The following is a 52,538-nucleotide window of genomic DNA, read 5'->3' as shown; positions in this document are numbered from 1 at the left end:
GCCCCTCCCTGGAGGGGAACCGGATCTAGCCCCTCCATGGAGACCCACCCCTAGCCCCTCCCTGGAGGGGAACCGGATCTAGCCCCTCCATGGAGACCCACCCCTAGCCCCTCCCTGGAGGGGAACCGGATCTAGCTCCCCTCTAGAGAGGGGCTGGGGGTGTGTCGGATCTCTGCCCTCTAGAGAGGAGAGTAGGTACACACCATGCTTTTAAGCTTAAGTTGACACCTATGCCCAATTCCCAATTCCCCATTCCCTATATCTGTATCCCTTCCACAGTCAAAATTACCCCATTTTTCATCAACGTCTCGCAGCGTTCTGCATAAAATTGTGCTGCTTTATCTTGTTTATTTACTTGCAACACGCGCAAAAACATTTGTCTTGCTTGGGCGAATTGTTGCTGGTAATGAAAAAAAATTCCCTGTTCAAAATAAGTTTGGGTTTGTGTTTTTAGTTCGATCATTGTATCTGAATCGCCGTCGTAGATTTCAAATACAGCAACAGGGGTTTGTTTTCCTTTGACTTGGACGCGATCGAGAAATCGGCACTTATAATGTTGGGGGTCGTCGATCCGACAAAGAGTTTGGACGCTAGCTACAATACCAACTCCGTAAAGCTTTGTCAATCCTTCCACGCGGGAGGCTAAATTCACTGCATCGGAAATCACCGTACTTTCCATGCGTTCCGCTTCGCCAATCGTACCTAACATTAAAGTTCCAGTATGCAAACCAATGCCGATGGAAATAGGTTGATAGCCACTATTTTGCCTGTGTTTATTATAAATTTTAACTTGCTGCTGCATCTCAATTGCTGCTTGGACGGCATCTTCTGGGCGATTGGGAAACAAAGCCATAATACCGTCGCCCAGATATTTGTCTATAAACCCATTGTACTGGCGAATTACTGGTCCAACTCTAGTTAAGTAAGAGTTAATAAAATCAAAATTATCTCTGGGAGACATACTTTCTGACAAACTGGTAAATGAGCGAATGTCGGCAAACATAATCGTCATTTCTGCTTGCACAGAGTCTCCCAATCTCGCATCAACGATGCTTTCTCTTTTGAGAAATTTCAAGAATTCGCGGGGGACAAAACGAGCGGAGGCGGCGGCAATCTTTTCGAGTTCGCTTTTGCTGGACTCGATTTGATTCAGGGAACTAAATGCTCTCAGTGCGGTGACTACTGTGGTAAATAATTTTTTATTTGTCAGTTCGGTTTTGGTTTTGTAATCATTGATATCATAGCTGACAATGACGACATCTTCTGGCACTTGTCCGGGCTGTCCAGTGCGTAAAATAATCCGCACTATCTTATTGTCTAAAATATCACGGATGTATTTAACTACTTCTAAGCCGGCTTCTTCCGTTTCCATAACGACATCTAGCAAAATCAATGCTATGTCTTGATTTTCTTTGATGATTTCCTTGGCTTCTTTGCCTGAGTAAGCGCTGACAAAATTGATTGATTTATTTTCAAAACAAAATTCTTTTAAAGCTAGTTTTGTAATATGGTGAATCTCTATTTCATCATCAACAATTAATACTTTCCAACTCGATTCTCTAGTTTTTTGTTCCCGTTCGTCTTCTTCAATAAATATTAAATTTTCGTCTTCAGCATCGAATAATTTTTGACTAGCTTCTGACATTGCTCCTACTCCTGAATATTATTTAATTAATGCTTTATCCTAGCTAATTAGCAATTTATGTTGGAATTTTAATCAAAAATTTTGTGCCACAACCTAGTTGACTTTGGCATTGAATTGTGCCTTGAAGTTTTTGATGCACTAAATTGTAAATAATGTGTAATCCCAATCCAGTGCCGCCCTGACCTCTTTTGGTGGTAAAGAAGGGTTGAAAAATTTTACTGAGATTGTCGGGAGAAATTCCTTTGCCATCATCAGTATATTCAAATACTAACAGATCGCCCTCTAGTTGCAAGTCAAAGGCGATCGCTCCTTCGTCGTTTGGGTCGTAAGCGTGAAGTAGGGAGTTCATTATCAGATTGGTTACAATTTGACAGAACACGCCAGGGTAGCTATCCAGTAAAATATTGTCAGGGCAATGAATCTCAATTTTGTGTTTAGTTGTTCTGAGTTTTGGTGTTAAAGATGTCAGTATTTCCTCTAGATATTTTTTTACGGGAAAAGTTCGTTTTAATTCACTGGACTGATCGACTGCTACTTCTTTAAAGCTATGGATCAAGTCGGCCGCCCGCGTGAGGTTAGTCAATATCATATTACTACTTTGCAAAGCAGTATCCAGAAATTTTTCTAACTCAGAGCGTTTAATCTGACCGTTGCTATAAATATCGCAAAATTTTGTAACTTTTTCGGCGAGGAGTGAGGCGGCGGCGATGCCAATACCGATGGGAGTGTTGATTTCGTGGGCAATACCAGCCACTAACCCTCCAAGGGCTGCCATTTTTTCTGATTCTACGAGTTGATTTTGGGTGGATTTTAAGTATTCTAAAGTTTGGGAAAGTTCGGAGGTTCTCTCTTGTACTAACTGTTCTAGGTTTTGATGAGTATCTAGCCCGTTGTTGATGTTAAGGTTTTTATTTAAAACTCCCCAATTATTTATCAAGTTTGGGTATTGTGATTCTAAAATCGCTGCTTGGTCTTGGGCACCAAAGTGCTGATAGCAAGAGTGGGATTCTGTTAAGTAAATTTGCGCGATTTTCGGGATTCCTAATGAGAGATAAAACAGTCCTGCTAATTCTGCTGCTAATGCTTGTCCGTGGATATCCCCATTTTGTTCTGCTTCTTGAATTGCCAAGTCGTAAGATTTCATGGCTTCGAGGATGTTGCCGATTTTGCTAGCTTGTTCGGCTGCTAACAAGCTGTAATTATCCTGATAATTCATGAAATTAAAATCCCTTAATTCGGCATTTAATTGAGTTTAAAAATTTTGTGGCTTGTCTGTATAAGTCATGTAATATCCCAATATCTAAGGGAAATTACGGAGCGATCGCCCTGGAAAAAACTATATAGCAGTCCTTGCAGGAGTCGTAAAGTTTTTTACCCCACCCCAACCCTCCCCTTATTAAGGTCCGGGAGTAAGAAATTCACAAATGATTTAGGATTGCTATAGATAGATGCTCTGGGGAGTTCCCAATGTACATTCTAGCCTTCAAACAAGCCGAAACTGCACTTGCCGATCGCCACAGTGCAAAAATAAACTGGTCTGGGAAAATCTCAAGCTAAAATCTAAAAACAACTATGCAAAATATAATGACCTCAAATCCCGTCTCTAGCGGTGCAGACATTAGACTACTGGTAGTCGATATCGATGGTACGATCGCAGGTAAATCCAATAACATCCGAGAAGCAGTGAAGCAGGCTATTTTCGCCGCTCAGTCGCGGGGAGTGCAAGTTGCCGTGGCTACTGGTAGAATGTATCGATCGGCTTTGCGCTTTCATCGGGATATCGGCTCAAATTTACCGTTGATTTCTTACCAAGGTGCCTGGATTCAAGATCCCGCTAGTCAAAAAATGCTCCGCCACCAGCCCTTGTCGAAACAAACAGCTTTGGAATTGTTGGAACATTTTCAAGAACCACATTTACGATCGCTCCTTTCCGTGAATTTTTACATCAACGACCAACTTTACGTACCGGAAATTACCGCCGCCACCAGACTTTACGCAGAACGATCGGGTATTCAACCAATTGCTATTACAGACTTGCGCCGAGATATTCCGGGTGAACCGACGAAAGTTTTGGCTTTGTGCGAAAATCCGGGGGTACTCGATGGCTTACTCAGCAGTATGCGAGAACGCTACACACCAGCAGAACTTTATTTGACTCGATCGGTTGCCACTTTTTTTGAAGCTACTCACCCTTTGGTTAACAAGGGAGCCGCAGTGCAGTACATCGCGGAGGACTTGTTGGGTTTGCAGCCAGAGAACGTGATGGCGATCGGCGACAATTTCAATGATGTGGAAATGATATCCTATGCGGGCGTAGGCGTAGCGATGGGTAACGCTCCCTCGGAGGTGAAAGCTGGTGCTAACTGGGTGGCACCGGATGTCGAGGAAGACGGGGTGGCTGCTGCGATCGCCCAATTTATTTTGGACTCCTAGATATTGCTAAATCCCCTATTTATATCAAATCCGGTAACATCGTCCTGTATTCATCTCTCTTATCTCCCTCTGTGTTCTCTGCGTTCTCTGTGGTTAAATCATTCCGATGCAGCCGGAAACGATATTATCCATCGACAGAAGCGCACAGGGGGTGAATCAGCCGAATTTGGCATCAAACTCACCCTTCCAGGGCAAAGTCAAACAAGCGATGGGCCATTTCTAATTTACTGCAAGGTGCTATTTCCACTTGCTTTCCGGCGGCATTTATCAAAATTGCTTGATTGGTATTGCTACCAAAACCGGAGGCTATTTTGTCGATCGGATTTGCCGCAATTACATCCAATTTCTTGGCCCGCAATTTTTCCCAAGCTGGCTTGACAATATCACCTGTTTGTGCGGCAAACCCGATTAGTTTTTGATGTGGCTGTTTCAATGTTCCCAACTCTGCCACAATATCCGGTACCGCTGTCAAGGCTAAAGCATCCGGGAGCGATCGCTTGGGCAATTTCTGACTATGGTACTCCGTCGGTTTCACATCAGCCACCGCCGCCGCCATCACCGTCAAATCCGCATCGGGAAAACATTCCAGCATCCCTTGTCGCATTTCTGCTGCACTCGTCAGGGCGATCGACCTGACACCGGGCAATGATAAATCACCACTTATACTATGTACCAGAGTTACCGTCGCACCTCGGTGCTGTGCAGCCCGCGCCAGAGCTATGCCCATTTTACCAGTGGAAGGATTGCCGATAAACCTCACCGGATCGAGGTGTTCCCGCGTACCTCCCGCACCGATCAACACCCGTTTACCAGCTAAATCTCGATCGCCCTTAGTATACAACAATGATTCTATGTGAGCCACAATCTCACTTGGTTCTGCCATCCTGCCCGCACCCACGCGATCGCACGCCAGCAGTCCCGCCCCAGGCGACATACCATGATATCGCCTATCTGTCAATATTTCGCGCCAATTTCGCTGCACCGCCGGCTGTTCCCACATATCAGTATTCATCGCCGGTACCAACAAAATTGGACACTGAGAAGCAAGTACCGTATTTGTGAGTAAATTATCCGCAAAACCCCCCGCCAACTTAGCCAAACTATTTGCTGTGAGGGGAGCGATGGCAAAAACCGATGCCCATTCTGCCAGTTGAATGTGCAAAGGGCGTCCGTGACTAGCTTCCCAGAAATCTTTGTCAGTAAAAGCAGCTTGGCGACAGAGAGTAGCAAAAGTCAAGGGCGTGACGAACTCTTGAGCCGCATCAGTCAGAATAGCTCTGACTTCAACTCCCGACTTGGCTAAAGTTGAAACTACTTCACAAACTTTGTAAGCTGCAATCCCGCCACTAACGCCAATTAAAACTCGTGTACCCTTCATATCTTTTTGCATAAAAAAGAATTAGGAGAAAATCAAGATCGGCAGAGACAAAAATCCCTAACTCATCTATATAAATTGGCTACCAAATCTGTGGCTAACCTTCTCCTAAAACTTGCTGAGATTTTTGCTATTTTTGAGGCTATGCTTCGTCGTAGGCTTCCATGTCCAGAAGGTGAAGATAAGGCTCAACCAACTCCGGGCGCTGAAACGCAAGCGATCGCAGCAAATGCCAATCGTTCAATCCCTCAAAAGGATCTGTGTAATCGTCCACTTCTAGACGATCGGCCAATTGTGCCACATCCTCCGAAGTAAGTACAGCAATATCGCGCGATGCTTTGGTTAAAGTTTTCATCTTTATTCCGTCCCCGAGATTTCCGCCATACTATATCCTAAGCCTTTAATCCGATTTAGACACAGTTTCTAGAACAAAACTTCGCATTAGATCTACAACTTGTGGTTGAATCTCGTGTCCCATGGGAAATTCGTGGTACTGCACCGACGCCCCCCAATCCTTGAAACTATCGCGCGATCGCACTGCCGCACTCACAGGGACAATATTATCTTGAGTCCCGTGTACGATTAAAACAGGTGGCAACTGGCTAAGAGCAACAGGCGACTGAGAGTGCAAATAACCACTCAAACAAATTAAACCAGCCAGAGGCAAAGTTAATCCCACATCCAGAGTCATCGCTCCACCTTGAGAAAAGCCACCTAAAATCGTCTTAGACAAAGGCACACCCGTACTGCTTTCTAAAGACAATAAAAATTCTGTTAGCAATCGCCGACTTTCGATCAATCCCTTAGAGTCATTACCTTGAAGGTCATACCACATTTTGCCACCGGGTACTTGGGGATGGGCAAAAGGGGCATCGGCAAACACAAACTCATAGTCTGGTAAATTGAATGCCGGCGCTAAAGAAGTCAAATCGCGAGCATTGGCACCCCATCCGTGCAAAGCGACAATCATACCCACTGGTGGGCGATCCGTGCTCGGTGGAATGCTAATAGATTTTAAAGACATCGGAATCAGTAATTGGTAATCGGGTATGGGACGAATTATAAATTGTTGTGGCGATTGTAGTTGATACTCCCCACCGATGAATCGGGGGGATTCTTGATTAAGACCACAAAGGGACTCTCAAAGGCGTTAAGTAAGTCCACCTAATTAAATGCAAGATCCAAATCGCTCAAAAGCTTACTGGCGGTTCTCTCGGATGTTGGGTGTAAAATGTAGCAAATAATACTAAATTTTTGAATAAGGAAAGCTGAAACCCTAGATTTTGCTAGCTCATAATCATTACTTATCACCATAATTACGAGAGAGCCGAAATTTGATTGAGCGATCGCACTAAAGAGAAAAACATCCCCAAATAGAACATCCAGAGCCTCGACTTCTTTCTTCTCAGAAACCGCTCTAGCTACTCAATAGAAAGTTATGAGTTAAATTGATAACTCATAACTTCTAATTTTCAAGCAGTTTTTTGTTCGCCGAAATCTGACTGCTGCCCCTCGCTCGCTAGTAAATTCCAGCCTTGAGTTTTCAGCTTCTGAAATGTTGCCCACCCTTTAGAACCATCCGGTTCTAGGTAGTCCGATGCAGCGTACTGTGGAAAAGCTGTATAAGGTCGCCACGGTTGGCGGGGTTCAGTGCGTAGGTGCAATATTTTTTCTCCATTGCTTCCCAATCTGGGCAACCAGCACATTTGTTTCAGCATATCTAACACTCCATAGTATGGTCTCGTGCGAAGTCGATTTTACGCAGGAAATTACCGTTTAATCCAGCATTAAGTTTGCGGTTTTCCCTTTGCTTTATAAATACACGCCGATTCTCCTTCTTTCTGGATCGAATAACATCTTTCTACCGTATTGGTTTTATGATTTCAAAAATGTTCCTCAAGTTACATTTATTAAATTGCCGACAGAATTTATCAGCTTATCAAAAGTTAAATATATTTTCATAAATCAGTGGTTCCATATTTATTGGTGCGTTTGACTACATTTTTTCTACTAAAACAGCCTTTCCAATCAGGTTCTGGTTCTAATTGAGATAGCGATGGATAGTTATTTCTAATTGATCGATATCAAAAGGTTTGGAAATATATGCAACGCAGCCGGCTTGCAAAATCCGATCGCGGTCTTCGGTTTTTGCTAATGCTGTGATAGCAATAATCGGAATATTTATCAGTTGTGGATTTTGCTTGAGACGGCTCATCAGTTCTATACCGTCGATGTCCGGTAAACAAATGTCTAGCAAAATTAGGTCTGGTGGTCGGGAAACTGCTACGGAAAGGGCTGTGCGACCGTCTAGGGCTCTGACGCACTCGTAACCAAATAAATCGAGTATTTGTGCTAGCAGCTCTAAGTTGTCGTGATTGTCGTCTATAGCTAAGACTAAGGGACGTTGATCAACCAGCAGTCGATCGCGCTTAGCAAACGAATATTCTAAATTCAGATTCCAGTTGGGGTAATTCATAAATGCCGACTCAGGCAGTTTCTGTGTAATTTTACTTATCCTATAACATAAATTTAACTCAACATTGATTCCATTTCCTTGTAAAGTATGCCAGCCAAAGACCTAAAGCATTATCTAGATTCCCAAGTTTTCCACTGCCCTAACTTCCGAGGTTTAAATCATACTATAGCCTTTCTCAAGAAAGTAAAGTACGCACCTCACCATTAGCTCTTGCCCAGGACCTGGTGTATCTGACCTAAGTGAGAAAGGCTATATTTTCATCTGTTTTCAAGGATGAGCCTGTACTCTCGCTCCCTTCCCTTTACAGAACTTAACCTCTGTAACATCACTAGAAAAATTATTGATATTGATACAACATAATACTATTATGTAGTCAGTATTGCTTATATTGCTTAGATTGTTATATTCTGTAATAGAATGCGAGTTAGGATAAGAGCTCGCAAAATGCTATTATCAGCCTTGGGGATCAAAAAAAATGGCTCGAAAAAGAATTATAAAAATGTCCAGATCGGCTGTGGAAGAGGAGAGTTTACTCAACAGAATTACTACTCGCATCCGACACTCTTTAGAACTGCAAGAGATTTTGATGACAACCGTAAAAGAACTCGGTAACTTGTTAGAGAGCGATCGGGTAAAAATTTATCGGTTTGAACCTGATGGCAGCGGTGAGGTAATTGCTGAGTCGATTAAGGACAATAATTTGCCGTCACTGCTGGGCTTACATTTTCCAGCAACCGACATTCCCAACAGCGCTCGCGAAATGTTTGTCAAAGCTAGGCAGCGAGTAATTATAGATGTCGAATTGAATCATCAAACAATTAATCGATTAGATTGTCCCGAAACAGGCAAAACCTTAGCTGCTGAAGATATTCGCTATGCTAAGGTAGACCCCTGTCACATAGAATATCTGAGGACGATGGGTGTCTATTCTTCCCTCACAGTGCCGATTTTGCATCACAATCAGCTTTGGGGGATCTTGGCTTGTCATCACACGCAACCGAAACGGTTTAGCGATCGAGAATTAAAAATTGTGCAATTGCTTGTGGATCAACTGTCAATTGCGATCGCCCAATCTTTTCTACTCAGTCAAGCTCGACATCAAGCTAGGGATGAAGCCATTGTGAACCAAATTAGCAGTTTGCTCCACTCTCCCCTAGAATTGACAGAAATTAGACACACAGTCCTAGAACAAACCGTCAAATCTTTAGCAGGTTGTGGCGGTAGATTGTACATTGCCCCCGAAGGAGTGAATTGGCCAGCGGAACTTTATACCTGCGGTCAACAGCCACAGCATTTAGAAATAGAAAAAAGCCAGTTTTGGCAAGAAATCATGGGTGTAAAACAATCATTAACAGTTGAAAAAAAAGAAGAAAGTAATGGTCACTATTCTGGGATTTTTCCCGATATTCAAATAGAAAACTACCAGGAAGACGGTTTAACAATTGCTAATTATATAATTCCAGAATTATATGCAATCTCCGATATTTCTCAAGCACCTAAACTTAAATCTTTATCTTCATATTTCCTGGAAGTTTCTATCAGGTCAATGCTGGCAGTTCCACTGCAATATCGCGATCAGTGCATCGGCTGTCTTACCATCTTTCGCAGTGAAATAGAAACAGAAACTTTATGGGCGGGACAGTGTGACTCCCAGGCAATAAACGACCGTCCCCGAAAGTCATTTGCAGCGTGGAAAGAAATAAAAAAACAACAAGGTAGAAACTGGAAAGCTGATGAACTGAAGCTAGCAAAATCCTTGGCAACTCATCTTTATATGGCGGCAATGCAAAGGCGCGTAGAAGCAATGATTCGACATCAAGCTTCCCACGACCAACTAACAGGTTTAGCTAATAAATTACTGTTTAATGAACAACTGTCCCTAGCGATAGTTAACGCTCACCAAAACACCGAAATGTTGGCCGTGATATTTCTTGATTTGGATGGTTTTAAAAATGTTAACGACACCCTCGGTCATGCTGTAGGCGACCAGTTACTCCAAGCAGTATCTTGGCGCTTAACCAACTGTTTGCGCGTGGGCGATTCCATTGCCCGTTGGGGCGGAGATGAATTTACTTTACTGCTGTACAATATTAGCAGCGCCCAGGATGCCATTGATACTTGCCAGCACATTCTCCACAGTTTATGTACTCCTTTTCACTTTGATGAGCAGGAACTTTATATCAAAGCCAGCTTGGGAATTGCTTTGGCTCCCTACGACGGCGAAGATGCCGAAACTTTGCTGAAAAACGCCGATGCTGCTATGTACAAAGCGAAACAGAAAGGTCGGAATAATTATCAGTTTTATACCAGAGCGATCGGCAACAAAGCATCGGAGCGTCTGGTATTAGAAAATAATCTTTACCGAGCCATAGAAAATTCCGAATTTTTGCTATACTACCAGCCCCAAATAGATATAAATACTGGCAAAATTGTCGGTCTAGAAGCTTTGGTTCGCTGGGAGCATCCCGATCGCGGGTTGATGGGTCCCGATCGATTTATTCCCTTAGCTGAGGAAACAGGATTAATCTGCCAGATTGACGAATGGGTGCTGCGAACTGCTTGCCTTCAAAATCGAGAATGGCAGTTAATGGGACTGCCACCAATGCGGGTAGCTGTCAATTTATCTGCCCGTCAGTTTCAGCAACATAACACTGTACAAACAATCGCTAAAATTTTATCGGAAACTGGTCTAGATCCAGAGTATTTAGAAATAGAAATTACCGAAAGCATTGCCATGACAGATGTAAAATTTACGGTGTCTGTATTGGAGCAGTTGCAGCAAATGGGAATTCGGATTTCTCTAGACGATTTTGGCACTGGTTATTCTTCTTTGTGGTCTCTCAAACACCTACCACTGAACAATTTAAAAATCGATCGCTCCTTCGTGGCAGATTTGATGAATGGTACCAGCGGTGCTGCTATTGTGAAAGTGGCGATCGCCTTGGGACAAGGATTGAATTTAGAGGTAATTGCTGAGGGAGTGGAAACCCTAGAACAGTTGGAATTTTTGCATTCCCTTAAGTGCGATATGGCTCAAGGTTACTTCTTTAGCAAGCCACTATCTGTGATAGCGACAACCGAATTGTGCATGGAAAATAAAGAATGGAAATTGACTTGTAGTCCCAAATGCAATTAGCAATAAGTGTTGACAATTGACAGTTAACAGTTGACAGTGTGATTCGCTTCCTGAGCGAAGTCGAAGGGTCGCAGCACCCTCTTCCCTCTTGGTTTTTGGTATTAGTAATTATTCCGCATCTATCTTAAGGTGTATTTACTCAAAAAAGTACGAATTTAAAGTTATCCACAAGGATAGATGCCTGACAATTGTTCATGATTTAGGCTCGTCCTGACCGGAAACTGCTTTGATGCGTAAATTTCTGTTTGAAAATCTTCTATTTTTTCGAGCGACTTGGTTTTTGACCCTAATTCATCTTGTTTATATAACCGCAGTGCCAAACAAAAATAATACACAGAACCCCGACTGATTAAACAAGTCGGGGTCTTCTAATAGCAGTCTTTTAGGTTTAATTAAAACGACCTACTTAAGACCCATTAGTCTTCATCCAACCAAGCCAGAACGAAGGGCGAGAACAGCAGCTTGAGTGCGGTCATCAGCACATAATTTATTCAAAATGTTGCGGACATGAGTTTTGACAGTGCCCACAGTAATGTAAAGTTTTTCCGCAATAGCAGCATTACTATAGCCCTGCACAATTAGCTCCAAAACTTCTAATTCCCGCCCCGTCAAAGGGTAAGTTTCAATAATGTGAGTAAACTCTGGTTCCGCAGCTTTAATTGTAACTTTTTTACCCTCAGATTTTTGTTCTTCCGGGGCAGACTCCTTAGTGCGAGCTTGTTTCAGGACTATACGAGCGATCGCTGGGTCAATCCAAGACTGGCCTTCGTGAGTGACTTTGACTACATCTAACAACTGGTCAAAACTGATATCTTTCATGCAGTAAGAGTCAGCTCCGGCGGCAAATGCTGCGAGGACTTCTTCTTCATTGTCCTGAAAAGTCAGAATCAAAACCTTTGTGTCTGGATCGGAGTCTGGAACGATCGCTTTTTTGAACTTTTGGGTCAGTTCAATTCCGTCAAAATCCGGCAACCCAATATCTACAATTGCCACGTCTGGTTTGGAAGACTGAAGCAGTTTCAATCCCTCTGTCGCATTCGCGGCATCCCCCACAACTTCTATGGTATCACTCTGTTGTAAAGCTGTACGGATACCCACTCTTGTCAGGTCATGGTCTTCGATCAAAGCAACGCGAATTTTACTCATTTTTTTTCTAATGCCCTGCTGAAATTTTTAAATATAGCCAAATTACTCAGCTAACAGACTCGATTTGAGAATGCGATCGCCGATCGGGTTAACCCGATCGCCTATCTTGTTCCAGCATACTCATGGAATTGCACAATTGCAAATTAATTGTTAAGCAATTTGGCTGCACCCTGTGATTCACCCTATGGGGACAGGTAGGCTCTCCTCGTTTTTACTGTCTGATTAAATTATCCCTTTGTCCGCCCCTTGATAGATGTAAACAGTTCCGTGACTGGATAAATTTGATATATAAAAACTTTTGATGCACTAAGGCAATCAAAATTGATGGAGCTAGCAGCCAGACTATTTATTTGGTTTTAGTGCTAACCCTCGACTCTTATTTATAAAATGTAATTATGACTCACTATTACCGAAAGCACTCTTTTTCTTCGGACTTTTTCGACCGGGAAAGTTCCCATAGGGCCGCGGAAATAACACCAGGGCAACCACCTGTTAACTCTTGGGAGCATCAGCTCGATCGCCTGTTAAAGACCATTCCTCACATAGTTTGGCAAGCAAATGCTGATGGGGCGGTGACTTATTTGAACCGTGCCTGGGAAGAGTATACAGGAGTACCCGCCACAGCAGCCTTGGATTTCGGCTATCTGGAGTCCGTCCATCCAGAAGACAGAGCTCGCTTCCCCTGGCGATCGGGGCAGACTGTGAGCCTAGACTCCAGTTATAAAATAGAATTGCGGCTCAGGACGCGATCGGGTATTTACCGATGGAACCTAGCCAAATTTTCCCGCGTCCCCACCCTCGGCGACGGAGTTTTAGAGTGGGTGGGAACCTATACAGATATAGATGGCTTCAAGCAAACTCAAGAATGGTGGGAGGCAGAACCAACATCTCTCAAGAGTTTGCGGGACTCCAAAGCTAGGGAGACGGCAGAAAACTGGAATGCAACCAGCGTGGCTAAAAAGGCGCAGCAGCAGCATTTACAAGTTGTGGAGCGGTTTACAAATCTGTTGCATCAGCCGGCGGGAAGCCTGTGCGAACTCTTCCAAGCCATAGCGGATGCGGTAGTTGAGACGATCGCCGAGGCTCAATTTTGCTTGGTGGCCCTCCCCAACTGCGACGATAACCACAGCCTCTTGTTAAGTGCAGTCACTGGGGCGGAAAAATTTGCTGGGGGTAAAACCCTGTACGTGCAAGATGCGCTGCTATCCCAAGCCTTTGCTACGGGAAAGTCTCAATTGTCATCCCAGGAGTCCGGCGCAGAAGTGCCGGCGGCCTGTGCAGTGGCGATCGAGTCTTTGCCCACAGGGCGTTTGGGGGTGTTGGCGATCGGTAATTGGCAAGATAGCCAAGCCATTGACGATGCAACTATGCAACTGCTGGGGGCGATCGGCAGACAAGCTGCGATCGCGATTCATAGCGCGCAGGCGATCGAAATTAACCAAAAACAGGAACTACTTTTAGACTTACAAAATCAGCTCTTACTTCGCCAGCAAGCAGAATTAGAAAAGCAAAGTTGCCTCATTCAACAGCAAAAATTGCAACTGCTAGAAGCAGCCAAGTTAAAATCGCAATTTTTGAGAACTATGTCCCATGAATTGCGAACTCCCATGAATGCAATTATCGGTTTTTCACAATTGCTACTACGCCAGGACAAACAACTACTGACTCCTCAGCAAAGAGATTTTGTGGGGCGTATTTTTAATAATGGTAAAAATCTGCTAGTGCTGATTAACGATATCCTTGATATCTCGAAAATGGAGACTTGTGGGGCTAAATTAGAAATAGCTGAATTTGATTTAGCCCAGTTGGTAATCGCTACCGCCCTGGAATGTGGAAATCAGGTTACAGATAAAAATTTGTCCCTGTCTGTCAGCGTGTGTTTGCAGGAGCGGTTGATAGTTCATGACCAGTCGCGCTTGCGGCAACTTTTGGTGAATCTCATTTCCAATTCGATTAAATTTACTCATCAGGGAAACATTGGCATTTCTGTGCGAGAACTAACCCTCGATCGACTAATTATCAAGGTCACTGATACAGGAATTGGCATCAGCGAAGCCGATTTACCACATATTTTTGACAAGTTCCACCAAGCCGATCGAACTACCAGTCGCCAATATCCCGGCATTGGTTTAGGACTAGCCATTAGTGCGTCTTTGGCACAAATGATGAACAGCACACTTACAGTAGAAAGTCAAGTAGGAAAAGGTTCCACATTTCGGATCGAATTGCCACGAAAAATGAATTGACCGGAGAAATCTGGGAACGGACGAGCAGTAAAGGCTCTAAACTAGATTTTTCTAGGCCCAGGGGGATGGTTGATAGCAACAGCCCCTTCCGTTTCCCTAGAAATCTGGGGTTTATTTAACTTGATTTGATATAATTTCTAGTCTTGAGAAGGCGAATCTTTCGATAAACTTGAGAGCGGGCTAAAATTGAAAATCTCAAATCGCAGGAAGTTTCGGGTGAAGGAAGTTATTAAAAGTTCGTCAGAATATCAAAGGAAGCACTCGATCGCACCTTTGCTGTTATCCCTATTATGGCTGTGCGCGATCGCTGGGGTGGCTTTTCTCTGGAATCTGGGCAATATTGGTTTAGTTGACGAAACCGAACCGTTGTTTGCTGAAGCCGCTCGCCAAATGACCGTCACTGGTGATTTCATCACCCCCTATTTTAACGGCGATACCAGGTTTGACAAGCCACCGTTGGTTTACTGGCTGATGGCGCTGGCCTATCGGGCGATCGGCGTTAACGAATGGGCTGTCCGTATTCCCTCGGCCCTAGCGGGAATATGTATCACCTGTCTGGGATTCTATACTCTATCCCAATCGTGGTCACAAGTCATCAGGAATGAGGCAGAAGTCATCAGGAATGAGGCAGAAGAAAAATTCTCTGACTCTCCCCATAATTTCCCCCTCTCCTCCTCTGGGGGTATTCCTCTGTTTCTTTCTGCACCTTGGATTGGTGCTGCCCTCATAGCATTAAATCCCGAAACTATTGCCTGGGGAAGGACTGGGGTTTCAGATATGCTCCTTACCGGCTGTATGTGTTCGGCACTCCTGGCCTTTTTCCTGGGATATACCCTAGAAGAAAAGAAGCAATCAGCAGGATTTTCCACTGTTTCTGCTTCCCGATTTCCCAATCCGTGGTATCTCTGTTTTTATGTACTAATTGCCTTAGCAATTTTGACTAAGGGGCCTGTGGGAATTGTGTTGCCAGCCCTGATTATTGGCTGCTTCAGCTTTTATTTAGGCAATTTTCGACAACTTTGGCGGGAAATGCGTCCGGTGTCTGGAATCTTAATTATTCTGGCGATCGCCCTACCTTGGTACATTCTGGTTATTTTAGCCAACGGTGAAACTTATATTGACAGCTTTTTTGGATATCACAATTTCCAGCGTTTTACTGGAGTTGTGAATCGACACTCGGCACCTTGGTATTTTTACTTTTTTGTAGTCTTAGTGGGTTTTGCGCCTTGGTCGATTTATTTGCCCGTCGCGATCGCCCGCACCCGTTTTTGGCAGCGTACTTACTGGCGACGTCAACCTCGATCGGCACAGTTAAGTTTATTTGCCATGTTTTGGTTCCTCTGCATTTTTGGCTTTTTCACGATCGCCGTGACCAAATTGCCCAGTTATGTATTGCCTTTAATGCCGGCCTCGGCGATTTTGGTAACGCTGTTGTGGAGCGATATCATTGCAGAAAAAGCAACAGAAACCAGGCGGGGAAAGTTAGAAACACCACCGAATTCTTTACCCAGAGGACTATTAATTACCTACGTTGTCAATGTCGTATTTTTATTAATCATCGCTGGAGCAACTTTATACTCCTACCACTGGCTAGGAGACGATCCAGCTATGCCAAATTTCCCTCAAGCACTTCAAGAGTCTGGTTTGTTGATTGTCGGCGGTGGGATTTGGATAGTTACGGCGGTGGCGATCGCCCTTTTATTATGGCAGAGACAGCAACGCTGGATTTTGGTGGCTAACTTCATCGGATTGGTAGCATTTATCATCTTTGGTTTAACTCCCGCCTACAATTTAGTCGATCTCAACCGTCAGTTACCTCTGCGACAATTAGCACAGGTTGCTGTTCAACAAAAATTGCCTGGGGAAGAGTTTATGATGATTGGTTTTGCCAAACCTAGTGTAGTTTTTTATTCGCATTTACCGGTGACTTATTACCGACTGCCCAAAGGTGCGATCGACTACATTGAAGAATCTAAAAATCAAACTTCTCCGTCTATTTTGGTTTTAGGATATCCAGACAAATTTGTGAAATTTGGATTGCAGCCAAATGAATATCAACTGCTGGATACTCGTGGTGCTTACCAACTAGCTAGAGTTCCCAGAACAGCTTTTCGATAGTCTGTTATAACTGCGGCTGCGGTGAGTTGACTTATAGATGATATCAATTCCGGTTGTATCGGAATCATTAAACCACAGAGAACACAGAGGACACAGAGAAAGAGAAGAGAGAAATAATAATTCCGATGTCAACGGATTTGATATGATACACTCCTGAACCCACGGGGGGTCAAAAACCCGGTTTCTGCGTCAATATCTCATATAAAATCCTTTCTTCATCGTCCTGTATTAAACTCTCTCTTCTCTTCCTTCGCGTCCTTAGCGCCTTCGCGGTTAAATCATTCCGATACAACCGGAATTGATATCAGGCGAGATAGCGACGATTTTTCCAAGAAACCGGGTTTTTTGCGTCCAGGACTGTCATAAAAACTCCAACACCAGAACATTCTTCTGTGTTGGAGTCATGTACACCAGTTGGTCAATTTGTGTAGGAGCAAGTACCGAGACTTTCCTGCTGACCGTTCTTAGTATCATATTGATGGGTAATGTAGGATTTGAACCTACGGCATCCTGCGTGTAAAGCAGGCGCTCTACCACTGAGCTAATCACCCAATTGCACTCACAAGAATTTATGATATCAGAGTATTCCAAAAAAATCAAGTAAAAAAATCTAAACTTTTAAATGCCCTCTGGCCGTACCCACGATCGCATCACACTATGGAGTTTGCCCTTTGTCGCAGCCCTCACCCTTGGCCAGACTCGCAGCAGCCATCTAACTTTGCTAGTTTCCGGCAGCTTTTTATTCGGCGGGCTGATGTTCGGCCCCGACTTGGATATCTACTCCTGTCAGTATCAGCGCTGGGGATGGTTCAAGCTGATTTGGCTACCCTACCAAAAAAGGCTGCGCCACCGCTCTTGGCTGTCCCACGGCCCTTTGATCGGCACTGCTGTGCGTATCTTGTACCTCGCTACCTGGATCGGAGTTGTGGGGATATTTGGGTTGGCGATTACTCAAACAGTCGGAAACCAAACCGGGAACTGGCAGCAAGTGCTTTTAAGTTACTGGCACTCGATCGCCAAACACCCGATCGAATTGTTAGCTGTTTACATCGGTCTAGAATTTGGCGCTATGAGCCACTATCTGAGCGATTGGGGAGGCTCTGCTTACAAAAGATTCAAAAAAACCGGATTGAGCCGGCTGCATCCTCCTGAGACAATCAAGGTGCGCAAACGCAAAGCTCCCATCCGCAAATCTAGTAAATCTCTAGTACCAGGAAGCAACAAGAAGCAAGCAGGAAAAAGGAAGAAGCAATAAAATTAATTGTTTACGTCAATAACAACGTCCTCGGCGCCTTTGAAGGTTGCTCTTACAGGTAAATTACGATCATGTCTGATTCTCAAAGTCGATCGCTCATAGCACTAGCACAGTTAATCGAAGTTGTAGCAAAATTGCGCGACCCCAAGGGCGGATGTCCCTGGGATTTAGCCCAAACACCCCAAACTCTCATTCCCCATATTATTGAAGAAGCTTACGAAACTGTCGATGCCATTCGTCGCCAAGACCAAGATGCGATCGCCGAAGAATTGGGCGACTTACTATTACAAGTAGTCCTCCAAGCTCAAATTGCCAGCGACTCCAATCAATTTACCCTCGCAGAAATCGCCAATGGGATTACAGAAAAACTAATTCGGCGACATCCCCACGTCTTCGGCGATGTCGAAATCAACAGCGTCGATGAAGTCAACGAAAACTGGGAAAAAATCAAAGCCGCCGAAAAAGGCGAAACTGCTGAAAAACCAGCAACTTTCGCATCGAAAATGAGCCGTTATGCCAGCACTTTGCCTCCGATCGCCGCCGGGATGAAAATCTCTCAAAAAGCTGCGGAAGCGAGTTTTGATTGGGACACTGTGGATGGTGTTTGGGATAAATTTCACGAAGAAATGGCTGAATTTGAACACGCGCTCAAACATGAGGATAAAGCAGCCCAGGAGTCGGAATTGGGAGATATTATGTTTGTGTTAATCCAATTGGCTCGCTGGTATGGTTTAGACCCGTCGGCTGCTTTGCAGGGGACAAATCAGCGGTTTGTGGATCGGTTTGCCTTAGTTGAAGCTAAGTGCGATCGACCTTTATCTGATTATCCGGTGGCAGAGTTAGAGGCAATTTGGCAGCAAGCTAAAAAAATTGTGGCTAAACAAACAGGCGATGTCTAATATCAAAACTTTAACTTAATCGATCGACTTCTCAAGTGTCCCAGCGGACAAGAACCAGAAGTGTTGGACAGTCAGCCGGAGTTGATGGATGGGGGATTGGTAAAAACATTAATGCAACTGGCAACCATGATGGCGCATCAAGATAATCAGGATGGTGCAAAGTTTCTAATTTTCTTGGCGCGGCAATTAAGTAAAGAATTGGGTTTGTATCCTGAAGTTTCACCGAAACAGTAAATTTTATAGGACTATTGTTGCTCTCCTGTTCGTAGGTTCTCTGGGAGTAACAGCTTGGCTTTATCTATCAGTCAACCATCAATATCAACCGGGCGGGATCGAGCCGCACGTACCAGGGAAAAGGCCGATCTTTGATGTCGTGCCAGTTTTCTTTAAAGACTTCGGCTTGCACGTGGTAATCCTGTCCGCCTGCGGGTATTCCGTTGAATTTGAGAAACAGCGTCATCCGGTGCGGCGTTTCGCTGGTGGCAGCCAACCAACAAGGATAGGTATTATCAAGATCGGGATTGCTAGTGATGCTAATTTGGTGGGCGCGAATGCCAATATCGGTGAACCGATCGTCCAGGGCTTCTAGCGCTTGCAAAGTAATTCCCCAATCGGTTGCTGCTACTAAATTCGATCCCTGCACCACCGCACGGGAAAAGTTTTTACAACCAGTAAGTTGAGCAATGCGAACCGTTTTTGGATGCTCAAAAATCTGATGTTTCGAGTTATAGGCGATCGCTTTTCCCGCCGACATCACCATCAGATTTTCACAAATTCGGTAAGCCTCCTCCAGGTTGTGAGTCACAAATAACGTAATGCCGCGGTAAGTTGCTAAATTTTCCACAAGCTGCCGCTCCATTTGACTGCGGAGATAGGTATCTAGCGCTGAAAAAGGCTCGTCCAACAGCAGCAATTCCGGTTCAGTTGCTAAGGCCCTCGCTAGCGCTACCCGCTGTTGTTGTCCCCCCGAAAGTTGGTGCGGATAGCGATCGCCCAACCCCTGCATTTGCACTCCAGCCAACTGTCGATCGACTCGCTGCTGACACATTGCTTTTGGCAGATGCTGCAACCCAAAGGCAATATTTTGAGCAACTGTCATGTGGGGAAACAGCGCATAATTTTGAAACACCAAACTCACATTTCTTTTGTGGCTGGGTAGGTTAATGTTTTTGTCAGAATCAAAGAGCGATCGGCCATTCAAGACTATTCGCCCTTTCCCAGGCGTATCCACACCGGCAATACAGCGGAGAGTCATGCTTTTACCCGAACCCGATCCGCCGAGTATCCCTAAAGTTTCTTGCTGTGCTGTAAAAGCCGTGTCGAGTTGAAAGTTCGATAATTGTTGTTTAATATCGACGAGCAATCCGGCAGTTGAAGTTGGCAGTTGCCGTTGTATGGAATGCCCTAAACGAGCCGGCTGCGTGCGTTTTCCGCCCCGATTTACAGGCTCATTTGCTTCGAGCATCCCTGCTTGCATTTGCTGTCTTTTGCGTTCGTAGCGCTGCTGCCAAAGGTTCACAGCTATTATTCCCGACAGCGAGAGCATTAAAATAGAAATTGCCCAGAACCAAGCCTCATTCATTTCTCCAGCTTCCACCGCAAAATAGATAGCCATCGGCATGGTTTGCGTTTGTCCGGGAATATTGCCCGCCAGCATTAAGGTTGCTCCAAATTCTCCCAATGCTCGTGCAAATGCGAGGGTAATTCCTGCCACAAGTCCGGGTGCAGCCAAGGGCAATAGAATCTGAAAAAAAACGCGCCTTTGAGAAGCTCCCAAAGTTCTGGCTACTTGCAGTAAACTACTGTCTATTTGTTCAAACGCCCCCAATGCTGTTTTGTACATCAGGGGAAATGAAACAACCGTTGCCGCCACTACTGCGGCATACCAAGTAAAGATAATCGTCAAGTCAAATTGCTGCATCAAGTGTCCGATCGGACCATTTCTGCCAAATAGTAACAGCAGTAAAAAACCCACCACAGTAGGTGGCAAAATCAGCGGCGAAATTAGAATTACTTCAATCAATGATTTCCATCTACCGCGATAGCCCAACATCCAATAAGCCGCAGCAGTACCGAGAAAAAATGTGGCAATGGTTGCAATTTCAGCCGTTTTGAGAGAAATCCAGAGGGGGGATAGATCCGTAGACATAGCAGCAGCCTCATTCAGCTATTCCAAATCCGTATTTCTTGAAGATGTCTTGAGTTTGTCTTGTTCTTAAAAATTGAACGTAAGCGCGGGCAGATTGCTGATTTCGACTTGCCTTAATGACTGCGATGGGATAAACAATCGGTGAGTGTAAGTTACTCGGTGCCGTTGCGACTTGCTTAACTTGATTTGAAATTTTTGCATCTGTCACATAAACAACTCCTGCATCAGCATTACCGCTTTCCACCGCACCCAAGACGCTGCGAACTGAGTTGCCGTAAACCAACTTTGAGCGCACTTGCTCGGTTATTCCCAATTTACTGAATAATTCTGCGGCATACCGTCCAGCAGGAACACTGCGCGGCTCACCGATGGAAATTTTCCTAACATTAGAATTGGTTAACTGGCGAAAGTTAGTTAATCCCAAAGCGGAGTTATTAGGCACGATCAAAACCAGATTATTGGTCAAGAGATTGTGGCGGGTATCGTTCAGGATTAGATTTTCGTTTTGCAGTTTGTCCATCTGCAAAGTTGCAGCAGAAATAAAGACATCGACGGGTGCACCCTGTGCAATTTGCTGTTGCAAAGGGCCTGATGCTGCAAAATTGTAGTTGACAGCGACACCAGAATTGGCTTTCTCAAAAATGGGATCGAGTTCCTCTAGCGCATTCTGCAAACTCGCGGCAGCCCCAATTAAAAGTGTTGTCGATTGAGCCTCTGCTGGTAGGGACGAAACTATATTTAAACCAGCAGACAGTATGAGGGTGACAAGCAGACTGCTGAAAAAAGTAATTATATCAAATCCGGTAACATCGGAATTATTCATCTCTCTTATCTCCCTCTGTGTTCTCTGCGTTCTAGTAAGGTTAAATCATTCCGATGCAGCCGAAAACGATATTAGACGTTTTTTCATAATAATCGATGAATAAAGATACTAATGAAAGCACATCCTACATATGCCACCTTAACTGATTCTGGCGATCGCGGAATGTCGGATTGAACGCAGTCATAATTAATCCCCTGACGGGGTGGTCATATAAAATCCCTTGTCAAATTAGGCAAACAGCATAAAAAAGTAGCTGATACTCGTAAAGATTTCCATTTCAAAACAGCTAACAATATAGAAATTCAGCACGCTTTGCCAACAAAACAGAAGCGAAACATTTACGAGCAATTGCGAGACAAATTCACCCCAAAATCACGTAAATGCTCCGCCACCTCTGCCAAAAAAGCAATTAAGACATTGCCTGAGCGATATAATCAAAATAAGGAGCAGCTTCCTTCGCATCCTCCTGATTGAGCAAAGCCAAAGAAGCTTCCTTCAAACAGCGGATTGCTTCCGCCATCCCTGGAACTGGAACGCCCAGAGAATTGTACATTTCCCGAACCCCAATCAAACCGATGCTTTCGATGGGTTCCTTGTCTCCAGCCAAAATACCATAGGTAATCAGGCGCAAATACCAGCCGTAGTCACGCAGACACAAAGCCCGTTCCCGTTGACCGTAAGCATTACCTCCAGGGGAAATAAAATCAGGGCGTTTTTTCCAGAGTTTTTTGCTAGCTTCATCAACAATTTTTCTTTCACTGTCAGAAAGCGCAGTAGCAATGCGTACCCGCTGTTCCCCCGTTTTAAAAAAATCATTGATACTTTGAAGTTCGCCGGTACTCGGATAACGAAGTTCGTCGTCGGCTTGGAGAATTAATTGGCTAACTACGCTCATTTGTTATTCAAATTTTTGAGGATATTTGAGAGTAACATTAATTGACATTCTCATCCCTTAAAGATGAGATTCTTGGTTCAATGACTTACCTTGCTTCTAACATCGATCGACACTAGAAGTAGTGGGCAAATCTCCCCAAGCGTGATGCTTAGTAACTAAGCCAGTTTCCTTGTGCCCCAAGGTACTGTGGGAACAATTCACAAACTGCGATCGAGAGTTTGAATGTCGGCAGACATTTGGACTGTTGGACGAGTTTTCGCTGCTTCGCCCCCATAGCATATCGCACAGGCTTCATCGAGGGAAATCTCCCCGATCGAAGCTTAACTTGAGGAGCAAGGGTTTCAAAAGTAGAAATACAGCTTGCGATTGAGCTTGATGCCGCTCGACCTACTCCAGTCCGAAACACAGATCTTGCAGTACCATAGTGAATTCTACCACGACTACCTGTGAGCAAATCTAAAAAGCTATCCTTTTTGAATCTCCCCACCTCCAAGGGCGAGGGATTATGGCTCACCAAGCTGATAACGGGACACTTAGGCGAAGCTGAGCCTGCATCGCATTCAACTATCCCTCTAGCCACTCAAATAGCCTGAAGGTGAAATTTCGTATACTTTTTTCCCATTTGGTTATTTCTGTGCTGTTTGCTGCTGTTTCAAGTTTTTTGCTTCCATCTCCAACAATTCTGGAACTGTTACAAATGTGTACCCTTCTTTTTTTAATTTAGCAATAATATTGGGCAAAGCTTCCACAGTCCTGGATCGATTACCACCGCCGTCGTGCATCAGGACAATACCGCCGGAATTTGCCTGCCGCATCACATTTTCCATCAAGGATTGCGTAGCAGTGCGCCAATCTAAAGAATCAGCAGACCACATCACAACTGTATAATTTTTCTTTTGAGCATAAGCTGCTAATCCATTGTTTAAAATACCTCCCGGTGGGCGGAACATATAGGTTCTGATGCCTGTTAATTCCTCAATTAACGAGGTCGTGCGATCGATCTCGCGCGCGGCACCCTCTTCGTTATACTTAATGTATTGGTGGTTCCAAGTGTGGTTGCCGATCGCATGACCAGCCTGAGCAACTTTTTTGCCTAGTTCTGGATAAACTTGTAGGTATCTTCCCACCCAGAAGAAAGTCCCTTTAATATTGTTCTGTTTGAGAATATCGAGGATTTGTACAGTTGTTGTCGGCCAAGGACCGTCGTCAAATGTCAGGGCGATCGCCTTTTGTCGGGAGTCTAGTTTTGCCTGACGCAGGGTTGTACCCTTAAACTTGGACGGTAGGGAAGAGTTAAAACGGACTTTCTGCAACCGATCTAGAGTGTTTTCGGAAAACTCTACTCTCTCGGCGATCGACTGTTTCAAATTATTAACAATAGATTTCGACTGTTGTACTTGTGACTGGGATGCTGTCACCAGTTGCGCCTGCGATAGCGACGCTGGCTGATTTCCTCGCGAGTTCATCGGCAACGTCACGCCCATTACAAAACTACCCAAGGCGGCTATAAAAGCAACGATCAAAGTTTTTCGCCGCCTAAACAGCCGTTTGAAGTTTTTCACGTTTTTATCTCCTTGACACCTTACAGAGTTACTTTTAGATTTTAAGTGGGAATGGGGAATGGAGAATTAGGAATGGGGGATTGGGAGGAGTTCTGGCGGAGAAATTGGGTTATTAAAGCGTCCAGGAACCAATGCCGATCCAAGGACGGTGAGGTATGTTGACAATTCTCTAATCCCAATTCCCAATTCCCAATTCCCAAAGACTATTAACTATTCCCTATCCTCTCTTTGTATAACCCGACAATCCGATCGATCGCTTCGGCAATACTCAAACCGTCTGTTTGAATTTCCACAGCATCAGCCGCTTTACGCAAAGGTGACACCTCGCGGGTACTATCCTTTTCGTCTCGCAGGGCGATGTCCCGTTCCAACTGTTCCAAACTGGTTTTAGCCCGCTCGGTATCATTGAGTTGTAATAGCCGTCGGCGCGATCGCTCTTGTACCGAAGCGGTTAAAAAAATCTTCAGTTCCGCATCGGGAAACACATTAGTACCTATATCACGACCTTCTGCCACAATTCCGCCTGTTTTGCCGCAAAGCCGCTGCTGTTTCACCAAAAATTGTCGCACGGCGGGCACAGCCGCAATTTCCGAGACGCGGGCTGTCACCTCCAAACTGCGAATTGCCTCGGTGACGTCTTCGCCGTTAATCTTTAATGTCAAAGATGAAGGGTCAATGTTGTATTCTAAATAACTGGAATTGACTAATTCGGCGATCGCCAATTCGTCGCCCATGGCAGTGTTGGTAGTCATCACCAGCCACGTCACAGCTCGATACATCGCCCCTGTATCTAGATAACACAGACCCAGAGCTTGGGCGACTTGTCTGGTAACTGTAGATTTGCCAGCGCCCGCTGGTCCGTCGATCGCCACAATTGGCCGACGATTCCTGATAATTATATTGTCAATCAACCGAGTAGAGCCGATTCTGGCTGCCACGGCTAAAAGTCCCGCCGTTTCCACAACTGCCAAGGGTGCGAGAGTGTCGGGATTGACCAGTTCAGCATACTCTAGGGAGACTGATGGCTCAAGGGCAAATTCTGCTTTGACCGCCGCCAGTGTCGCCTCCGCAGTGCGATCGCCCCCACAGAAGGTTTTCCACCCTTGCTGTAGAGCGCGGTAGAGTATGCCAGCTTGCTGTTTTTGCTCTGGTGTTAAATATTGATTGCGAGAACTCAGGGCTAGTCCCGAAGCTTCACGGGCGATCGGACAAGCAATAATCTCTACAGGCAAGTTAAAATCTGCGACCAGTTTTCGGATAATTGCTACTTGCTGGGCGTCTTTTTGACCAAAATAAGCTCTTGTCGGCTGCACCAAACTCAAAAGTTTAGTGACGATGGCTGCTACACCCTGAAAATGACCAGGCCTGGACTTGCCACACAAAACCGATGTCATCGCCCGTGGTGGGACAACTTGAGTCAAGGATGAAAGGTCAATCATTGTCACCGCAGGAGTCTGGGCTCCTGAGTTGCCTGTCTCGATGCCCGAATCCCCAAACATTTCCAGTTCTGAGGGAGCAAAAATTACATCAACTCCAGCTTCTTGGCATAGCAGCCGGTCTTGCTCCAAATTGCGAGGATAGTCTTGAAAATCCTCCTTGGGCCCAAATTGCAGCGGGTTGACAAAAATGCTGACCACGACGATCGCATTTTCTTGTCTGGCCCGCTGGATCAAGCTCAAATGCCCGCTGTGCAAAGACCCCATCGTCGGCACTAAACCGATTTGTACATGGGATGCTACAGATTTTTGTGAATTTAAGTAGCAGCGTAGGGCTGCAATGGTAGTAAACAGGCGCACGGATACACTCCTGAAGGCATTCGTCTGTATTGTGCCTTACAGTAGGGTTTAACGTCCAACAGTTGCTCGTGGCTTTGGTGCTATGACTTCAATTTCCACCGGAGCTACGCCACTGCCCATCATGCCGAGCACGCTGGCTGCGCCTGCGGACAAGTCAATCACTCGATCGCCCACATAGGGGCCTCGGTCATTGATGCGGACGACGACGGTACGGCCGTTGTCGAGATTTCTTACCATTAGTAGAGTTCCGAAGGGCAAGTTCCGGTGGGCTGCGGTCAAATCATTTTGGTTGAATCGCTCGCCACTGGCGCTGAGGTTGCCGTCAAAGCCTGGGCCGTACCAGGATGCCCAGCCATTGATCCGAACTTGAACTGGGCCTAGGGAAAGCACCGGGCTTTCAGGTTGGGGCTTGCCGATCACTTCTTGGAGCGGTGGGGCGTTACCCAGGAGCCTGCGGAGGCGATTGGTTGCTTGTAAGGCATCTAGGCTGAAGTCGCTGGTGGTATCCGGGAGGATGGTTTCGGCGTTAATGTTTACCAAGTCCTCGCCGTTTGCCTGGATCAGGTAGCGATTGCCTTTTTCCCACTTGACGGTAATGCTGTTTGGGTCAACGTTGTTGCGCGCCAACTGATTGAGTCTTGCTGCTAAGCTTGACGCCCGCCACACAGGGTCGGTTTCTTGGGCGCTGGAATTGCTGGACTTTTTGGTGTCAGACCCATTTTCTCTCTGGCCGACTACTTTCAACTGACTGGTGGCATTTACAGAACTTTTGCCAGTCTCTGTCTTTTTGGTATTCGCTTCTGGACTCGTGTTCAGAAATGTGATGACTGGAATGTTCCGCACGTATACTGTCGCTGCTTGTCGCCCTTCCAATTCGTGGGACTGAATTTTGGCGATCGAGTTTTGTTCAATGTCAGCTCTTGCTTGGTACTGATATTGTCCAACTTTTTCTGCTTCGACCCGAGTCGTGTTTAACTGCGGGGACGGTTGGGTCAAAACTACTTGCTTGTTTTCCTGAAAGTTTTGCCTGGAAGTATCAGTTGCTTGTGCGTGACAAGATGATGCCGTTCCTACCGCAGGAACTAAGAGGACAGCTAGTAGACTACCAACAAATTTTTCCTTCATACGTCCATTTTTGTGAAGAGCCATTGCTAACGGAGGTTAGGGGATTGACCTGATGGGCGATCGGCATTAGGGATTTCCCTCCTGTCCTTCGCTGTTCCCCCGCGAGTCAAATCAAACTGTCGGGCTGCATTTTTGCTTTTGTGTTTGGGCCAAATAATTTTTTGGCTGCAACTTCCCTGACACTTGACAACTCATACTCAATTTGCAATTTGTGTTTTGTTAACGAACTGCAACAGACTACCACAAACTTTTGAGCTTGGGGATCGCTGTTCCCACGCATTTTGCCAAAAATTCCTCGGATCTTCACAGTTCACTCTCTGAGAAAATGCTTTAATGACAGTGCTTGCAGAGTTTTTCGCAATTCCTGAAAAATTTACAAAAATTTACAAAACTTTACAGAGATTTATAAATATTTTGTGGACGCTAAAATCTCAAATCTCCCATCTCAAACCTCAAATCGCTAGACTTGGCAATAAACTAAAGACTAGAAATCGACTAAGGCGAACTTATGGACTATCGGGAAGCAGGTGTGGATGTTGAGGCGGGCAGAGCTTTTGTCTCGCGCATCGGCAGTATGGTGAAGAGCACCCACCGATCGGGTGTTTTAGGCGGATTCGGCGGGTTTAGCGGGTTTTTCAGCGTCCCGGAGGGTTTAAAAGAGCCGATTATGGTTTCCGGGACTGATGGCGTCGGGACTAAGTTGAAATTGGCCCACGAACTCGATCGCCACGACACCGTAGGTATCGACTTGGTGGCAATGTGCGTCAATGATGTGCTCACATCCGGGGCGGAACCGCTATTTTTTCTCGATTATTTGGCGACGGGAAAGTTAAATCCCGAACAACTAGCTGCTGTGGTTGCTGGCATTGTTGATGGTTGCAAGCAAGCTGGCTGTGCTCTGTTGGGCGGGGAGACAGCCGAAATGCCCGGTTTTTACCAAGCGGGAGAGTACGATTTGGCTGGCTTTTGCGTCGGAATTGTCGAAAAGAGCAAATTGTTAGACGGTTCGCGGGTTACAGTCGGAGATGTGGCGATCGGGCTGGCTAGTTCGGGTGTCCACAGCAACGGTTTTAGTTTGGTCAGAAAAATTGCAGGCGATTTGGGTTTTGACTGGCATTCCCAGCCAGAAAAATTAGGTGGCAAAAGTTTAGGAGAAGTCCTCTTAACTCCCACTACCATTTATGTAAAGCCAGTTCTCGAAGCCATTAACAGTGGTTTAGATATTCACGGCATGGCCCACATTACTGGCGGCGGTTTGCCGGAGAATTTGCCTCGCTGTTTGGCAGCCAATCAATCTATCAAAATTGACACTAATAGCTGGCCCAATTTGCCGATTTTTGAGTGGATTGCTCAAGCGGGCCAAGTTGCCACTGTTGATATGTTCCATACTTTTAATATGGGCATTGGTTTTGTGCTGTTGGTCGATCGCACCGCAGTCGATCGCACAATTCAATGGTTTGAATCTCAGGATATTCCCGCTTGGGCGATCGGAGCAGTTATTGACTCTGATGAAAATCATAGCACTTGTCAAATCGCTTAGGAAAAATATTTTTTGGGTGGGCGCTACCATTATCCCACCCAATTAAGAGAAATATCCTCCCAGCAGTACCCACCCAAAACTTTACCTTTGCATTACTAAAAATTAAGCAATTTATAGTAATCAATTAATCTTGCCATGATAATTTTTGAGTGACTTCAACAAAAAGTCAAAGTAATTATCTTTGAGTCAATCAGGAAAATTAAAATCATGGCAGTTACTGAGTTTTTTTTACTGACAAATAGCGATGACAATTTCACCGTTACTCCTGGCTCACTCAAGGGAATATTGGGGGGGATTTCAGCCCTTGGTGGTAACGACAATATTACCGGAAGTAGTGATTCAGAGGCAATTAATGGCAATTCTGGTAATGATTCACTGTCTGGTGGTGGCGGCAACGACACCCTGATTGGCGGTCAAGGTAATGATATCTTGCTAGGTGGAGATGGGAACGATTTTCTCAGTGGAGACAAAGGTTTAGATACTCTCACTGGCGGCACTGGAAATGATACGTTCTTGTTGCGTCGCACTCAAGGTGCTGATGTTATTACTGATTTTAGTTCGGGCGATCGCTTAACCTTAGAAAATCAACTTCAATTCTCGGACTTGTTAATTACTAGCACCGGGCTAAATACAGCAATTAGCCTCCGAGACGGCACATTGCTAGCAACAATCAATGGAGTGCCAACTATTAACCAAAGCAATTTTGTTGAACTGCCCCGCCGCCCCTTAATTATCGGACATCGCGGCGCAAGTGGCTACCGCCCTGAGCATACCTTAGCTTCCTATGAATTGGCGATCGAGATGGGTGCAGATTTCATTGAACCAGACTTAGTTTCCACTAAAGATGGAGTGTTAATTGCCCGCCACGAGAATGAAATTTCGGGGACGACTGATATTGCCAAACGACCGGAATTTGCCGATCGCAAACGCAAAAAGACAATTGACGGTGCAGAAGTAGAAGGTTGGTTTACAGAAGATTTGACCTTAGCCGAAATCAAAACTTTGCGGGCGCGGGAACGTTTGCCAGAGTTGCGGGGGACAGCATTTGACGGTCAATTCCAGGTTCCTACATTTCAAGAAGTAATCGATCTAGCTAAGCGCAAAAGTGCTGAAAAAGGGCGAACAATTGGACTTTATCCAGAGACAAAACACCCGACTTATTTTAAGTCGGTTAATTTGCCTTTAGAGCAGCGATTAGTGCAAGTGCTGTCTGCTAATGGATATACCAAACGCACAGATCCGGTGTTTATCCAATCCTTTGAAGTGGGCAATCTCAAAGAGTTAAATCGTTTGACAGACTTGCCACTGGTGCAGTTAATGGATGACTTTGCAGAAAAACCCTATGATTTTGTCGTGAGTGGCGATCGGCGTACCTACCGCGATTTAATGACAACCCAAGGGTTAGCAGAAATCAAAACCTATGCTGACGGAATCGGGCCTTGGAAGCGGACAATAGTTGTCGAAGGTGCGGACAAGAAATTACAGCCCGCTAATAGTTTAATCACGGATGCTCACCTGGCTGGGTTATTAGTTCACCCTTACACTTTTCGCAATGAATCTCCTACTTATGTGGCTTCAGAGTATGGCGGTAATCCAGCTTTGGAGTACGAACAATTTTACCGATTAGGTGTAGACGGTGTGTTTAGCGATTTTCCCGATACAGCTTTTAATGCAGCGGCACGGCTTTATCCTTTCTCAAGTGTAGACTCTCTAAAAGGCGTGAGTTTGTAGGATTTACTCGGCGAATCGGTTAGGAAAAATTCTTGTAGGATGGGCGCTGCTATCATCTCATCCAATTAGGAGAAATATCGTCACAGCAGCGCTCACCCTATTACTATGTCTTAACCACCTTGACGGTTGCTATAGTAATGGGGTAGATTAATTTTAATTGATTGAGATAAAAAAATCGCCTTTTTTTTGAGGGTAAAAAGCTTGACTTTTCCCAGCCAATGAAGTACAATCTAATAATGGGAGTGGTGACTAAAATAATTATTTTAGTCACCACTCCCATTATCTAAAATATACCATAAAAATCCTAGCCCTGTCAATAGATAATCCTTCTTTTTTAAGGCGAATTTTTTTAACGAGATTTTCAGAAAGCGCGATCGCATTCACCAATAGAACTAAGGCAAAAAAACCCGGTTTCTGAGAAAAATCCTGCATCTCTGCGACAAATATTCAGGTAGAAACCGGGTTTTTGGTCGCCCATGTGTAAGTCCTAACTAAATTACAATGAAGACAACCTAAAGGAGGTAATAGTATGTTGACAAGCGATATCAATGCTCTACTTGACCAACAAGGACTCCAACGCCAAGATCCCGAATGCCGCTATATTACCGATCGCGTTAACTGGGAACAATATGAAACCTTACTCGCCAGAAATGGTGATAGTTCGGCATATCGAGTCACGTATTTAGATGGAGCCTTAGAAATTATGTCACCTTCTCGTCGCCATGAAAACAGAAAAACTCGGATTGGAGACCTTTTAGTCATTTACTTTTTAGAAGCCGATATCGACTATTTTCCCTTTGGTTCTACAACCCTGCGGCAAGAGGAAAAAAGAGGCGGGACAGAACCCGATGAAGCTTACTGCATTGGTACAGACAAAGAATTTCCCGATTTGGCAATTGAGGTTGTTGTTACCAGTGGTGGCCTGAATAAACTGGAAGTTTACAGAAGGTTAAATGTTAAAGAAGTTTGGTTTTGGCAAAATGAACGTTTTAGCCTCTACTACCTGCGAGAAGAAATTCCAGTTCAATTTGTCCAAACCTGCGGTTATGAGCAAATCAGTCGCAGCGAAATCCTCCCTGATTTAGATATAGAATTGCTGGCAGAATATGTCCGATATCCGAATTCCCTCGCAGCCGTTAAGGAATTTCGACAACGACTGATGTCTCGTTAGAATGACAGTAAACATTGGGTAGGGTGCGTCGCTGTGAGATTGTTGCTGTTTTTTGGGGATTTTTGATGGCGACGCACCCTACAGATACTATACTTAAGGCATCATGCTAGTTTGTAATTCAGATGAACACGATCGCGATCGCCCTTTCAGATGAGCGCCTACTAAAATTACAACAAGTCGCGAACGACTTAAATGTCTCGATAGAAGAGTTGGTTTTAATAGGCATAGAAAATTTACTTGCACAGAAAGAAGTTTCTTCACAAAATACTACTCAAAATATCCTCAACAAAAAAGCTGGAATTTCCCCTGAGATAGTTGACAAATTTTATGCACTAGCCTCGGATTGGGAGAAAGAGGTTGCTGGACTTTCTTCAACTGCCCAAATGTCTCAGTATCCGGCATATCAGGAAATTATTAATATGGGAACTAAAATCGTGCCACTGTTGCTATTAGAATTGAAAAAAAATCCTGTTTACTGGTTGTCGGCTTTGGGTGCAATTACGGGCGAAAATCCCATTAAACCAGAACAAAGGGGAAGAGTAAAACAGATGGCATCAGCTTGGATTGAGTGGGGTAGAAATCAAGGCTACGCGATTGAAGAGAATGTATAGAAGACCCGAATTTGAATTCAAATTGAACACGAACTCGATGGGTTGGTTGGCGACAGGTACGGAGTTGTCGGTCAAATTCTCAAACGTGCGGTAAATTAGGGATTAGTGCCATGTCCATTTCCAAACCTGAAAAGCCACAGTATTTAAAACCGATTAATCCCCCGGATCTTCAAATGCGGGCGATCGCCTATAGTTTAGATAGTTTAATTCCAGGACTCTACATTTGGCTGGGTGCGCTCAAAATTCGGATTGGGGGTAGCGAGCCCGAAGAAAGCTATCCGGGGACTATTCACAGTCCAATTGGCATTGCTTTAGTATTCCCTGGCTACCGCATCTACAGCACTTATCAAGGTAGCTATGACCCTTGATAAGCATAAGCTTGACGGCATTACTCAAATTACTGCCAAAACTTTGCCTTCTACAGAGTTTGAATTACTTTTATTGACAGCAGGTTACGGTAAAATTGGTACGGCTCCGGCTCAGGGAAATCGCTTGAAAGTGTGGTATAATCATTCTACTTTTAGACGCATCGAAGCTATTTACAGTGCTGATGGAAAAGTTGCGATTACTGCTTATCACGTTTAGAGTTGTAGTTCAAACTCAGAAGTTTTTATTGATTGATGAAAGAGCGATCGCACTTTCGGACAATAAGGGCGATCGCACTTGGGAAAAAGAAACAAGTGCGCTACACTCAAAGCATTATGAGACTGCTTTGAGGTATTGCGTTACAGGTTTCAAATCGATGTCATCGTTGGAAGTCAGTATTTTGAATAAATGACGCGGGATGCCGGCCGCAATCAAAGCTGACAAATCGCGATCGAGCTTTGAGAAGTCTTCATAGATGCCGACAAACTGAGTTACGCAAGCTAAAGATTCATCTTTCGGGTCATTGACTCCCGTGTATCTGTACTGAATATCAAAACCCGCTTTTTCGCCAATTTATTCGATATCCCAGTCTACAAGATTAAGATCGATCGCCTCAACAGCCAGGGCAATATGACCGGGCGGTATGGGGTCAACTTAAGGTAAAACTTATAGTCCGACAGGGGTTGAAACCCCTGTCTCATAGCGCAAGTCCTCTCAAAGAGGACTGAAGAATTAGTTGAGTTGATAGGTATTGGTTTGGGACAAATCTTCAGTCAGTTTCAACTGACTTTGGCTATGAGACAGGGGTTTTAACCCCTGTCGGACTCGCGGGATGACTAACAGACACGGGGCGGGCTTTCAGGCTTAAGTTGACACCAATGGACTGGGCGGTATGGGGTCAAGAGGCTCGCAGCACCAACCCTCTGAATGGTTCCAGACGCTTTGACCAACTGATTCTCGAATTTTCATGTATTTTCCCTCACTCAAAGTAGTAGCGAAACCAGGCTTTATAGTTAAATAAGCTTAACATTTGAAAAGTAAAAATTAGGTTATGTTAAACTACAATTAGCCTGCCGGGGTTTTAGCATAAGTTATAATCAAGATCGATGTGTCCGGTTAATCTCCCATGACTACACAATCTGCTTCGCGTTATGTCGCACGTCACCCTGAAATCTTGCAAGGGGAACCAATTATCGCAGGGACGAGAACTTCTGTTCGTGCGATCGTAGAATTGTGGCGTTTAGGTATTACTCCTGAAGAAATCCCGATGCACTTACCTCATCTGAAATTAGCTCAAATTTTTGACGCACTGAGTTTTTATTTGGATAACCAGGAAGAAATAAATACTTATATTGAGCGCAATCGAATTCCTGAAGAATTGATTCATCCTGCTGTGAAAGCTGCCATGAAAAAACCGTGAAACTATTTGTAACTACCTTACAATAAAAATTGAAACTAATTAGGGGGTGAGCAGGAGTTATAATGAAACTACCCAATGGCGATCGGGCTGAAGTTTCTCTGCAAAAGCTAGTCGGCTACTGCTTAAATCCAGAGCATTCTCGCGGAAAACACAAAGCCAGAGTCTTTGCATCGGTTTTGGGAATCACGGCTAATAATGCAGAAGTTTTGCAAGAGCTTGTTCAAAAAGCAGCCATTGAAGGTGAAGTTGTCCAAGAAAATACTACTGATTTTGGGCAACAGTTTAAAGTTGATTGGACTGTACCCGATACAGCGGGGATTGAGCTTCGGACAATCTGGGAAATTACTCGGACTAATTCTAACCCTCGTTTGATTTCAGCTTTCTTAAACCATGATAAAAAACTTTAGACTTTTGGATTCTGTGGCGATTCTCAATCCGGTTTCAAATACGCGATTAACTCTAGTGGAACCGGAATACGAATCTGTTTCTAGTTTGCCAGTAGGACTTGTGGGTACTATTGTCGAAGTGTATGATACGGGAAAGGAATGTCAGTATTTAGTGGAGTTTGCTGATAGTCAAGGGATTGAATATGCTATGGCTATTTTGAAAGCAGATGAAATTTTAGTTCTGCAATATGAACTGGCAGTTGCTTAGTAATGTGAGGGGAGTAAAAGTTCGATAAGCGCGATCGCACTTTCGGACAATAAGAGCGATCGTTTTTGGGATAGCTGGATGGAAAGGAGCGATCGCCCTTTTTGTCGTAAGGGCGATCGCACAATTGATGGAATTTCAGTGCTACACTAAAATTACAGCATTGTTCGGTGGCAATTGTGTTATACCCTACTTGCACGAGGAAAATACATGGTAACTACGCTCGAAATTGACAAAACTCTTCTTCAAGAAGCCCTTGATTTGAGTAACCATCCAACACCTACTACATTAATCGAAGCAGCTTTACGCGAGTACATCCAACGTCGCAAACAATTAAAAATATTGGAATTGTTTGGTACTATTGAATACGATGAAGATTATAACTACAAGCAACAGCGACAAACTTTATGAATGTTCTTGTTGATAGTTCGGTTTGGTCGCTGGCATTGCGGCGCAACACAACAAATGATGCGATCGCGATCGTTAAAGTCCTACGCGATTTGATTGCAGATGGACGAGTTGTTTTACTGGGGGCTATTCGTCAGGAGGTGCTTTCTGGGGTGCGCTACAAGGAACAGTTTACTCGATTGCAAGAGTATCTTCGTGCTTTTCCTGATTTAGAGCTAACAACTGAAGATTATGAGTTAGCCGCAGAGTTTTTCAATACCTGTCGCAGTAACGGCGTTCAGGGTTCAAATACTGATTTTCTGCTATGTGCTGTTGCTCATCGTCGTGGTTACAGCATTTTCACTACTGATAAAGATTTTGAGAATTTCCGATCGCACATTCCTGTCATATTACTATAAGTTTGTAACGGGTAAAAGCTTGATATGAGGCGATCGCACTTTCGGACAATAAGGGCGATCGCACTTTGGGAAAAAGAAACAACTGCGCTACACCCAAAGCATTATGAGACTGCTTTGAGGTATTGCGTTACAGGCTTCAAATCGATGTGAAGGCATTCAACGAAACCGCAGGTTCAAACGGTTCATCATAGCCAATCACTGTGCCGCGCAAAGGATATAGAAAAGTATTTTTCATGGTTTCATTTACCAAATTTAGATAGCTAATGAATTCTCGATATCCATCCAATTCTGTTTGTTCTTGGGAAGTTAGATTTGATGCTTGTTGTTGAGCAGTTAAAGTTTGAATTCGTTCCTGGGTTTGAATAGAAGCGCTGAATATTAAGAGTCCGTTGACTAATTCAATGTGGACAGAACCTTCGCTGGGTAAGCTGTTGGGTAAGTGAGGCAGTTTGAGGGGCAAATTAGCAATCATGGCATTAATTGACTGTATTTGATGTTGATTTTTTAATTATACCGTGTGTTGAATTTGACCGTTGTTGCCATGCTGAAATTATAGGGCGATCGCACTTTCGGAAAAAAAGGGCGATCGCACTTGGGAAAAAGAAACAATTGCGCTACACTCAAGGCATTATGAAACTGCTTTGAGGTATTGCGTTACAGGCTTCAAATCGATGTCATCGTTGGAAGTCAGTATTTTGAATAAATGACTGGGGATGCCTGCTGCAATCAAAGCTGACCTAGCGCGATCGAGCTTTGAGAAGTTTTCATAGATGCCGACAAACTGACTTACGCAAGCTAAAGATTCATCTTTCGGGTCATTGACCCCCGTATATCTGTACTGAATATCAAAACCTGCTTTTTCCCCAATTTCTTCGATATCCCAGTCTACAAGATCGAGATCGATCGCTTCAACGGCCAGGGCAATATGACCGGGCGGTATGGGGTCAAGAGGCTCGCAGCACCAGCCCTCAGAATGATTCCATACACTTTGACCAAGAGATTCTCTAATTTTCATGTATTTTCCCTCACTGAAAGTAGCAGCGAAACCAGGCTTTGCCTTCAGGACGAACATCTGCAAGAGATTCTTCATATTCAGTTGCTAGCTGTTGGCATTTCTTTTTCGCTTCTTTTAGGTTATACGCTTGTACGGGTTCGTTGATGGGATTGCCAAGCTCTTCTTTTTCCCGATCTGGATCTCTCACTCGTCCCCCTTTTTGCTGCTTTTGCTGGATGAGGGGGCTTGCTGAGCCTGGAACCATATTTCTATTGCTTCTTCCAACCCTTCTCCTATATTTAGCTGCTTGAGAGTACACGCAGCTTTAAACTGAAGTCCTAGTTCTTTTCGGACATCTCCCGATAGCTGTATGTAATTTGGGTCGTGTCGCTTCGCTGACACTTCTGTAGTTTTTCCCATTTAGGCTTCCTCCAATTTTTATATTCTCACGATCGTACACCTGTTCTGCTGATATGTTATCATGTTAACAAGTTGAATATGTGCGCGAGTGAATAAAAAAAGGGCGATCGCTTTTGGGATAGCTGGATGCAAAGGAGCGATCGCCCTTTGGGATTCGGCATGGGAAAGGCGATCGAGCTTTGACGAGTCCTCATAGATGCCGACTTGCCTGACTTACGCAAGCTATAGTTAAATAAGCTTAACAATGTAATATAACTATGGTTGACTAAGCTGAACTATAGTAAAATGACACTAACTCAAAAGTTTATACAAAAATCTCTAATATTCACATCGTTCAAAAGGAGCAACAGTGTCAGCAAAAGATTACTATCATCCAGTTGTGAAACAGGCACTTGTTAAAGCTGGCTGGAAAATTACTCATGACCCATTGTTAGTGAAATGGGCCAAGCGAAAACTATTTGTCGATCTAGGAGCATAAAAACTGATTGCTGCTGAAAATAATCAGTCTAAGATAGCTGTTGAAGTTAAAAGTTTTATCAGTGATTCTAAAATTTTAGATTTAGAGAAGGCTTTGGGACAATACATTCTTTATCAGAAAATTTTAGAACAAACTGAACCGGAAAGAACGCTCTATCTTGCTATGCCGGTGATGTCTTTTGAAGAGCTTTTTATTGAAGATAAATTTGCTGATATTTTATTGGTAGATAATCATTTAAAGTTGATTGTTTTTAATCCACAAATGGAGGAGATTGTGAAATGGATACCATAGCAGATTGCCGCCAGATTGTCAAAGGAATTATTAATGAATACTCAGGTTTTTTGAATTCTGAAACTGAGGTACAAAGTCAAGTAATTTTCGATTTAGAAAACGACCGCTATATGTTACTTTCGATGGGATGGTTTCAGGGGAGAAGAATTCACGATTGCGTCATACACATGGATATTATCGACGGTCAAGTTTGGATTCAAGCGAATAATACCGATCGCTCGATCGCTGAAGAATTAGTAGCAGCGGGCATTCCCCCTAAGTTAATTGTTTTAGGACTTCAACCGCCAGAAGTAAGAGCTCATACAGCTTATGGCGTACCAAATTCAATACACTCTCAAGAATTATTGCAAGTGGGTTAAATTTGGAGAGGAAGAGCGATCGCACTTTGGGATTCGACATGGGAAAGGCGATCGCCATGCATGGTTATTTCGGGGAAAAGAGCGATCGCTATCAATTTTTACTCTTTTTGGGCAACAGTTTAAAGTTGATTGGACGATACCCGATACACCGGGGATTGAGCTTCGGACAATCTGGGAAATTACTTTGACTAATTCTAACCCTCGTTTGATTTCAGCTTTTTTAAACCATGATAAAAAACTTTAGACTTTTGGATTCTGTGGCGATTCTCAAGCCGATTTCAAATACGCGATTAACGCTAGTGGAACCGGAATACGAATCTGTTTCTAGTTTGCCAGTAGGACTGGTGGGAACTATTGTTGAAGTGTATGATACGGGAAAGGAATGTCAGTATTTAGTGGAGTTTTCTGATAGTCAAGGGATTGAATATGCTATGGCTATTTTGAAAGCAGATGAAATTTTAGTTCTGCAATATGAACTTGCAGTTGCTTAGTAATGTGAGGGGAATATAAGTGCGATAAAGGAACGCATTGATCGATGAACAATCTTAAACTCATTAGGCAACTGTTTCAAAATCTGACAAATCGCGAGCATAATCAAGACAAGCAGCTATCTGTTCTTTGACGATATCTGGAAACTCGTCCATGATTTGTTCGACAGTGTTATTTGATGCTAAATATCCTAAAATCAGGCCAACGGGAATTCTAGTCCCTTTGATTCTTGGTTTACCTCGCAGTACATCGGGGGTACTAACGATATGTTCTCTCCAGTTTACAGGCATAACTTGTCCTTTCTGAATCTGATAAGTTATATTATCTAATCTGACAACTTATATTTTAACTTATGACAGGCGATCGCCCTTTGGGATTCGGGATGGGAAAGGCGATCGCGAGAACATAGTAAAATAAACTTAACAATTGAAAAATGAAACTATAGGTTATGTTAAAATGTACTCAACAAGACCGCTTTTGCACCATACCGCACGGGAATCAGTGCCATGTCCATTTCTCAACCTGAAAAGCCACAGTATTTAAAACCGATTAATCCCCCGGATCTTCAAATGCGGGCGATCGCCTATAGTTTAGATACTTTAATTCCAGGGCTCTACATTTGGCTGGGTGCTATTAAAATTCGGATTGGGGGTAGCGAGCCCGAAGAAAGCTATCCAGGGACTATTCACAGTCCAATTGGCATTGCTTTAGTATTACCGGGCTACCGCATCTACAGCACTTATCAAGGTAGCTATGACCCTTGATAAGCATAAGCTTGATGGCATCACTCAAATTACTGCCAAAACTTTGCCTTCTACAGAGTTTGAATTACTTCTATTGACAGTAGGCTACGGTAAAATTGGTACGGCTCCGGCTCAGGGAAATCGCCTGAAAGTATTGTGGAATCATTCTACTTTTAGACGCATCGAAGCTATTTACAGTGCTGATGGAAAAGTTGCGATTAGTGCTTACCACGTTTAGACTCGTAGTTCAAACTCAGAAGTTTTTATTGATTGATGAAAGAGCGATCGCGCTTTGGGATTCGGGATGGGAAAGGCGATCGCCCCTTTTGGTTATTTTGGGGGAAAAGGGCGATCGCACTTTGGAAAATAAGGGGATCGCCCTTTGGAAAGCTGCAATCAAAGCTGACAAATCGCGATCGAGCTTTGACAAGTCTTCATAGATGCCGACTTGCCTGACTTACGCAAGCTAAAGATGAATCTCTAGGGACGATCACTCCCCTGTAAACGAGTTCTTTAGTTATAAAACAGCTTGTCTAATTACCTCATCAAAAGAAGAATCGAATAATGAATTAATATTTGATTCTAACAAACTAAGAATTTTACTTTCTACTGGATGATCAGGAAAATAACCTAAACGCTCGACCTTACGCAACAACTCATTATAAAACTCTTCATACTCTTCTTCCATGCCAAGTAGAGTCATCCTCGTTAGAGCTAATCCAAGAGTAATTCCGTGTTGACGGAAATAATGATAGTGACTCCCTCTATATTCAAACTCCCCTGTTTCATCAAAGTAATGCTCTGTCGTTTTTTGTAAAACTTGAGTGACCATTTTATTAATGGTTAACTTGAAAATACAAGCATTAATCTCTTGATGAAAAGTGAAGATTTGATTTTCAAAGACATTCATTTCATCAATACAGCGATTAATGACTTTCTGTAGCTCATTAATTGAATCTTCCATAGATAGAAATTGTTCAAAATAATTTTCTGATAGACGATTTTTAATTTCTTGGATGTGAACATTCATCTCATCAATTCTGATATCAACTCTTTGACCCAATGAATTTAATTCATCCTCAAAAGCCTTGATTAACTCAAACCAAAAATTCCTTTCGTCTTGAGCATTTTTCTTAAATTCGTTATGTTCTTTTAGCTGTTCTTGAATTAACTTTCTTTTACGATCACGAGTTTGTATCTTTTGATTAAAATTGTCAATTCTATCATTAAATTTTGATTTTTCTACTTCAATACGCTCGTCTTCTCGTTGCCAATCTGTCACTAAAGAATCAACATAACTATCTTCTGATTTAATTGAATTTTGTTCCCGATCAAGATAATCACTTTCTTGCTCAATTGACTGTTTAGCTTCATAAGTCAGTCTTGCAGAACTGCGATTAATTCTCTGAATATTAGCATTATATCGATCTAGTCGATCTTTCCATCGATCAATACGAGAGTTTAAGCTCTGACGGCGTGATAAAATGTCAACATAACGAGAATGATGAGCTTCTATACGAGGTTTAAGTTTTCCTCTCATATTCTCAATTTCTTGATCTAGTGACTCAAGAGAATTATTAATCCGGTTAAAATCTTCAATTTTTGATAAAATTAGATTCCATTTTGACTCTGATTCTTGTTCGTCAGATTCTTTCTTTTGTTTCCATTCTTCAATTTCTTGTGATTCGAGTTCATGTCCTTGTTTTTGTAGGTCAAATATGTAGGTTTTAATTAGTTCATTAAACGACTCAATACCTTCGTTGAGAGTATAATTAAGTCCTCGCTGAACATAATCCACTTTATCCTCTAAGGATTCGGTTTGACTTGCTTGACTGGGATTAGAAAACACTTGATTAACAATGGTATTTACTTGTTCATAAATTGAGTTATCCGATTGTCCAGATTGGATGGGTAATCTTGCGAGAAAATCAAAAAGTGTGTGACAGATTTTATGTAAAGGTTGATCACAGGTATCACTCCCTGTTGGTCTTTCACAAGCAGCATGAGCGTACAATCTGATTAATTCTCGCTTAACTTGATTAACATACTCATCAGGCGTTTTTTGTTGTTGATATTGAATTAATTGTTCAAATATTTTACCTTTTTCACCTAATAACATCAGTTGAGATTGATGTAATAATTCAGATATTCCTTCTCCTGTCCAACAATTGACACCCACAATTACAGGTTTGTGATTTTCCCCTAAGATATTATTATGAACTTTGAGAATCTGGCTAGTTGCATCAGAAATCTTAGCTTCTGTTTCTGTCGCTGAATAACTGATTCCTGTTTGTTTGTTGACAAACATATTGAATACATAGATAATATTTTGATGTCGCTTTAATAAGTCTCTTAGGTATTTTCTGTCCCCTCTGGTAAACTGCTTCTCTGGTGCAATGAGATAATAAATTAAATCCGGCTGAAATCGAAGACTTATAAACTCTGCTACACTTAAGTTTTGTTCTTGAGGGTGGGGATGATTTTCTCTGTATTTTGCTAATATAATGTTTTCAACAAAAGGACAATCTTCAACTTGATTAATCCCCAAAGCAACTCGATTATAATTTTCTAAAAGTTCGTCGCTACAGACACCAGGGGTATCAAAACATTTTAAACCAATAGGAAACTCAATCAGATTAATTTCTTTAGTGCAATCTTGATGACCTGTAGATAAGAAATAATCACTACCAATTAGACGATTACTTAATGTGGTTTTACCACTTCCTGTTCTACCTGTAAAAAATAAATTAATATCATCAATATTTTGAGGAAACTTGCTAAGTTTTTCAATAATAAACTTAGCGCGAATTTTAGAAATAGAGGGTGGAGTGAGTTGGAAGTACATAGGTCTTGCCGAGTAATGGTGAGTAGTTTGTTTTGTTTTTAATTTTTGTTGAATTAAAAAAATTAGTTTATCTATTCCTTCTTTCTGCAAAAAATCCGCCTCAATTAAAAGAGGAATATCTTTATAAAATTCTTGATAAACTCTTGTTATGGCTTCTTTAGCATCTTCTATATTTAGTTTTGTAGCTAATGCTATATTATCTTGATTGTGAAAGATATTTAGTACAAAAATAACTTTGTTTTCAATTCCACGTTGTTTTTGAGATTTAAGCAAATCTCTCAGGTATTTTCTATCAGAAAACAAAAATTGTCTATCAGCACGTTGTACATAGACAATAACATCAGGTGCTACATATTTCTGATTTTCTATAGATTGCCATTGTTTAACTGTTATAAGGTCTTGTTCTATTTCGCCTGTTTGCAGATATTTTGAATAATTCCATACCTCAAGATTATTTATATCATCGATATCATCGAATTCAATTTGAGGAATGAGTAAAGATGCTCTATTTATATTTTCTCTTAATTCACAGCTGCCTATTCCTGGTAAATCATAAACTCTAATGTTATTTGATTGATAATAAGATACTTGCTCTGTGCAATCTTGGTATCCTGTAGTTTTCCATCGCAATAATTGACTTTCATTTGATAGAGTGAAAAACGCATTAGCTAAACTTGTTTTTCCTGAACAAGTTCTACCAGTAAGATAAATATTGACTAACTCATTCACATTAATCTGAAACATAAATCTTCTACCTGTCTGTATGTAACTTTCAATAATTTATCAACAAGAAAAGAATGGCCGATATATTGATGGGCAATTGCTTTTTCACTTTTCTGAAGTGGAGTAGGTATTACCTACCCCCACTTCAGGAAAAATTATTTAAGCAAAGCACCTTCTAAAATATTGACGATTTGCTCCTCTGCATACCGAGCATTCTGGTTTATGGCTAAATTGTTAATCTGTTCTGCATAGGATTGAAAAGTAGCTTTGACTTCCTGCCGTCCATTATTCACAATTGCTTGAAAGTTAGCCTGTAAATCTAGTTGTGGATTAGCCTTTTCAATCCCTAAACCAATAGCTAATAGGTTTTCAACAACAGGGTAGCCACCTTGTAAATATTTTTGACCGACAACTTTTTCTTTTTCAAACAATTCTTGTACTTGTTTGACAACTTTTTTCTTAACTTCTTTCATGCCCACTAAGCGTTTTTCAGTAGTTGTAATTGTTTTGACAAGAGGCTTAATAACATCCTCTGTGACGGTCACTTCTTTCTTTTGTTTACTTGCTCCCATTGCACCACCTGTTAAAGCACCACCTATTACAGCAGCAGCTAGAGGGGCCGCTAGTCCACCAGTTGCTACTGTAACACCAGCAGCAGCTAAACCAATTAAACCAGCAGCCAATCCACCTAAACCTGCTAATCCGCCAACAGCAACACCACCAGCAATACGACCTGCTGATCGCTCTCCATCAACCCATTCTTTTCTTGACTCTTGAGATTCTTTATAATCTACAACTTGCTGTTTAACCTCTACATCTTGAACATCTGGAATCCAATCACTTTCTTCCACTTCTTTATCTACATAACGTATATCAGGAACTAAAATGGTTTCTGCTTCCTGTCGTGAAATTTTTGCGTCTTTAGCCAAGCGATCTATAGCACTATTGAGTTGTTGTTGAGCTTCTAAAAGAGCATCCTCTTCTCTGAATACTCGAATACCATAATCAGCAACAGCCATATATGCTTCATTGAGTAAGTCTTGATCGCCTAATTTTTGATCGACAACACAGGTAGCTAAACGACTGGCAATGTGAATCAAGGCTTTGCGATAACGACGACTACGCTCTTTTTTCGCAAAAGATTTCAATTCATCTTGTAGAACTTGTCCCATGTTACCAATCTTATTATCTGGCAACATTTGACACATAAGTTCAGTGATCTTGTTCACCCCCGTTCCGGTTAAGCAGTTTACTTCAACAATAGGAACTGGTACATTAGGATAAAACTCTTGGAAAATCTTTGTAATCTGCTGCCGGGAATCTTCAATATTTTCTTTAGTGGTAATCTGTGACCCATCTGGATTATAGAAAATATTGAGGGCAAAAATTACTTTGTTTTTGTTGCTTTGTTTGGTTTGTTGTCGCAGTAAAGAGCGTAAATATTTACCATCTTCTCGGACAAAACCGCGATGAGGGGCAACAACATAAAGAATGATATCAGGCTTAACATTTTGCTGATTTTCTTGGGATTGCCATTCAGTAACAGAAACTACTCTTTTGACGACTTGTTTTGTAGTCGGATAATCTGATAAATTCCATAATTCAAACTCATTGATTGGCTTTAAACCTTCATCTTCATCGTCAATTTGAGGTAAAAGTAAGGTGGCTCTGTTAATGTTTTCGTAAGTTTCATTACATCCCCCTGCGCCTGGAAGATCAAAGTAACGTAAATTACTCCGCATCTGGAAGAAAACATCCATCCAGGTACAGTCAGTTTTCCCTGTACGGGGTAAAACTGATTTGATCGTCTCAGCGAGTTCTTGATTGGGATCTATAAAAGTAGTTGCTAAGGTTGTTTTACCTGCACTTGTCCGTCCTGTAGCATAAAAATTAACGGGTTCAGGAAATAGCTCTCGTTTTGATTGTGCTTGAACAAATTCTGCATCTACTCTACCTTCTAAATCTAATTCTCTGAGATCGAGTAATTTAAGAACATCGGGACGATCGGAAAAAATGAATCTTAGAGTCTGTAATGCTGTTTTAACCACGATATACTCCTTGCTTTAAGTAACTAATTTTGGGAATTAATAAACCAATCAATCGGTTCAAACTTTGGTTTTTCTAACTCTGCTTGATACTCAGCTAATTTCTGTTCCTGAATCTCTCTGAGTATCCCTAAGTTAGTTTGCATCCATTCTATAGGAATATCGGCTTCCATTTCAAATAGACGCGGTTGATGCAGTGGATTAATATTAAGATAGTACAAATCCGCTAAAAATGCTGCTACCAATTGATGAATTTTAACAATTGATTGCCGAACTGTTTGCAAACTATCTTCTTCACTTAAACCCTCTGACATCAAATTTTGTTGTTCTTCTTTCCAATTCCAAGGTAGTGTCACTGACAGAGATTCTTCTAAACCCCAAAAGGTAACATGAAAGTAAACCTTTTGGTCGGTAATATCACTATAAATGACGGCTGTAGGAACTGGTGATAAATCACTAGATAATTGTTTTACCTCCGCATCAAAAATTGAAGTCTTGAAAAATTTACCGTAATATTCTACGGGACAAACATCATCATTAAGAGGATAATATTTTTCCAGAAATTCTTTAACCTCACTTCTGACCTCTTTTTGTAGATGGGTATTAAACTCTGGACAATCTTCAATATCAGGGGGAGAAATCATCATCAGTAAACGATGCTTTTTCTGTCCTTCTATTAAGATTTTTTGCATTTCCTCACGGCTAATAATCCCTGCCCAATTTTTCCAATCCCAATGAGACTGAATTTCTGTAATTTTCAGGGCAATTTTCAGGGCTTCTTGTTCGCGCAAAATATCGAGATACAAATAACTCAAGTTACGTCTTTCGGTGAGTTCTTCTTCCATGAGTTGAAGTTCTCTTTCCCGTAGTCGTAATGCTTTTTCTACCTGTTCTCTCTGACCTTCGGCGATCTTTCCCTCCTGTTTCAAACGAGTTTTTGCTAAGTCTAATTCTTGCTTTTTGAGTTGTAAAGTTCGTTCGGAAATTTCAAGGGCGCGATCTTCTCGTTCCGCTTGTGCTTTGGCAATTTCAATGTTTGCTCGTACTTCAACTTCTCGCATATTAGCAAGGTCAGCTTGAATATTAAGCAATTCCTCCTCTCTTTGGGTTTTACCGCGTAAATACTCAGCTTCAGCTTTACGCGATCGCTCATCTCGCCTCACTAGCTCACTTTTACCAGGTGGATTAGACTGCTTTCCCTTAGAGGACTTGTCGGTGAGCTTTCTACTAGCAACCACTGATATAATTCGGCTGGCAGTCATGGTCATAAATCCACTTATAGCCACAAAGAGATAGGGGACTGGCATATAACCTCATGCACTCAAATGATGTTTTTAGCAATAGCAAGGTTGAAATTTATCAGTCGCCTCCGTCATCACCACCATCACAACCTCCATCATCATGGTCATCGTCGTGGTCATCGTCGTGATGATCGTCTTCATCGTGATGATCTTCTTCCTCGTAATGATCTTCTTCAACATGGTCGTTGGCTTGAGTAATATTTTCATCATGATCGGTACTGCGGCGATGACGTTTTAGTTCATCAGTCAGACCATTCAAAGCATTCTTCAGGTTATCACTCATGGTTTAGCCTCTAATAATTCTGCCTGTTGTCAAAGCATCTGTGATACTCAGTGCAGTGTTGCCCGATCGCACGCACGCACCCCAAACAGATACCGCAACGCCTAAGCATCCAGTACCAACTCGGCCCCGCACCAAGCAACATCTTGCTCCTATATATGTATTCGGTTTCAATCCCGAATTTTACGCAAAAGTAGCCTTATTGTTACAAAACTTTACACTAGCCCATTAACCGCTGCTGTATCTGCACCCTAAGCTCTTGACAAAAAGCTCTATGTTTTTACAGCAGACCGATCGCCACATCGGTTTCAGCAATGATAAACTAAATTATACTCAGATAGCAACTAGCCAAAGCTATAACTTTAGTTAGGCTGTAGCTATCAACTAAGCGAGACATACTGCCATGACATCCAGCGACGAGATGTTTGCTGAAGCTGCGAATAACTGGGACTTGGAAAGGCTCTACAAAGCTATGGCAGAAGCCAAATGGCAAGTATCTCCCCGTGCCAGAAAGGGACTGACAGAACGGGAAAAGCTGTTTCTCCGAGGTTTGCTCTGCGGCCACAGCCCTGCGGAAATAGCTAGCCAACTCCATCAAAGTCGTAAAGGCGTTGAGGTTTATATATCTAAAACTTTATATCAATACTTTAAAAAAATTACAGATGTAACTAACGAAAAGGTCAGCAACTGGAGAAATATTCACAACTCCCTAGAAGAAGCTGGATATAAAACTACCCCCTCTGTGAAATCTCACTCAAGCAATTATTTACCCCAAGTTCCGTTAGTAAACATAGTTAATATAAGTTTGAACAATCAAAGTCATTCAATAACAATTGACATACACCTCCAATTAACATTACCTTCGCTTTCAGATCCAACCATCACAGAAGACATGGATGGAAAAGATCGCCCGTAAACTAACTAATCTCACTGAAGTGCGATCTGATTAATTCTATCAAGGTGGTATCAGCTTAATCTGGTGGTTTATCTATAACTCGCTCTTTCCAGTATCCTGGTTCTCGATTGCAGTGCATTACAGCAACAATTAAAATAAAATCATCCTCTATTGTGTAGAGGATTCCATAAGGAAACTTTCGAGTTAAGCAACGGCGAATATCTTCATCAACTATTGGCCAACGGGTTGGAGATTCGACAAGACGAAAGATAGCATCTTCAACAGCGTTAATAAAAGCTTGCGCTAACTCAACTCGACGCTCTGTATAAAATTGGACAGTTGTAGCATATTCAGTTAATGCTGCCGGGTGAAAAACGTACCTCATTGTGTTATAATCCGCCTAATCTGAGCTAACGCTTCTTCTCCTGGAATTGGCTCAACCATACCGCTTCGGATTTCATCGCGACGCTGCTTCGCTTCCGCAGTCCACAACTTTTGAACTGTTCCGTCTATATCAAATTCAAGACTCTCAAATAGCATCTCTGCTAACTGCGCTCTCAACGCATTTGGCAAAGATAAAGCCTCTTTCATCAGTCGCTCAATTGATAGCATAATTACATCCCAAACTAAAATCTCTCAATAGTTAAGTTGAAAAGGAAGCACATTGTACAATCTTGTTTGATTATAGCCGATCGCCCCAAACTTTTACAAAATCGTTTGAATTTAAGAGAACCCGAACAATGAGCGAAAATACCATTACCCAAGCCGCCGATAATATCTTTCTCGACCTCGGATTTTCAGCCCAAGAAGCCGATAACTTATTAATCCGATCGCAACTAATGCTAGCCCTGCAAAATCAGATTAAGCATCACGGTTGGACGATCGACCAAACAGCTCAACATCTCAAACAGTCAAGCGACCAAATTAAAGCTTTGACTCAAGGTAAAATTGGGCAATTCTCTGTTGATACTCTGATTGTAATGCTCAACGCAGTAGGGATGACTGTCAAAGTCGAAATTTGCCCGCCCGGTAGCTTAGGGCGATCGCCTACAATAGAATCAACACTCATATTCTCAAACACCATGCAAATTGTTTTGCCTCCTGAAGTCGAAGCCCTGGTGCAGCGCCAACTCACCAGCGGCAAATACAACAGTGCGATCGACGTTATCCTTGCAGCAATTAAACTACTCGAACAACAGCAAGACATTTATCAAGGAAGACTGCAAGAACTTCAACGAGACGCACTGATTGGCCAGGAAGCATCCCAACGCGGTGAAGTCGTAGACGGTGCAACCGCAATGGCACAAATTAGAGCTAATTTGCGATCGCGTTACACTTCCTCAGAAGCATGACTCCACAATTTCGCCTCACCCAACCCGCAATTCAAGACATCGAGCAAATTGCAGACTATATTGCTCGTCGATCGGGATTCGATCGAGCCGATCGCTTTTTAAGCAATCTTGACGCTAAATTTGCCAAAATTGCTCAATTTCCCAACCTTGGACGACAAAGAGACGAAATTTTACCATTGCTTCGCAGTCTCCCCATAGACAACTATCTCATTCTCTATATGCCGATCGGCCAAGATGTAGAAATCTTTCGAGTCGTCAGTGGTTATCGAGATTTATCAGCCTTGTTCACGGATGCTGATGATTGAGCTTAATATCTCAATAGATGTAAAAGAACAGGGAAAGCCTAATAACACTCATTGAAAAAATGCGATCGACTAATTTTAGCTAACGCTTCTTCAGACACCTAATCTTCTTTCCCCGTCCAATTAATCGGGCCAAAATCATCAGGAACCTCATCAAAAGATTGAATCTGCAATAGCCGCATCATAACTTTCCACTGACGAGGTGTTGGTTTCGCTTCCGTTTCACCCGAAACCCAACGCTGGTAAGTACGCAGCGGAATCCCGCAATGCACGGCAAATTCAGCCTGAGATAGCTTTGTGCGCTCAATTCTCAAAGCCTCGATCGGTGATGCACTCTCTTGGGGTCTTGTGTCTTTTTTCATTAAGATATTGGCGCGTCATATTGACGTATAGCCATAAATAATCCTACCATATCAAGTACGCCTTGATGCAGTGATTCCAGCACTGCACCAAAACGATTTCCCCAATGTTGTCAACTCAACACTCGGAGTAATATCAATAATGCCAAAAAATCCAACATGGTTGCGTTATGAACCTGACGAGAATATTTCCCGTCACGCAGCCGCCGATGATGAATGCTGCTACGAAATGGAGACTAAATATGGATGGACACTCAAGAGGATAGAAAAACTTCAGGGCGACATCCTGAAAGCCGATTGCGTGTTCGAGGGTAAAACAGAATTTCCTAAACCGTTTCACGAACAGGATGATGACGATGCGTAAATACATTGTTTTTAGGGCCGAAGGGCGACAACCGGGTTGGGAAGATCGAATGCTATCCCACACTCATTCTCTGACTCGCATCCTTGCTGAATACTTTGATTCGTCCGATCGCCCGATCCCACAACCCGGATACAGGCCAACGGAATTTATCAGGGTTGAAGCAGAACACGAACCCAATTTCCACGGTTGGAGTACCCATTACAAAACCGGAGATTGGGAAGTTGCGAGAGTCGAAACCTATACTCCCGATACTGAAGGTGGTTCGAGTGAATTCGGCATGGTGGTTATCTGCTATTGTCGCTACAATCCGATCGATGCACCGCTCAAATCAATGCCCGATCGCCAAGTTTCGATCGATAGTTTCGGTGACGACACAGAAGACTATGAACGTTGGCTAGAATCTCAAAAAGACCGACAACCGGCTGAGGTTTAGTAAGGCAATTTTAAAGGCGATTTTTGTAGAGGCAACTCCCTGTGGTTGCCCGATCGCCTAGAAATGGCACAAATTCGAGCTAATTTGCGATCGCGCGATCGAGAAAAACTGACTACAAAGGAATATACTCAACAGCATTCATCCATTCATCAGATTCCGAAGCTAAAGCAATCAGTTCCAAATCCTTAACAAACTGTCCGATTGTACCGCCTAGCTGATGTCCAAATATCAAGCCAGCAAACTGTTTTTCCTGACGCTGCCAATCTTGAGCCATTGCCTTAAAAAGGATATCATGAGTAAACAATACTCTGCCTAACTGAGTGGCACGTTCCAAAAGTTCGTCATCCGGCAATTCTGTCGCATCATCTTCCATCGCAGTCAAAACATCCACACCACGACGGCGCAACTGCTCGGTAATTGCTTGCGGAATATGAACGTCCATGTATAGAGAAATTGCCACTTACAACAATCCCTTAGCTCGCATTTTAACGAAAAATGGTGAAGGCGAAAGCAGAGATTTTTCCTGTTGTACCTGCTCCCATTCTGCACGAATCTCCTGCTCAATTTCAGCTTGAAAGTCGAAGTAATAAGCCATCGCTGCATGAGCCTCCGACTGCATCAAATAAGGATGCTGGCGGCACATTTCTTCCACTGACCAACCGTAGGCTAGATAATCCATCACAATCTGAGCAACCCGCACGCGGGGTATCCGCTGCAACCGTGCGGGTTGACCCGCTACTTTCTCGATATGAGGATAAATTATTGATAGCATAATGATATCCCAAACTAAAATCGCTCAATAGTTAAGTACAATCTTGTTTGATTGTAGCCCAAGAAATTAGGAGACTGCACGTGCCGTGTCCCTACAATATTATTTTGGATTAGATACACTCCAAGAGCCGTCTCCTCTATCTTGACGGTGCAACCTCCTGAATTGATATCATTCACCATCCACTGCCCCTACATCAGCCGATCACGCCTCCGATCAATTTTGGCCAACGCAGCACCCGAAACATCCGCCACAATACTGATAATCCGATACAAAGCCACCGCACTCAGAATTATACCCGTAGAAAAGCGATCGCCAATAATGGAAAACTTGTAGCCGCAATTCGGATATTCGCCACTTTTTGCCAGTGAGTGACAAAAGCTTGGGCCATCGAGAATGTCCTAACCGTTGTGGCAGTTGCTATACAAGTGGCGATCGCCCAATCTCTCCTACCTTTTCCGAACCTGAGAGTAAATCAAATTTTACAAGGCGATATTTAATGGCGATCGCCTTGACGCACCATTTATTGCGTGGTGCGTCAGTTGTAAGCCTGTTTAAATTAAGCTGAAATCGGCAGCACTGATTATGCTAGCAGAAACTCCATTTAAAGCAGCTATAATTTCTCCTGTTTCCACAAACTTAATTAAAGTATTGCCGCTGTTTTCCGTAACACTTAATTGCGCGAATGTCAAGCCATTAGCTAGCATCAACAAATCTTTGCCAACTTCAAAATCGGGAATAATATCGATACCGGAATTGGTGGAGAGTAAAAAGCGATCGCTCCCAGCACCGCCAATTAAACTATCATCGCCCAAACCGCCAATCAAAGTATCATTTCCTTTGCCTCCCCAAAAAGTATCATTTCCCTCGCATCCGTCGAGCAAATCATTGCCAATACCCCCACTCAGACAATCATTACCACCACCTCCGCAGAGGATATCATTGCCATAATTGCCGTAGAGAGAATCATCGCCTTCGCCACCGAGGATTGTATCATTTCCCTTGCCTCCAAAGGCGATATCATTACCTTTGCCACCGTCGATAAAATCAGCACCTTCACCCCCCAAAATTAAGTCGTCATCTTCCTTAGCATTTATTGAATCATTTCCGCGATTTCCGAATATGATATCTTCGCCTTCACCGCCAACAATGATGTCATTACCCTTACCGCCCAACAGGATATCATCTCCCTTGTTACCGTCAATAAAATCATTGCCTCGATTGCCGTAAAGGATGTCATTTGCTTCACCGCCGTAGAGGTTATCATCGCCTAAATCCGCATCGAAAATATTCGGACTTGGACTGCCGTAAAAAGCATCATTTTCCGCAGTACCAAACAGAATTTCACCGCTACCATTGCCGTTGATAATGTTGTCAGCTTGGTTGGGGCGATCGAGATTTGGATACTCAATAGTATTGCAAATGCAATCCGGGGAAGAAGGGGAAGGGGAAGGGGAAGGAATTAAAGTTGGTGTTGGAGTTGGCGCAGGCGTCGGAGTTGGCGTCGGAGTTGGCGTGGGAGTTGGTGTATCGGTTGGTGTTGTTGTCGGAGTCGGAGTTGTGGGAGTCGGAGTTGGCGTGGGAGTTGGTGTATCGGTTGGTGTTGTTGTCGGAGTCGGAGTGGTTGGCGTCGGAGTTGTCGGAGTCGGAGTGGTTGGAGTCGGAGTGGTTGGAGTCGGAGTGGTTGGAGTCGGAGTGGTTGGAGTCGGAGTGGTTGGAGT

The 52,538-nt window shown here is 43.2% G+C and carries 60 protein-coding genes, 1 tRNA gene and 1 pseudogene; 32 read left to right on the top strand and 30 right to left on the bottom strand.

Annotation, left to right across the window (positions count from 1 at the left end):
* Positions 1-256 precede the first annotated feature (256 nt).
* Positions 257-1,645: an adenylate/guanylate cyclase domain-containing protein gene (locus ACBR23_RS16975; protein WP_341740236.1), complete on the bottom strand. Its 1,389-nt coding sequence runs from the start codon at positions 1,643-1,645 to the stop codon at positions 257-259.
* Between the two features lie 55 nt (positions 1,646-1,700).
* Positions 1,701-2,861 carry an ATP-binding protein gene (locus tag ACBR23_RS16970; RefSeq protein ID WP_371117308.1) on the bottom strand — a complete coding sequence of 387 codons (1,161 nt, stop codon included), beginning with the start codon at positions 2,859-2,861 and terminating at the stop codon, positions 1,701-1,703.
* 356 nt (positions 2,862-3,217) lie between these two features.
* On the opposite strand from ACBR23_RS16970, the gene ACBR23_RS16965 reads away from it, so the two are divergent.
* Positions 3,218-4,078 carry a Cof-type HAD-IIB family hydrolase gene (locus tag ACBR23_RS16965; protein ID WP_371121322.1) on the top strand — a complete coding sequence of 287 codons (861 nt, stop codon included), beginning with the start codon at positions 3,218-3,220 and terminating at the stop codon, positions 4,076-4,078.
* A 178-nt stretch (positions 4,079-4,256) separates the two neighbouring features.
* On the opposite strand, the gene coaBC is transcribed toward ACBR23_RS16965, so the two are convergent.
* The 5 genes from coaBC to ACBR23_RS16940 form a co-directional block, all read right to left on the bottom strand.
* Positions 4,257-5,456 carry a bifunctional phosphopantothenoylcysteine decarboxylase/phosphopantothenate--cysteine ligase CoaBC gene (gene coaBC, locus ACBR23_RS16960; protein WP_371117310.1) on the bottom strand — a complete coding sequence of 400 codons (1,200 nt, stop codon included), beginning with the start codon at positions 5,454-5,456 and terminating at the stop codon, positions 4,257-4,259.
* Positions 5,457-5,595: 139 nt separating this feature from the next.
* Complete coding sequence (locus ACBR23_RS16955; protein WP_340519840.1) at positions 5,596-5,808, bottom strand: DUF2555 domain-containing protein; 213 nt, start codon at positions 5,806-5,808, stop codon at positions 5,596-5,598.
* A 45-nt stretch (positions 5,809-5,853) separates the two neighbouring features.
* Positions 5,854-6,477 (bottom strand): alpha/beta hydrolase, encoded by a 624-nt coding sequence (locus tag ACBR23_RS16950; protein ID WP_371117312.1) that lies wholly within the window; start codon positions 6,475-6,477, stop codon positions 5,854-5,856.
* A gap of 448 nt (positions 6,478-6,925) precedes the next feature.
* Positions 6,926-7,171 (bottom strand): hypothetical protein, encoded by a 246-nt coding sequence (locus ACBR23_RS16945; protein ID WP_341739821.1) that lies wholly within the window; start codon positions 7,169-7,171, stop codon positions 6,926-6,928.
* A 323-nt stretch (positions 7,172-7,494) separates the two neighbouring features.
* Complete coding sequence (locus ACBR23_RS16940; protein ID WP_371117313.1) at positions 7,495-7,929, bottom strand: response regulator; 435 nt, start codon at positions 7,927-7,929, stop codon at positions 7,495-7,497.
* A gap of 499 nt (positions 7,930-8,428) precedes the next feature.
* Here ACBR23_RS16940 and ACBR23_RS16935 point away from each other — a divergent pair, with 499 nt between their 5' ends.
* Entirely contained in the window at positions 8,429-11,065 is a 2,637-nt protein-coding gene (locus ACBR23_RS16935; protein ID WP_371117314.1) for an EAL domain-containing protein, read from the top strand.
* Between the two features lie 423 nt (positions 11,066-11,488).
* Here the strand turns inward: ACBR23_RS16935 and ACBR23_RS16930 are convergent, their stop codons facing one another.
* Positions 11,489-12,211, bottom strand: coding sequence for a response regulator (locus ACBR23_RS16930; protein ID WP_371117315.1), 723 nt, complete (start codon positions 12,209-12,211; stop codon positions 11,489-11,491).
* A 395-nt stretch (positions 12,212-12,606) separates the two neighbouring features.
* Here ACBR23_RS16930 and ACBR23_RS16925 point away from each other — a divergent pair, with 395 nt between their 5' ends.
* Together ACBR23_RS16925 and ACBR23_RS16920 are read left to right on the top strand one after the other, a co-directional pair.
* Positions 12,607-14,457 carry an ATP-binding protein gene (locus ACBR23_RS16925; RefSeq protein WP_371117316.1) on the top strand — a complete coding sequence of 617 codons (1,851 nt, stop codon included), beginning with the start codon at positions 12,607-12,609 and terminating at the stop codon, positions 14,455-14,457.
* Positions 14,458-14,673: 216 nt separating this feature from the next.
* On the top strand, positions 14,674-16,575 hold the full coding sequence (locus tag ACBR23_RS16920; RefSeq protein WP_371117317.1) for an ArnT family glycosyltransferase: 1,902 nt from the start codon (positions 14,674-14,676) through the stop codon (positions 16,573-16,575).
* A 479-nt stretch (positions 16,576-17,054) separates the two neighbouring features.
* Here ACBR23_RS16920 and ACBR23_RS16915 read toward each other — a convergent pair.
* A tRNA-Val gene (locus ACBR23_RS16915) sits at positions 17,055-17,126 on the bottom strand.
* Between the two features lie 71 nt (positions 17,127-17,197).
* Here ACBR23_RS16915 and ACBR23_RS16910 point away from each other — a divergent pair.
* The 3 genes from ACBR23_RS16910 (at position 17,198) to ACBR23_RS16900 (ending at position 18,963) form a co-directional block, all read left to right on the top strand.
* A complete protein-coding gene (locus tag ACBR23_RS16910; protein ID WP_371117318.1) occupies positions 17,198-17,830 on the top strand; it encodes a metal-binding protein in 633 nt (210 codons plus the stop codon).
* A 71-nt stretch (positions 17,831-17,901) separates the two neighbouring features.
* Complete coding sequence (gene mazG, locus ACBR23_RS16905; RefSeq protein ID WP_371117319.1) at positions 17,902-18,729, top strand: nucleoside triphosphate pyrophosphohydrolase; 828 nt, start codon at positions 17,902-17,904, stop codon at positions 18,727-18,729.
* Positions 18,730-18,789: 60 nt separating this feature from the next.
* Entirely contained in the window at positions 18,790-18,963 is a 174-nt protein-coding gene (locus ACBR23_RS16900) for a hypothetical protein (RefSeq protein WP_341740217.1), read from the top strand.
* Between the two features lie 67 nt (positions 18,964-19,030).
* On the opposite strand, the gene modB is transcribed toward ACBR23_RS16900, so the two are convergent.
* The 6 genes from modB to ACBR23_RS16870 form a co-directional block, all read right to left on the bottom strand.
* Entirely contained in the window at positions 19,031-20,878 is a 1,848-nt protein-coding gene (gene modB, locus ACBR23_RS16895) for a molybdate ABC transporter permease subunit (RefSeq protein WP_371117320.1), read from the bottom strand.
* Positions 20,879-20,888: 10 nt separating this feature from the next.
* Positions 20,889-21,701, bottom strand: a complete 813-nt coding sequence (gene modA / locus ACBR23_RS16890) for a molybdate ABC transporter substrate-binding protein (RefSeq protein ID WP_341740219.1) — start codon at positions 21,699-21,701, stop codon at positions 20,889-20,891.
* Between the two features lie 409 nt (positions 21,702-22,110).
* Positions 22,111-22,596, bottom strand: coding sequence for an allophycocyanin (locus tag ACBR23_RS16885; RefSeq protein ID WP_371117321.1), 486 nt, complete (start codon positions 22,594-22,596; stop codon positions 22,111-22,113).
* Between the two features lie 626 nt (positions 22,597-23,222).
* The gene (locus ACBR23_RS16880; RefSeq protein WP_371119976.1) at positions 23,223-24,158 is read right to left on the bottom strand and encodes a polysaccharide deacetylase family protein; all 936 of its coding nucleotides are present in this window, start codon (positions 24,156-24,158) and stop codon (positions 23,223-23,225) included.
* A gap of 206 nt (positions 24,159-24,364) precedes the next feature.
* The gene (locus ACBR23_RS16875; RefSeq protein WP_371119975.1) at positions 24,365-25,954 is read right to left on the bottom strand and encodes a bifunctional pantoate--beta-alanine ligase/(d)CMP kinase; all 1,590 of its coding nucleotides are present in this window, start codon (positions 25,952-25,954) and stop codon (positions 24,365-24,367) included.
* A 48-nt stretch (positions 25,955-26,002) separates the two neighbouring features.
* Positions 26,003-27,079, bottom strand: coding sequence for a septal ring lytic transglycosylase RlpA family protein (locus tag ACBR23_RS16870; RefSeq protein ID WP_341739304.1), 1,077 nt, complete (start codon positions 27,077-27,079; stop codon positions 26,003-26,005).
* 508 nt (positions 27,080-27,587) lie between these two features.
* On the opposite strand from ACBR23_RS16870, the gene purM reads away from it, so the two are divergent.
* The 12 genes from purM (at position 27,588) to ACBR23_RS16810 (ending at position 35,375) form a co-directional block, all read left to right on the top strand.
* Positions 27,588-28,619, top strand: a complete 1,032-nt coding sequence (gene purM / locus ACBR23_RS16865) for a phosphoribosylformylglycinamidine cyclo-ligase (RefSeq protein ID WP_371117325.1) — start codon at positions 27,588-27,590, stop codon at positions 28,617-28,619.
* A 207-nt stretch (positions 28,620-28,826) separates the two neighbouring features.
* Complete coding sequence (locus ACBR23_RS16860; protein WP_371119973.1) at positions 28,827-30,350, top strand: glycerophosphodiester phosphodiesterase family protein; 1,524 nt, start codon at positions 28,827-28,829, stop codon at positions 30,348-30,350.
* A 529-nt stretch (positions 30,351-30,879) separates the two neighbouring features.
* A complete protein-coding gene (locus ACBR23_RS16855) occupies positions 30,880-31,521 on the top strand; it encodes a Uma2 family endonuclease (protein WP_371117328.1) in 642 nt (213 codons plus the stop codon).
* A gap of 122 nt (positions 31,522-31,643) precedes the next feature.
* Positions 31,644-32,132, top strand: a complete 489-nt coding sequence (locus ACBR23_RS16850) for a hypothetical protein (RefSeq protein ID WP_371117329.1) — start codon at positions 31,644-31,646, stop codon at positions 32,130-32,132.
* 110 nt (positions 32,133-32,242) lie between these two features.
* Complete coding sequence (locus ACBR23_RS16845) at positions 32,243-32,500, top strand: hypothetical protein (RefSeq protein WP_371117330.1); 258 nt, start codon at positions 32,243-32,245, stop codon at positions 32,498-32,500.
* Positions 32,490-32,717 carry a hypothetical protein gene (locus ACBR23_RS16840; protein WP_371117331.1) on the top strand — a complete coding sequence of 76 codons (228 nt, stop codon included), beginning with the start codon at positions 32,490-32,492 and terminating at the stop codon, positions 32,715-32,717. Before ACBR23_RS16845 ends, ACBR23_RS16840 begins: the two co-directional genes overlap by 11 nt.
* A gap of 28 nt (positions 32,718-32,745) precedes the next feature.
* Complete coding sequence (locus ACBR23_RS16835; RefSeq protein ID WP_371117332.1) at positions 32,746-32,910, top strand: hypothetical protein; 165 nt, start codon at positions 32,746-32,748, stop codon at positions 32,908-32,910.
* Positions 32,911-33,624: 714 nt separating this feature from the next.
* On the top strand, positions 33,625-33,918 hold the full coding sequence (locus ACBR23_RS16830; RefSeq protein WP_096828231.1) for a DUF433 domain-containing protein: 294 nt from the start codon (positions 33,625-33,627) through the stop codon (positions 33,916-33,918).
* A gap of 62 nt (positions 33,919-33,980) precedes the next feature.
* Complete coding sequence (locus tag ACBR23_RS16825) at positions 33,981-34,325, top strand: DUF6883 domain-containing protein (RefSeq protein WP_371119972.1); 345 nt, start codon at positions 33,981-33,983, stop codon at positions 34,323-34,325.
* Complete coding sequence (locus ACBR23_RS16820) at positions 34,309-34,572, top strand: DUF4926 domain-containing protein (RefSeq protein ID WP_371119971.1); 264 nt, start codon at positions 34,309-34,311, stop codon at positions 34,570-34,572. The genes ACBR23_RS16825 and ACBR23_RS16820 overlap by 17 nt, the downstream gene beginning before the upstream one ends.
* Positions 34,573-34,779: 207 nt before the next feature.
* On the top strand, positions 34,780-34,980 hold the full coding sequence (locus tag ACBR23_RS16815) for a type II toxin-antitoxin system VapB family antitoxin (RefSeq protein WP_096828228.1): 201 nt from the start codon (positions 34,780-34,782) through the stop codon (positions 34,978-34,980).
* Complete coding sequence (locus ACBR23_RS16810) at positions 34,977-35,375, top strand: PIN domain-containing protein (protein WP_371117335.1); 399 nt, start codon at positions 34,977-34,979, stop codon at positions 35,373-35,375. The genes ACBR23_RS16815 and ACBR23_RS16810 overlap by 4 nt, the downstream gene beginning before the upstream one ends.
* A gap of 136 nt (positions 35,376-35,511) precedes the next feature.
* On the opposite strand, the gene ACBR23_RS16805 is transcribed toward ACBR23_RS16810, so the two are convergent.
* The 4 genes from ACBR23_RS16805 to ACBR23_RS16790 form a co-directional block, all read right to left on the bottom strand.
* On the bottom strand, positions 35,512-35,847 hold the full coding sequence (locus ACBR23_RS16805; protein WP_371119970.1) for a hypothetical protein: 336 nt from the start codon (positions 35,845-35,847) through the stop codon (positions 35,512-35,514).
* A gap of 156 nt (positions 35,848-36,003) precedes the next feature.
* Entirely contained in the window at positions 36,004-36,390 is a 387-nt protein-coding gene (locus ACBR23_RS16800) for a hypothetical protein (protein ID WP_371119969.1), read from the bottom strand.
* A 10-nt stretch (positions 36,391-36,400) separates the two neighbouring features.
* On the bottom strand, positions 36,401-36,577 hold the full coding sequence (locus ACBR23_RS16795; protein WP_341739290.1) for a hypothetical protein: 177 nt from the start codon (positions 36,575-36,577) through the stop codon (positions 36,401-36,403).
* The gene (locus ACBR23_RS16790; protein WP_371119968.1) at positions 36,574-36,789 is read right to left on the bottom strand and encodes a hypothetical protein; all 216 of its coding nucleotides are present in this window, start codon (positions 36,787-36,789) and stop codon (positions 36,574-36,576) included. The genes ACBR23_RS16795 and ACBR23_RS16790 overlap by 4 nt, the downstream gene beginning before the upstream one ends.
* A gap of 349 nt (positions 36,790-37,138) precedes the next feature.
* Between ACBR23_RS16790 and ACBR23_RS16785 the strand changes: the two are divergent.
* From ACBR23_RS16785 to ACBR23_RS16770, 4 genes and pseudogenes are all read left to right on the top strand, one after another.
* Positions 37,139-37,558: pseudogene (locus tag ACBR23_RS16785) on the top strand (element excision factor XisH family protein).
* The gene (locus ACBR23_RS16780) at positions 37,546-37,917 is read left to right on the top strand and encodes a XisI protein (protein WP_371117340.1); all 372 of its coding nucleotides are present in this window, start codon (positions 37,546-37,548) and stop codon (positions 37,915-37,917) included. Before ACBR23_RS16785 ends, ACBR23_RS16780 begins: the two are co-directional and overlap by 13 nt.
* Positions 37,868-38,161, top strand: a complete 294-nt coding sequence (locus tag ACBR23_RS16775) for a hypothetical protein (protein ID WP_371119967.1) — start codon at positions 37,868-37,870, stop codon at positions 38,159-38,161. The genes ACBR23_RS16780 and ACBR23_RS16775 overlap by 50 nt, the downstream gene beginning before the upstream one ends.
* Complete coding sequence (locus ACBR23_RS16770) at positions 38,145-38,408, top strand: DUF4926 domain-containing protein (RefSeq protein ID WP_371119966.1); 264 nt, start codon at positions 38,145-38,147, stop codon at positions 38,406-38,408. The genes ACBR23_RS16775 and ACBR23_RS16770 overlap by 17 nt, the downstream gene beginning before the upstream one ends.
* 63 nt (positions 38,409-38,471) lie before the next feature.
* On the opposite strand, the gene ACBR23_RS16765 is transcribed toward ACBR23_RS16770, so the two are convergent.
* On the bottom strand, positions 38,472-38,696 hold the full coding sequence (locus tag ACBR23_RS16765) for a DUF433 domain-containing protein (RefSeq protein WP_293207499.1): 225 nt from the start codon (positions 38,694-38,696) through the stop codon (positions 38,472-38,474).
* A 216-nt stretch (positions 38,697-38,912) separates the two neighbouring features.
* Here ACBR23_RS16765 and ACBR23_RS16760 point away from each other — a divergent pair, with 216 nt between their 5' ends.
* The 3 genes from ACBR23_RS16760 to ACBR23_RS16750 are packed head-to-tail and all read left to right on the top strand — an operon-like array spanning position 38,913 to position 39,589.
* Positions 38,913-39,170 carry a hypothetical protein gene (locus ACBR23_RS16760; RefSeq protein WP_371119965.1) on the top strand — a complete coding sequence of 86 codons (258 nt, stop codon included), beginning with the start codon at positions 38,913-38,915 and terminating at the stop codon, positions 39,168-39,170.
* Positions 39,160-39,387, top strand: a complete 228-nt coding sequence (locus ACBR23_RS16755; protein WP_371119964.1) for a hypothetical protein — start codon at positions 39,160-39,162, stop codon at positions 39,385-39,387. Before ACBR23_RS16760 ends, ACBR23_RS16755 begins: the two co-directional genes overlap by 11 nt.
* Positions 39,353-39,589, top strand: a complete 237-nt coding sequence (locus tag ACBR23_RS16750; protein ID WP_371119963.1) for a hypothetical protein — start codon at positions 39,353-39,355, stop codon at positions 39,587-39,589. The genes ACBR23_RS16755 and ACBR23_RS16750 overlap by 35 nt, the downstream gene beginning before the upstream one ends.
* A gap of 77 nt (positions 39,590-39,666) precedes the next feature.
* Here ACBR23_RS16750 and ACBR23_RS16745 read toward each other — a convergent pair whose 3' ends face one another.
* The 4 genes from ACBR23_RS16745 to ACBR23_RS16730 form a co-directional block, all read right to left on the bottom strand.
* Positions 39,667-42,723, bottom strand: coding sequence for a GTPase (locus ACBR23_RS16745; protein WP_371119962.1), 3,057 nt, complete (start codon positions 42,721-42,723; stop codon positions 39,667-39,669).
* Positions 42,724-42,872: 149 nt separating this feature from the next.
* On the bottom strand, positions 42,873-44,765 hold the full coding sequence (locus ACBR23_RS16740) for a hypothetical protein (protein ID WP_371119961.1): 1,893 nt from the start codon (positions 44,763-44,765) through the stop codon (positions 42,873-42,875).
* A 23-nt stretch (positions 44,766-44,788) separates the two neighbouring features.
* On the bottom strand, positions 44,789-46,024 hold the full coding sequence (locus ACBR23_RS16735; RefSeq protein ID WP_371119960.1) for a hypothetical protein: 1,236 nt from the start codon (positions 46,022-46,024) through the stop codon (positions 44,789-44,791).
* Positions 46,025-46,121: 97 nt separating this feature from the next.
* A complete protein-coding gene (locus ACBR23_RS16730) occupies positions 46,122-46,346 on the bottom strand; it encodes a hypothetical protein (protein ID WP_371119959.1) in 225 nt (74 codons plus the stop codon).
* Between the two features lie 400 nt (positions 46,347-46,746).
* Between ACBR23_RS16730 and ACBR23_RS16725 the strand changes: the two genes are divergently transcribed.
* Positions 46,747-47,259 carry a helix-turn-helix transcriptional regulator gene (locus tag ACBR23_RS16725; RefSeq protein WP_371119957.1) on the top strand — a complete coding sequence of 171 codons (513 nt, stop codon included), beginning with the start codon at positions 46,747-46,749 and terminating at the stop codon, positions 47,257-47,259.
* Between the two features lie 55 nt (positions 47,260-47,314).
* Here ACBR23_RS16725 and ACBR23_RS16720 read toward each other — a convergent pair whose 3' ends face one another.
* Together ACBR23_RS16720 and ACBR23_RS16715 are read right to left on the bottom strand one after the other, a co-directional pair.
* Complete coding sequence (locus tag ACBR23_RS16720) at positions 47,315-47,623, bottom strand: type II toxin-antitoxin system RelE/ParE family toxin (RefSeq protein ID WP_371119956.1); 309 nt, start codon at positions 47,621-47,623, stop codon at positions 47,315-47,317.
* The gene (locus ACBR23_RS16715) at positions 47,620-47,850 is read right to left on the bottom strand and encodes an addiction module protein (protein ID WP_371119955.1); all 231 of its coding nucleotides are present in this window, start codon (positions 47,848-47,850) and stop codon (positions 47,620-47,622) included. The genes ACBR23_RS16720 and ACBR23_RS16715 overlap by 4 nt, the downstream gene beginning before the upstream one ends.
* 128 nt (positions 47,851-47,978) lie before the next feature.
* Between ACBR23_RS16715 and ACBR23_RS16710 the strand changes: the two genes are divergently transcribed.
* Positions 47,979-48,590 carry an XRE family transcriptional regulator gene (locus ACBR23_RS16710; protein ID WP_371119954.1) on the top strand — a complete coding sequence of 204 codons (612 nt, stop codon included), beginning with the start codon at positions 47,979-47,981 and terminating at the stop codon, positions 48,588-48,590.
* Entirely contained in the window at positions 48,587-48,895 is a 309-nt protein-coding gene (locus ACBR23_RS16705) for a type II toxin-antitoxin system RelE/ParE family toxin (RefSeq protein WP_371119953.1), read from the top strand. Before ACBR23_RS16710 ends, ACBR23_RS16705 begins: the two co-directional genes overlap by 4 nt.
* A gap of 98 nt (positions 48,896-48,993) precedes the next feature.
* Here ACBR23_RS16705 and ACBR23_RS16700 read toward each other — a convergent pair whose 3' ends face one another.
* Positions 48,994-49,254 (bottom strand): helix-turn-helix domain-containing protein, encoded by a 261-nt coding sequence (locus ACBR23_RS16700; RefSeq protein ID WP_371118031.1) that lies wholly within the window; start codon positions 49,252-49,254, stop codon positions 48,994-48,996.
* A 139-nt stretch (positions 49,255-49,393) separates the two neighbouring features.
* Here ACBR23_RS16700 and ACBR23_RS16695 point away from each other — a divergent pair, with 139 nt between their 5' ends.
* The gene (locus tag ACBR23_RS16695; RefSeq protein WP_371118030.1) at positions 49,394-49,615 is read left to right on the top strand and encodes a hypothetical protein; all 222 of its coding nucleotides are present in this window, start codon (positions 49,394-49,396) and stop codon (positions 49,613-49,615) included.
* Positions 49,608-50,048 carry a hypothetical protein gene (locus tag ACBR23_RS16690; protein WP_371118029.1) on the top strand — a complete coding sequence of 147 codons (441 nt, stop codon included), beginning with the start codon at positions 49,608-49,610 and terminating at the stop codon, positions 50,046-50,048. Before ACBR23_RS16695 ends, ACBR23_RS16690 begins: the two co-directional genes overlap by 8 nt.
* Before the next feature lie 112 nt (positions 50,049-50,160).
* Here the strand turns inward: ACBR23_RS16690 and ACBR23_RS16685 are convergent, their stop codons facing one another.
* Positions 50,161-50,508 carry a DUF5615 family PIN-like protein gene (locus ACBR23_RS16685; protein ID WP_371118028.1) on the bottom strand — a complete coding sequence of 116 codons (348 nt, stop codon included), beginning with the start codon at positions 50,506-50,508 and terminating at the stop codon, positions 50,161-50,163.
* On the bottom strand, positions 50,509-50,820 hold the full coding sequence (locus ACBR23_RS16680) for a DUF433 domain-containing protein (protein WP_340519762.1): 312 nt from the start codon (positions 50,818-50,820) through the stop codon (positions 50,509-50,511).
* Between the two features lie 368 nt (positions 50,821-51,188).
* Between ACBR23_RS16680 and ACBR23_RS16675 the strand changes: the two genes are divergently transcribed.
* Entirely contained in the window at positions 51,189-51,317 is a 129-nt protein-coding gene (locus tag ACBR23_RS16675) for a hypothetical protein (RefSeq protein WP_371118027.1), read from the top strand.
* Positions 51,318-51,371: 54 nt separating this feature from the next.
* On the opposite strand, the gene ACBR23_RS16670 is transcribed toward ACBR23_RS16675, so the two are convergent.
* A partial coding sequence (locus ACBR23_RS16670; protein WP_371125664.1) for a calcium-binding protein occupies positions 51,372-52,538 on the bottom strand: 1,167 nt, incomplete at its 5' end.

The organism is Microcoleus sp., assembly GCF_041354475.1.
Taxonomy (GTDB): domain Bacteria; phylum Cyanobacteriota; class Cyanobacteriia; order Cyanobacteriales; family Microcoleaceae; genus Microcoleus.
Note: the sequence above shows the minus strand (reverse complement) of the source record. Positions and strands in the feature narration are given on the sequence as shown.

Coding starts and splice junctions, on each gene's coding strand:
- ACBR23_RS16975 (WP_341740236.1), bottom strand. CDS start 1,645: ATGTCAGAAGCTAGTCAAAAATTATTCGATGCTGAAGACGAAAATTTA.
- ACBR23_RS16970 (WP_371117308.1), bottom strand. CDS start 2,861: ATGAATTATCAGGATAATTACAGCTTGTTAGCAGCCGAACAAGCTAGC.
- ACBR23_RS16965 (WP_371121322.1), top strand. CDS start 3,218: ATGCAAAATATAATGACCTCAAATCCCGTCTCTAGCGGTGCAGACATT.
- coaBC (WP_371117310.1), bottom strand. CDS start 5,456: ATGAAGGGTACACGAGTTTTAATTGGCGTTAGTGGCGGGATTGCAGCT.
- ACBR23_RS16955 (WP_340519840.1), bottom strand. CDS start 5,808: ATGAAAACTTTAACCAAAGCATCGCGCGATATTGCTGTACTTACTTCG.
- ACBR23_RS16950 (WP_371117312.1), bottom strand. CDS start 6,477: ATGTCTTTAAAATCTATTAGCATTCCACCGAGCACGGATCGCCCACCA.
- ACBR23_RS16945 (WP_341739821.1), bottom strand. CDS start 7,171: ATGCTGAAACAAATGTGCTGGTTGCCCAGATTGGGAAGCAATGGAGAA.
- ACBR23_RS16940 (WP_371117313.1), bottom strand. CDS start 7,929: ATGAATTACCCCAACTGGAATCTGAATTTAGAATATTCGTTTGCTAAG.
- ACBR23_RS16935 (WP_371117314.1), top strand. CDS start 8,429: ATGTCCAGATCGGCTGTGGAAGAGGAGAGTTTACTCAACAGAATTACT.
- ACBR23_RS16930 (WP_371117315.1), bottom strand. CDS start 12,211: ATGAGTAAAATTCGCGTTGCTTTGATCGAAGACCATGACCTGACAAGA.
- ACBR23_RS16925 (WP_371117316.1), top strand. CDS start 12,607: ATGACTCACTATTACCGAAAGCACTCTTTTTCTTCGGACTTTTTCGAC.
- ACBR23_RS16910 (WP_371117318.1), top strand. CDS start 17,198: ATGCCCTCTGGCCGTACCCACGATCGCATCACACTATGGAGTTTGCCC.
- mazG (WP_371117319.1), top strand. CDS start 17,902: ATGTCTGATTCTCAAAGTCGATCGCTCATAGCACTAGCACAGTTAATC.
- modB (WP_371117320.1), bottom strand. CDS start 20,878: ATGTCTACGGATCTATCCCCCCTCTGGATTTCTCTCAAAACGGCTGAA.
- modA (WP_341740219.1), bottom strand. CDS start 21,701: ATGAATAATTCCGATGTTACCGGATTTGATATAATTACTTTTTTCAGC.
- ACBR23_RS16885 (WP_371117321.1), bottom strand. CDS start 22,596: ATGAGCGTAGTTAGCCAATTAATTCTCCAAGCCGACGACGAACTTCGT.
- ACBR23_RS16870 (WP_341739304.1), bottom strand. CDS start 27,079: ATGAAGGAAAAATTTGTTGGTAGTCTACTAGCTGTCCTCTTAGTTCCT.
- purM (WP_371117325.1), top strand. CDS start 27,588: ATGGACTATCGGGAAGCAGGTGTGGATGTTGAGGCGGGCAGAGCTTTT.
- ACBR23_RS16860 (WP_371119973.1), top strand. CDS start 28,827: ATGGCAGTTACTGAGTTTTTTTTACTGACAAATAGCGATGACAATTTC.
- ACBR23_RS16855 (WP_371117328.1), top strand. CDS start 30,880: ATGTTGACAAGCGATATCAATGCTCTACTTGACCAACAAGGACTCCAA.
- ACBR23_RS16850 (WP_371117329.1), top strand. CDS start 31,644: ATGAACACGATCGCGATCGCCCTTTCAGATGAGCGCCTACTAAAATTA.
- ACBR23_RS16845 (WP_371117330.1), top strand. CDS start 32,243: ATGTCCATTTCCAAACCTGAAAAGCCACAGTATTTAAAACCGATTAAT.
- ACBR23_RS16840 (WP_371117331.1), top strand. CDS start 32,490: ATGACCCTTGATAAGCATAAGCTTGACGGCATTACTCAAATTACTGCC.
- ACBR23_RS16830 (WP_096828231.1), top strand. CDS start 33,625: ATGACTACACAATCTGCTTCGCGTTATGTCGCACGTCACCCTGAAATC.
- ACBR23_RS16825 (WP_371119972.1), top strand. CDS start 33,981: ATGAAACTACCCAATGGCGATCGGGCTGAAGTTTCTCTGCAAAAGCTA.
- ACBR23_RS16820 (WP_371119971.1), top strand. CDS start 34,309: ATGATAAAAAACTTTAGACTTTTGGATTCTGTGGCGATTCTCAATCCG.
- ACBR23_RS16815 (WP_096828228.1), top strand. CDS start 34,780: ATGGTAACTACGCTCGAAATTGACAAAACTCTTCTTCAAGAAGCCCTT.
- ACBR23_RS16810 (WP_371117335.1), top strand. CDS start 34,977: ATGAATGTTCTTGTTGATAGTTCGGTTTGGTCGCTGGCATTGCGGCGC.
- ACBR23_RS16805 (WP_371119970.1), bottom strand. CDS start 35,847: ATGATTGCTAATTTGCCCCTCAAACTGCCTCACTTACCCAACAGCTTA.
- ACBR23_RS16800 (WP_371119969.1), bottom strand. CDS start 36,390: ATGAAAATTAGAGAATCTCTTGGTCAAAGTGTATGGAATCATTCTGAG.
- ACBR23_RS16790 (WP_371119968.1), bottom strand. CDS start 36,789: ATGGGAAAAACTACAGAAGTGTCAGCGAAGCGACACGACCCAAATTAC.
- ACBR23_RS16780 (WP_371117340.1), top strand. CDS start 37,546: ATGGATACCATAGCAGATTGCCGCCAGATTGTCAAAGGAATTATTAAT.
- ACBR23_RS16775 (WP_371119967.1), top strand. CDS start 37,868: ATGGCGTACCAAATTCAATACACTCTCAAGAATTATTGCAAGTGGGTT.
- ACBR23_RS16770 (WP_371119966.1), top strand. CDS start 38,145: ATGATAAAAAACTTTAGACTTTTGGATTCTGTGGCGATTCTCAAGCCG.
- ACBR23_RS16765 (WP_293207499.1), bottom strand. CDS start 38,696: ATGCCTGTAAACTGGAGAGAACATATCGTTAGTACCCCCGATGTACTG.
- ACBR23_RS16760 (WP_371119965.1), top strand. CDS start 38,913: ATGTCCATTTCTCAACCTGAAAAGCCACAGTATTTAAAACCGATTAAT.
- ACBR23_RS16755 (WP_371119964.1), top strand. CDS start 39,160: ATGACCCTTGATAAGCATAAGCTTGATGGCATCACTCAAATTACTGCC.
- ACBR23_RS16750 (WP_371119963.1), top strand. CDS start 39,353: ATGGAAAAGTTGCGATTAGTGCTTACCACGTTTAGACTCGTAGTTCAA.
- ACBR23_RS16735 (WP_371119960.1), bottom strand. CDS start 46,024: ATGACTGCCAGCCGAATTATATCAGTGGTTGCTAGTAGAAAGCTCACC.
- ACBR23_RS16730 (WP_371119959.1), bottom strand. CDS start 46,346: ATGAGTGATAACCTGAAGAATGCTTTGAATGGTCTGACTGATGAACTA.
- ACBR23_RS16725 (WP_371119957.1), top strand. CDS start 46,747: ATGACATCCAGCGACGAGATGTTTGCTGAAGCTGCGAATAACTGGGAC.
- ACBR23_RS16720 (WP_371119956.1), bottom strand. CDS start 47,623: ATGAGGTACGTTTTTCACCCGGCAGCATTAACTGAATATGCTACAACT.
- ACBR23_RS16715 (WP_371119955.1), bottom strand. CDS start 47,850: ATGCTATCAATTGAGCGACTGATGAAAGAGGCTTTATCTTTGCCAAAT.
- ACBR23_RS16710 (WP_371119954.1), top strand. CDS start 47,979: ATGAGCGAAAATACCATTACCCAAGCCGCCGATAATATCTTTCTCGAC.
- ACBR23_RS16705 (WP_371119953.1), top strand. CDS start 48,587: ATGACTCCACAATTTCGCCTCACCCAACCCGCAATTCAAGACATCGAG.
- ACBR23_RS16700 (WP_371118031.1), bottom strand. CDS start 49,254: ATGAAAAAAGACACAAGACCCCAAGAGAGTGCATCACCGATCGAGGCT.
- ACBR23_RS16695 (WP_371118030.1), top strand. CDS start 49,394: ATGCCAAAAAATCCAACATGGTTGCGTTATGAACCTGACGAGAATATT.
- ACBR23_RS16690 (WP_371118029.1), top strand. CDS start 49,608: ATGCGTAAATACATTGTTTTTAGGGCCGAAGGGCGACAACCGGGTTGG.
- ACBR23_RS16680 (WP_340519762.1), bottom strand. CDS start 50,820: ATGCTATCAATAATTTATCCTCATATCGAGAAAGTAGCGGGTCAACCC.